Here is a 55,398-nt window from a genome sequence, read left to right on the forward strand (position 1 = left end):
GTACAGGGCCGCCTTGCAGGCCGGTGAGCTCGCCGAGGCGGTGCAGGCGAGGGCCACCTGTCCGGTGTCGACGTCGTTTCCGCCAACCGTCACCGTGACCACCGTGGCAGTCGCCAGGGCTGGCGCGAACTGGGTGGCGACGTCAATCACGTTCATGGTCGTGGCGCCGAAACAGCCCAGGTTCAGCGTGGCGTTGCGGACTGCCGGGTAGGACGCCGCGGTCTGCAGGCACGTGGCGGGAAGCCCGGCCGCGGAAGGGGTGTACGCCCCGCCCCCGGTACCGGCCGCGTAGGAGTCGCCAAGGGCGATATAGACGGGATCCGGGCGGGCCGCCGTGGCGGGCGCGGCCGCGAAACCCGCAACCAGTGCGACGGCGGCGACCGCCCCCGCCAGTCGTCCGGACCAGCGCCTGAGTGGCACAGTGTTCATGATGAGTCCCCTTGTGAGTCGGCACGGCGGGAGCGGCCTGCCGGCACACCGAACGGTGGCGGCCAGCGGGGCCTCCCGGAAACCCGGCTGGCGGACAGACTGTGGGAGCTTCGACCCTCAGCTCGGGGCAGTCATGGGGCCACGGTACGCCGGCACTGCACTGCCGGACACGGTAGGGCCTACGCGCTTCTACGCCAGCCAGGAACCGGGGCTACGTTGATTTCCGGCTGTCGACTACTCGGACCACGTGGTTAGCTGGCAGGGTGGATGATTTCTTGAAGCGTGTCGAATGGGACGGGGCGGTCAACGCCTGGCACACCGCCGGCAGCGTGTTCCGCATGGGACGCCGCGAATGGCTCACCGAGGCCGGCTGGCAACAGGCCTACGACGGCGGCATCCGGACAGTGATCGACCTCCGCAACCCGGACGAGATCCGCCGCCGCGATACTGATCCCCTGGTAAGCGCGGAGACCCTGGCGGCGTTCGACATCGTGCACGCCCCCACCGAGGATCCGGGCAACAGCGAGTTTCAGGAGCTGTGCGTTCCGTACCTGAACCATCCGGCGTCCTATGCAGACAATGCCCGGATCTTCCCGGAGAAGCTGGCCGCGGTCTTTCGGGCTGTCGCGGCGGGGCGCGGCGGCGTCGTGATCCATTGCTCGGCCGGCCGGGACCGCAGCGGGATGATCGCGGCCATGCTCCAGGACCTCGCCGGGGCGGGCGAGGATGCCATTGCCCGGGGTTACGAGCGGGCCATGCGCGGCATCAACGAACACCATCGCGTGTCCGGGGTGCCGCACCCGCATGAGCGGTATTTGCCCGAGGAAGTCCTCGCGCCCCTGCTCGAATCGCGACTCAAGAGCCTGCTTCGGTTTGTGCACAGCGTGAAAGCCGAGGAGTTCCTGCGCCACAATGGCGTAACGGAACCCGAACTGGCGGCCATCAGGGCCAAATTGGGGCGCTAGAGAAACCGGGTGAAGATTTGCCCGCGGGGCGATCCTGCCCGGCGGTCTCCTGCCGGGCGGCACCAAGCCGGCTGCCGAGCGGCGTCGGGCGGCCCGCTAACTGCCAGCGCTACTGGAAGTCGGCCAGCCAGAGGTCCGGGCCGAACACCTCGTATTGGATGTCTTTGGCCGGTACACCGCCGGCCACGAGTGCGCTGCGGACAGACTTCAGGAACGGCAGGGGACCGCAGAGATAGTACTCGGCGTCGTCTAGCAGTTCCACGGCGGTGACGTCCATAAAGCCGGAAAACCCCGACGGGGTTCCGCCTTCGGCGGGAGTTTCGGCGGGATTGAGGAACCACGTCATCAACGTCCCGTCCGCCAAGGAGGCCAGATCCTCCCTGACCTGTCCACGGAGCGGGAACGACGCCTCGCTGTCATCCGCGTGCAGCAGCATCACCTGGCGCTGGGAGCCAGCCTTGACGAGGTGGGAGAGCATGCCCGCCATCGGGGTGATCCCGATCCCCGCGCTGGCCAGGACCAGGGGCCGGTCCGTGTACTCGAGCACAACATCACCGAAGGGGGCCGAGAGGACCACCTCGTCACCCACCTGGACGTCGTTGTGCAGCAGGGTGGACATCTCGCCGTCGGGCGTCGCAAGGCCGTGGACCCGTTTCACCGCGAACTGGCGGTGCCGGCCGTCGTCGGCCTTTGTCAGGCTGTACTGCCTGGGCTGGTGCACGCCGTCGTGCATGGCCATCTTGATCGTGACGTACTGTCCGGGCAGGGACGGCTTGACCTCGCGCTCATCAGTCCGTTCGACGACGAACCTGACGACGTCGTCCGTCTCCTGGATCCGCTCGGCCACCCGCCAGGTCCGCCAGATCGTGTCGGGGGTGAGGTGCACCGCGTTGTACAGCCCGCGCTCCTTGTTGATAAGCATGTTCGCCATCAGCCAGTAGACCTCGTCCCAGGCTGCGGCGACGTCGGCCGTGACGGCGTCCCCGAGCACATCCACGATGGCCCACATCAGGTGGTCATGGACAACCTGGTATTGGTCCGGGCTCAGCCCCAGCGAGACGTGCTTGTGTGCCACCCGTGAGAGAAGGTGGTCGGGCACCTGGTCCACGTTGTCCACGAGCAGGCCGGCGAACGCCGCGATGGAACCGGCCAGGGCCTGCTGCTGCCGGCCGTCCGCCTGGTTTCCCCGGTTGAAAAGTCCATCCAGGAGGTCCGGCCGCGCGTCGAACATGTGTTTGTAGAAGCGCTTGGCGATCTCTTCGATGTGCTCGCCCACGACAGGCAGCGTTGCCTTGATGACGGGAAGTGAGGTGTCTGAGAGCATGATGGATCCCTTCCGGTGAGACCGGTTATACCCAGCGGTGCCGCGCGAATCAGCACTTCCACGCTAGCAGTCCGGGCACGAGGCGCTCCGGGTACATCGGCCCTACGTCAAGGGGTGGAATCCGTGTACGGCCTGACGGCAGCGCATTCCTTGCGGGATGCGCTGCCGTCAGGCCCGTCCCTCAGAACCGGTCGCCCGGCTCAGTCGTCGTGGTCGTGCCACTTGGCAGAGTCGACCACCTGGACTGCCACGCCGAGCGTGTCGTCGGCAAGGCTGCCCCAGGCGTACACGATCGTGTTCTTGCCCTTGGTGACCGGAACATCCGCGGGGCCGATCAGCGGCGCGGTGGTGCCGGCGGCAGCAACCGAGGCGGACACCGTTCCGGCCTTCAGCGTCAGCACCTTCTGATCGGGATTCTCGAGCTCCTCAATCACCGCGGTTCCGCCGGCCAGGACATCGACGGCGGGTGCTGCCGCCACGTGCCGGACGGTCAGCTTGCCCTCGCCCTTGGGGCTTGCCGAGGTGTCGTTCTTGAACAGGGTTGCGGTGGGCGCCCCGGAAGCATCCAGGTGCGCCACGGCTGTGTAGTTCCGGCCCTCTTCGAGGTGGACTTTAACCGGGCCGATCACCGGGTTGTCGGCGCTGGTGGCGTCCGCGGCAGTGATGGCGATCTTGTAGCTGCCGTCGTCGAGCTTGAGCGGGCCCGCGAGCGTTCCCGGCTCGAAGTCGTCGAGGGTGAGCTTGCCGTCCACCCACACGTCCACGGTGAGGCCGGGCACGCCGTGCAGGACAGACAGGCGCGCGTCGTCGTCGTGGTGATTGCCGTCGTGCTTCCCCCCGGCCTGGGCCGGGGCAGCGAAGGTGAGCGCGGCCAGCATCGACAGGGCCCCGGCTGCATAAACGGATTTGCGCATTTCAAACTCCTCATTGAGTTGCCCGGATCCGGGCGGTGATTTGCTTACACCGTTACTACCGGCCGCCACCCCCGTTTGGATGCACGCAGCCGGAACATTGCTTCCACCCGCGGTCCCGGCAGGTCTCTCAGCCCTTGCGGTCGAGCAGCAGGTTGGTGATCCGCAGCGTGCACAGCCGCTGGCCGGAGTCGTTGGTGATGACCACCTCATGGGTGGTGACGGTGCCGCCGAGATGAATGGGGGTCGCCGTGATCGTGATGAGCCCCTCGCGGGCCGACTTGTGGTGGGTGGCGGAGACGTCCACTCCGACGGCGGTCTTGCCCAGGGTGCTGGCGTGGATGACCGCGGCCCAGGAGCCCACGGCCTCGCCGACGGCCAGCGAGGCACCGCCGTGCAGCAGTCCGAAGGACTGACGGTTCCCCTCCACCGGCATGGTGGCGACGACCCGTTCGACGGATTCCTCGACGATCTTCACACCCATCTTCTCGTCGAGTTCGCCGAGGGTGATCTTCCACAGCTCGGTGTTCCGGGGCTCGGGCGTCATAACGTCTCCTCTGTGGCCGGAAATCCAAGGGCTCAGGCCGGTCAATGCCGCCGCAGCTAGTGTGCGGCAGGCCTCATTCATGTACTGTAGACATATTACCGAACGGACGGTCAGTAATGCTGGCCGTGTTGATCTTGCCCCTGTTGGAAGGACCCGTCAACGATGACCACCACTGCAACTGCTCCGGAACCCACAGTAGACACTGTCGAGATCGTTCCCAGCTTCATCCGGGATTCCTGGTGGACCCCCGACGCAGGCTCCGCGGCCGGCGCGGCCTCCGTCCTCGACGCCAGCACCGGCGAACTCCTCGCCAAGGTGAGCACCGAGGGCCTGGACCTCGCCGCCGTCGTCGACTACGGACGCACCACCGGCCAGGCGGAACTCGGCAAACTGACCTTCCACCAGCGCGCGCTCAAGCTCAAGGAGCTGGCCCAGTACCTGAACGGCCGCCGCGACGAGTTCTACGCGCTCTCGGCCCAGACCGGCGCCACCAAGATCGACTCGATGGTGGACATCGACGGCGGCATCGGCGTGCTCTTCACGTTCGGCTCCAAGGGCCGGCGCGAGCTCCCCAACGCGCAGGTGATCGTCGACGGCCCGATGGAGGTCCTGTCCAAGGACGGTTCCTTCGCCGGCGAGCACATCTACACCCGGATTCCCGGCGTCGCCGTGCAGATCAACGCCTTCAACTTCCCGGTGTGGGGCATGCTCGAGAAATTCGCGCCCGCCTTCATCGCCGGCGTGCCCACCATCGTCAAGCCCGCCACCCCCACGGGTTACGTCACCGCCGCGGTGGTCAAAGCCATGATCGAATCCGGCATCCTGCCCAAGGGGTCGCTGCAGCTGATTTCCGGCTCCGTTCGCACCATGCTGGACCACCTCGACTACCGCGACATCGTGGCCTTCACCGGCTCCGCCTCTACCGCCAACACGCTCAAGTCCCACGTCAACGTGGTCAAGGGCGGTGTCCGCTTCACCTCGGAGACCGACTCCCTGAACGCCTCGATCCTGGGCCCGGACGCTGTCAAGGGCACACCCGAATTCGACGCCTTCATCAAGTCCCTCGTCACCGAGATGACGGCGAAGGCTGGCCAGAAGTGCACGTCGATCCGCCGGGCCATCGTGCCGCAGGAACTCGTGCAGGACGTCATCGCCGCCGTCGGGGAACGGATCCAGGAACGCGTTGTCCTGGGCGACCCGCGCGCCGACGGCGTCAACATGGGCGCCCTGGCGTCCCTGGAGCAGCTCGCCGATGTGCGCGCGGCCGTCCAGTCCATGCTCGACGCCGGCGGCGAACTCGCCTACGGCACGCTCGACTCGCCCAAGGTCACCAGCGCGGACGGCAGCGTCGGCGTCGTCGACGACGGCGCGTTTATGTCCCCCGTGCTGCTCAGCTGGGCTGATCCGGAAGCCGAAGAGGTCCACTCGCTGGAGGCCTTCGGCCCGGTGTCGTCCGTGATCGGCTACACGGACCTGGCCGACGCCGTCCGCCTCGCCGCCCGCGGCGGCGGATCGCTCGTCGCCTCGGTCTGCACCAACGATCCCGCGGTTGCCCGCGAACTCGTCACCGGCATCGCTGCCCACCACGGCCGCGTGCACATGCTCAACCGCGAGGACGCCCGCAGCTCCACCGGCCACGGTTCCCCGGTCCCGCACCTTGTCCACGGCGGCCCCGGCCGCGCCGGGGGCGGCGAGGAGCTCGGCGGCATCCGCTCCGTCCTGCACCACATGCAGCGCACCGCCATCCAGGGCTCACCGAACATGCTGACTGCCGTCACGGGCGTCTGGCACACCGGCGCAGACCGCAACTTCACGCTCGAGACCGAAGGCCAGCACCCGTTCCGGAAGCACCTGAGCACGCTGCACATCGGGGATGCGATCCGCTCCGGGCTGCGCGAAGTGAGCCTGGACGAGATTACGAAGTTCGCTAACTCCACCGGCGACACCTTCTACGCCCACACCAACCAGGAAGCCGCCGAGGCCAACCCGTTCTTCCCCGGCATCGTGGCGCACGGCTACCTCCTGCTGGCGTGGGGCGCCGGCCTGTTCGTGGAGCCCGCGCCGGGTCCCGTCCTGGCGAACTACGGCCTGGAGAGCCTGCGCTTCATCACGCCGGTGGCCGCGGGCGACTCCATCCGGGTCACCCTGACCGCCAAGAAGATCACCCCGCGCGAGACCGACGAGTACGGCGAGGTGGCCTGGGACGCCGTCCTGACCAACCAGAACGACGAAATCGTGGCCACGTACGACGTCCTCACCCTCGTCGAGAAATAGCCACGCCTCCCCTCCAGTTGCTCTATCACTTGTGGCTGCCAAACGACCGAAATGACAGCCACAAGTGATAGAGCAACCATGGAAGTGCGGGTTCTTTCTGCCCTGCTCCGGCGTAAAATTTTCAACGTAGGAGGTGGCGAAATGACCCTAGTACTCAACAAAGCCACAACAGTCCTGCCCGTCGATGATGCAGAACGTGCCCGGCATTTCTATGCCGACACCCTGGGGCTCCCGCACCATGGAGTGGCAGACGACGGAAGTGAAATGTTCGGCAGCGAGGGCGGCCCCATGCTGCAGCTGATGCCCGTCAAGGACGGTAAGCACTCCGAGCACACAGCCCTGAGTTTTGAAGTCTCCGAGATCGAGCGGACCGTCCAGGACATGGAGTCCAAAGGCGTCCAGTTCCAGGACTACGACCTGCCGGACCTCAAGACCGAGAACCACATCTGTACAACGGATTCGGAGAAGTGCGCCTGGTTCATGGACACGGAGCACAACATCTTGTGCGTCCACGAGGACATCACGACGTTAGCTGACTACCAGCTCTGACCGGGCTCTGATCGGCGGACAAAATCACGGCGTCCCGGCTCAGCGGGGCGCCGCTCTGTGTTCGTGGGCAGGTCCCCAGCGGGGCGGGGGCACATTGACACGGACACGCCGGTATTAGTTGGCGAAACGTGTGCCGGGGCCCTCAAAGTTCCTCCGGACCGCCGTCGCCGCCTGCCCCCGGACCGCGTGGGCGGGATCAGCGCCGCGCCATTGCCGGGGGGCAGGGGCGTGAAGACCGGCAACTGTTATGGGTCGCGGTCGTCTTCGTCGGGGTTCTGGGCCGTTGCGTCCCCGTCCGCAGCCTGTCGATTCTCATGTACCCTCTTTTCGCCTCTGCGCCGGCCAAAAGACATCAGCGCCGACAGGACCACCAGGACGACGATGATTCCCGCGATGATCAGGATGAGCTGAACCGGTTCCATTGTTGGGCCTCTTCCGTTTGTAATCCGTGCGGCCAGGTCTCTGCCGGCCCTGCTGGCTTTGCGTGCAAGGTGGTACTCCGGAGGAGCGGGCGGCGCCGGTTTCCCCGGCGTATCCGCCTGCTGCGCGACCGGGCAGTGAGCGGCCGGTGATTGCATCCGGGTTACAGCATTGCTGTGCCGCGGTGGGGTTCTATGGCGAGGATGGTGATGTCGACCGTGCCCGGCGTGAGGCCGGTGTGGCTGATGCTCTCACTCACGCGCCGTTGTACTGCCTCGGCAACCTGGAGGGCGGTGTAGGCGATGTCGGTGGCGATATCGAGGTGGACGTGTGCGGAGCCGTCGCGGATTGTCGCGGTGACGCCGTCGTGCCGGTACGTGCCGTCCTGGCTGCCGGCAGTGCGGAGGTTTTGTAGGGCGGCGGGGGCGAGCCGGGCGAGGAAGCCTTGGATGGTGGGCTCAAGCCTTAGGACTCCGGGTGTTTCCAGCGTGGTGCGGGTGGCGATGGACGCGATGAGTTGGCTGGTAATGATAGAGCCTCGGAGGGGTTGGTCAGACATCGTAAAGGTCCTCCACGGTGATGTTGACGATCCCGGCACCAATTCCGACGCCGGCCGGAATCGCGTTGCTGATCTCGTGCCGCAGCGCTTCCGCAATGAGGGGGATTTCCATGCCCGCGGCGGCGGCCACCCGTAGATTGACGATGAGGCGAGGACCGGCGTCGGCGGCTGTGCCGGCGGTTCCGCGCGGGTGGTCTTCACTGGCGGGGGCTGCGGAACGTATTTCGATGCGGCAGCGTCGTGAGCGGACGCCGGGAACCGCTGCCGCCGCGGACCGGATGAGCGAGCTCAGGGCCTGTTCGCTGATCTCGGTGATGCCGTTGTCAGCGCTGCGCAGGAGGATTTTGCTGCCGCGGCGGACTTCCGCGTGGGCCACCTCCATGATGGCTTTCTTGATCCCGGGACCGGGTTTCAGCGCGGGATTGTGCAGGTCGCTTTCCCGCAGTGAGCTGGTTGCGTCGCTGAGTCTTTGCAGCCGGGTCCTGGCTGTCTGGCATTGTTCGCACTGTTCTTCGTGCGCGGTGGGGGGCCGGTCGATGGTCGCCCAGATGCGGTCGATGCTCTGGCCGCAGCCGAGCCGCGGGACGTCCTCTATCGCCACTGGCTCATCCCTTCTGCTATCTGGTGCCGTGCCCGGGCGAGTGTGCCACGGACTGCTGTCGGGCTGATCTTCAGTGTGACACCAATCTCGGCGTAACTGCGTCCGTGCATTTCCCGCAGCAGCCAGCAGGCCCGTTGTGCCGGAGGGAGCGTGTTCAGCAGTGCGGTCAGGCCATCCTGTTCGGCCGACCATTCAGCCTCGTGCGCCGGATCCCAGCGGGCCGACACCGAGCGGGCGCGGGCACCCGGCAGAGTGTCCATTTCTTCCGAGTCGATGATGTCCTCGGCATGGGCGGACCGCTTGCGCAGCTGATCCAGGCATTTGTTCGTCGCCAGCCGGTAGATCCAGCCTCCGAAAGCATCAACGTCAGCCAGCATGGGAAGACCACGCCAGCTGGTTGTCAGAGTCTCCTGAACGATGTCTTCGGCTTCGCCACGGTCGTTGACCATCCGGTAGGCCAGCCGGAAGAGCCGGGACTGATAGGTGAGCACCAGGTGTTCGAATGCTGCCAGATCGCCGTCTTGGGCGCGGGCGACAATGCTCCCCTCGTCGAGGTCCGGCTCAAAGCCGGGGCCATGATCAACCATGCACTTTCCATCCCGTCCTGAAACGCACCGGACCTTGGCCCCAATATGCCACAGCCGGTCGACGCCGGAAACCGATCCGCGGCGTTGTGCCCCCTGGGAAGAAATAATCTGCCGCACCACGTGACGATTCCTGCCGGGCTTCGTCCTTACCGGTGTACGCACCACCACCAGTCCCACGAGGAGATGTTTTCCATGACAGAGACACCCAGGACCCCCGGAACCACCAGCGGCGTCATGGCCACCCCGGGGCAGACGCAACGAAGCGCGCTGGAACAGTCGAAGGCCAGGGACGCGCTGCACACCGATCGTGGTGACACCACGATCGAGGAAACGGTGGTGCAGAAGCTGGCCGGCATGGCCACCCGCGAGGTTCCCGGCGTGTACGCGATGGGCAGTGCGGGCCGACGCGCGTTCAGTGCCCTGACCGAACGTATTCCCGGCTCCCAGACCAACGTCAGCGGCGGCGTCAGCGTCGAAAAGGGCGAACTTCAGACCGCAATCGATGTCTCCATCGTCGTCGAGTACGGGTTTTCCGTGGTGGAGGTCAGCCAGGGCATCCGCCGCAACATCATTCAGTCCGTTGAGCGCGCCACCGGACTGGAAGTGCTCGAAGTGAACGTCAATGTCACCGATGTCCACCTGCCCGACGACGAGCATGAGGACCAGCAGGTCCAGAAGACCCAACTGCAGTAACCACCCGTCACAGTATCCTCCGCCAAGGGGAACGGGACGAAGAGGAAAAGGATGGCTATGTCTACTACACGTTGGTGCCTGACGATAGGTCTAGTTCTTGGAATCGTTCTGGGTTTCGGCGGCTGGCCGGCGCTGCTGGCCGCGGTGATCCTCGGACTCATCGGCCTGGTGGTCGGCCGGGTCGCGGAAGGAAAACTCGATTTGCAGGCCCTGTTCGGTAGAGCATCGAGCCGATGAACCCGCCAGGATCCCACGCCCTGCCCACGCCCGGTGACGGGGACGCCGTCGGGGACGACGGTGAGGACTTCGGCGAGACGGGCACGCGCGGGCAGACCGTCCTGGCCGCCAAGGTGATCGAGAAAATCGCCGCGCAGGTGGCCAGCGACGAATCATCCGCTGGCGGCGCCTCCGGCGGTTTTCTGGGCATCGGAACACGCGCTGATCTCTCCGCCCGACCCAAGGCGACGGTTGAACTCGCCGGGAACATCGCGACCTTAAGCGTCGAGGTGGGAATGCTGTATCCGGTGCCGTTACGCCAGGCCACCGAGGAACTGCGCCGCCGGATCAGGGCCAGGGTGACGGAGTTAACCGGCGTCGACGTTCGGCAGGTCGACATCCGGATCTCGTGGCTGACCACCAGCACCGACACCCCGGGACGAAGGAAACTGCTATGAGCCGGAACGACCAACGATCCATGCGCCTGCGGCACCGGCCCAGCCGCGCCGTGCCGGCACTCATCGTCGGGACCCTACTCCTGGCCGCTGGCGTCGCCTTGGCCTGGCTGGCTATCACCCGGTTGATCGACGGCACATGGCCCGCCCTGCTGGAGGGCCCTCGCGACTGGTTGGCCGCACTGACGTGGAACGACCCCGCTGTCTGGCTGATCGGAACAGCCGCCGTCGTGGCAGGAGTGACCCTGTTGCTGTGTGCCCTCATTCCCGGCGGGTTCAATGCAATCGCCATCGATGATTCCGGCGCAGGGGCCGAGGCCCCGCCGGTGCAGGATCGGGAAACAGTGATGACCCGCCGGGCCATCGCGCACTTGGCCAAAGCCCGTTGCCTGCAGATCGACGGCGTCGGCTCGGTTTCAGCGACAGCCACCACCGGGCGGGTAAACCTGAGGGTCACGACTTTCCTGCACGAGCCAGGGGATCTGCGCACCAGGATCACCGACGCTGTCCGGGCCCGGCTGGAAGAGACTGGGCTCTCGCCGGTTCCGCAGGTTACCGCCTCCGTCCGGTCCAGAGAGTAAGACCATTCGCGCACCCGCCCACCGCGATTATCAGAAGGACGGCTTCCGATGAGACAGACCGCAGGAACCCTGAACCGGACCTGGCTGACTATTCTCGGCGTCGTTCTCCTGACTGCCGGCATCGCCCTGCTCCTGCAGGCCAGCGGGACAGCGCAGTCTCTGCTGAACACCGCACCCGCAAGGAACTACGCCGTCTCCGGCGATCTGCAGGCCTTGTTCGCGCCGCAGTGGGTGGCGGCGACCGTACTGATTGTTGGAGTCGTCCTCGGGGTGCTGGGGCTGCTGTGGATCATCGCCCAGATCCCGAGGAAGAACCCGGCCGGCACCTATCGCCTCCATGACGACGGAGGCCAGGGGTTCACCCTGTGCGACCCGTCCGTCCTCGCGGCCGCCGTCGAAAACCGGATCAACTCGCTGCCCGGTGTCGTCACTTCCGCGGCCCTGCTGAGAGGAACAGCCAGAGCCCCCGACCTGAGCCTGAAGGTGACGCTCAATGACAGGGCCGATGTCCAGGACCTCATCCACCGCATCCAAACATCCACGCTGCCGGAGCTCTCCGACGCCCTGGAAGCGCCGCTGCAGCGCAGCCAGCTGCAAATAGACATCAGCGGACGAGGCCAAAGCACCGGAACCGTGGTGCATTCCACCGGCACTGTCGTCCACTAGCCGCTGGTCCCTTCATTCGACGGAGGCCGAGGGCGCGATGCCGATCCGCCGGCCGCGCGGGGGCAAATTGACACGGGCACGCCGGTGAGAGTCGGCGAAACGCGTGCTGCGGCGTTCAAAGTGCCCCCGGACCGCCGTCCATGCCGGCCCCCGGACCGGCACCGCCGGGGCTGTCCGGGCGGGACCACGGCGTCACCGGACGGGTATGGAGAACGCCGTCGACCCTCAGGTCCACCCGCTCATTGAAGAAGCTGATGAGGCCGTGGATCTGGGCGGAGTCGCGGTACCGCCGGTCGTAGCTCCATGCCACGCCGTTCGTGCTGGCCAGCGTCACGCCGTGGGGGGCACCTCCACGTCCACGGACGACCCTCGGATGTCCACACGGTGGAACGGATCGCGGGGGTGGACGATGATCTCCCCGTCGTCTTCGAGCCAGTCGAAGGCCGGGAAATCCAAGGTGACATACCCCGCCAGGTCGAGCCCGGCCAGCAGTTCCTGCTCAGGCACGGCATAGACGGGTGTGATCCGACGCGGTTCCCAAATCAGATAGGCCCGGAGCGTATCGACGACGGCGGTCCCGTCGAGGCTCGCGCGGATCCGCTTGGCGGTGGGTTCGTACCGCAGATGGGGAAAGGTGCCCATGAGCACCGTGGATAGTCTGGTGGCCATCCTCCAGCGTGCCCCCGGCGCCGTGGCCCGTCAATGGGACCGGCGGCCGGGGCGGACTACTGCGGGACGTGGAGGCCGTGGAAGGCCATGGTGATGACGTCGTCGGCCAGTTTCTCGGGGGAGAGGGAGCCGCCGGGTTTGTACCACTCGACGATGGAGTTGATGGTGCCGAAGAGCAGCCGGGTGACGGTGCGGGGATCGATGTCTTGCCGGAGTGACCCCTCGTCGCGCGCTGAGGAAATCAGGGCCGCCACCTTGTGGTCGAAGGTGCGGCGGCGTTCCATCGCGTCGCGCTCGATCTCCGTGTTGCCCCGCAGCCGCAGCAGCAGGGTCACAAACGGAAGCCGCTCCACCAGCACCGAGATGGTCTGACGGAGGACGAACTCCAGCCGGGCTTCGGCGGTGCCGGTCTGGGCCTGCGGCTGTTCCAGGATGGCTTCGAGGCCGCCCAGGGCGTGGTCCAGGGCGAGCTTCAGCAGGTCACCCTTGGACGGCACGTGGTGGTAAATGGCTGACTTGGAGATACCCAGGTTCTCGGCCAGGATGCCCATGGACGTGGCGTCATAGCCATGGCGGTTAAAAACGTCAACAGCGATCACCAGCACCGACTGCTGGTCATAACCGGGCCGGCCGCGTTTCGTGGTTGTTGCTGTTGTGGGCATAGTCGCTAGTTTCTCACGATCAGGAGATCGGTCAGCCCGCCGGGCTGCTCTCGCGGGCGGCCGGCGGGCTGGACAGGATGGGGTCAGGCCTTGGGGCGCATGTCGTAGATCCGGCGGAGCTTGCCGTTGGACCGCTCGAGGGAGCCTGGCTCGACGACGTCGACGGCACAGGAGGACCCGACATGGATCTTGATCTGCTGCTGCAGGACCCTGGCAGCCGAGGCGACACCCTCGACCGTGACAGACTCGCGGCGTTCGATCTTGACGGTCAGCTGGTCCATGCGCTGGCCTTCGGGGCGGGTGAGCTCGAGCTGGAAGTGCGGGCTCAGCTCGGGGATGCGCAGCGCGATCTCCTCGATCTGGGAGGGGAACAGATTCACGCCGCGCAGGATGATCATGTCATCGCTGCGGCCGGTGATACGGCCCATGCGGCGGTGCGCGGGGCGGGCCGTGCCGGGCAGCAGCCGGGTGAGGTCCTTGGTGCGGTACCGGATGATCGGCAGCGCCTCTTTGGTGAGAGAGGTGAAGACCAGTTCGCCGTGTTCGCCGTCGCCCAGGACCACGGACGGGTCAAAGGCGTCGATGATCTCGGGGCGGAAGTGGTCCTCCCAGATGTGGCTGCCGTCCTGGGTTTCCACGGCCTCGCCGGCGACGCCCGGCCCCATGACCTCGGAGAGCCCGTAAATGTCACAGGCCTTGATGTTCATGGTCGTCTCAAGCTCGTGGCGCATTTCCTCGGTCCACGGCTCGGCACCCAGCACGGCGAACTTGAGCGATGTGGAGGCCGGGTCGATGCCCTGCTTCATCATCGCGTCGGCGATGGTCAGCAGGTAGGTCGGGGTGGCCAGGATGGCGTCGGGCTTGAAGTCCTGGATGAGCGTGATCTGGCGTTCGGTCTGGCCGCCCGAGATCGGGATGACCGTGCAGCCGAGGGCCTCGGCGCCGGCGTGGGCGCCCATTCCGCCGGTGAACAGGCCGTAGCCATAGGCGTTGTGGACCTTCATGCCCGGGCGGACGCCGGAGGCGCGCAGCGAGCGGGCAACGAGCTTGGCCCAGTCGGCGAGGTCCTTCTTCGTGTAGCCCACCACGGTGGCGCGGCCGGTGGTGCCGGAGCTCGCGTGGATGCGGGCCACCTCGTGCTGCGGCACGGCGAACATTCCGAAGGGGTACTCCAGGCGGAGGTCTTCCTTGGTGGTGAAGGGGAACTTGCCGAGGTCGGAGAGCTCACGGAGGTCGGTGGGGTGGACGCCGGCTTCGTCGAACTTGCGCTTGTACAGGGGAACACGGTCGTAGGCGTAGGCCACGGTGTGCTGCAGGCGGCTGAGCTGCAATGCCTCGAGCTCGTCGCGGGAGATGGTTTCTTCGCGGTCCAGGACAGCTTCACTGGTGGCGGCGACGGTTTCTTGGGTCATCTGGGGTTCCCTGTTTCTATTTCTTGGAGATGGTGCGGCTGCGGCCGCGGAACTCGGCGACGAGTTCGCCCGCAGGGGCGTCGGTGGGGAGTTCGCCCGGGGCCGTAGCGGCGTGCGCGGCGCCGGCGGGTGCCGACTGCCGTGCCTCAGGCGTGCCCGGATCTGCGGCGTAGATCTGGATGTCATAGAGTCCGCTGCGTCCGGTGCTGGCGCGGCGGTTGGCGACGGCGGTCAGGACCTGGCCGCGGAAGGCCGGTTTAAGGAAGTTGATGTCGACGCCGGCGGCGACGGTGATGTTTCCCTCCTCGCCGGGACCCGGGTTCGCGGGGTTGCAGGCCAGCGCGAAGGCGGTGTCCCCGAAGGCGAAGATCATTCCGCCGTGGGCCATGCCGAACCCGTTGAGCATTTCCTGCCGGAGCGCCATACGGATCGTGGCATGTCCCTCGTCCAGCGCCACAACTTCGATGCCCATCCATTCCGACGCGTAGTCGTCTTTAAGAATGGGGTGGGTGCCACCGGAAACCGTCAGTTCAGCCATGCGTCATTGCCTCCAGCTTTATTTACCGAATGTTCATTAGGTAATCCCATTTGGGTGCCTTCTGTCAAGAGCTGACAGGCGTATGAAGCTGTCGGCGGACGACGCAACGGCCGTCGAAAAGCACCGGAAACGGGACCCGGAAACCGGCTCCCCGGCAAGAGAAAGTAGGCTGGGAGGGAAGCAGCACCACTTCACAGCAAAGGGCGAACAATGGCCAAAGGAATCTACGTCAGCGCGACCACCCCGGGCTCGGGCAAGTCCCTCATAGCGCTGGGGCTTGCGGACACGCTGCACCGGCACGCGGACCGCATCGGCTTCTTCAAACCAGTGGTCCACGGCTCCGATGCCGCCTCGGACCCCATGGTGGCCCTTATGAAGTCCCGGTTCGACCTGGATGACGAGCGCTGCCGCGGCGGGCTGACTTTCGCCGAGGTCCGGGCGCTCCTGGCCGAGGGGAACCGCGCGGAAATCGACGCCCGGTGTGTGGAGATATTTGCCGAAATGTCACGCCACTGCGACGTGGTGATCGTGGAGGGCACCGACCTCACCGGCCAGGACGCCGCCGTCGAATTCGACCTCAACGCACGCCTCGCGAACAACCTGGCCGCCCCAATCGTGGCCGTGGTGGGCGCGAAGGGGCGCACCGTCGCGGAGGCCGCTGACGCCGTCGAGGTTGCCCGGAAGGAATTGGCGGCGGAACGCTGCAGCCTGCTGGCCATCATGGTGAACCGCGCCGACCCGGAGGACGTGGACGGGATCGTCGCAGCCGTGAAGCCCGGCGCGTCCGGCCGGCCCGTGTATGTCTTCCCGGAGCTCGAGGACATTGCCCGGCCCACCACCGGCGAGGTGGCCGCGGCCCTGGGCATCCGCCAGGTGGCCGGCCGCCAGGACATGGAACGCGACGTCCGCTCCATCAAGGTGGCGGCCATGAACGTGGCCAACTTCCTCCACGTGCTCGACGACGGCGCCCTGGTGATCGTCCCGGGCGACCGTGCCGACGTGATGGTCGCGTGCCTGGCGTCCTCTTTCTCGCCGGAATTCCCGGTGCCGTCGGCGCTGATCCTCACGGGCGGCCTGGCCCCGGACCCCAACATTTACTCGTTGCTGGCGCAGGCCCCGTTTCCCGTGTTCACGGCCCCGGACGACACGTACACCACCGCCAAACGGGTCTCCGAGGTCCGCAGCGAAATCTGGTCCGGGCACCGCCGCAAAGTCGCCTCGGCCTTGGGGCTGTGGGCCAAGCGCGTGGACGAGGCGGAGCTCGTGGAACGCCTGCACCTCCCGCGGCTGGAGCGGATGACGCCGCTGCGGTTCCTGCACGACCTGGTTGAGCGGGCGCGGCTGCAGCGCCGGCACATCGTGCTGCCCGAGGGGAACGACGTGCGGATCCTGCGCGCTGCGGAGATCCTGCACCGCCGGGACGTTTGCGACCTCACCATTCTGGGCAAAGAATCGGAAGTCCGGGAGCTGGCATCCACCCAGGGCATCGACATCTCCGGCATCGACATCGTGGACCCTGCCACATCCGAGCTGCGCCAGCAGTTCGCCGAGAAGTACGCGGAACTGCGCGCACACAAGGGCGTTGACCTGGCCCGGGCCCTGGAAGTCATGCTGGACGGCAGCTACTTCGGCACCATGATGGTGCAGCTGGGAGTGGTGGACGGCATGGTGTCCGGTGCCGCGCACACCACGGCCCACACCATCCGGCCGGCGCTGGAGTTCGTGAAGACGCGCGACGGCGTGAAGATCGTCTCCTCGGTGTTCCTCATGCTGATGCCGGACCGGGTGCTGGTGTACGGCGACTGTGCGGTCAACCCTGACCCGAACGCGGAACAACTGGCGGACATCGCGCTGGCCTCGGCCGAGACCGCCACGCAGTTCGGCGTGGAGCCGCGGGTTGCCATGCTGTCCTACTCCACCGGAGGGTCCGGAAGCGGCGAAGCGGTGGACAAAGTCCGGCAGGCCACCGAACTCGTGCGGGAACGCCGCCCGGACCTAGCCGTGGAAGGGCCCATCCAGTACGACGCCGCCGTCGACGCCGCCATCGCCGAGTCGAAGATGCCGGGCTCATCAGTGGCCGGACAGGCGACCGTCTTCATCTTCCCGGACCTGAACACCGGCAACAACACCTACAAGGCGGTCCAGCAGTCCTCCGGGGCGGTCGCCGTCGGGCCCGTGCTGCAGGGCCTGCGGAAGCCGGTCAACGACCTCTCCCGCGGCTGCACCGTGGAGGACATCGTGAACACTGTGGCCATCACCGCCATCCAGGCCCAGTCCACGGCGCCTGCCGTCGAACCGGCTGCATCGGCTGCGCACGCGTAGCCGGGGGACCGGCGTCGGCTGGTTTCCGTCAGCTGTTCTCCGGCTCCGCCGGGCTGTCGGGGTCTTCCTGCTTGGCCGGCTCGTCCGCCAGGCCCTCGGGGGTGAGGTCCAGGTCCTCCACGTTCTCGGGCGGCTCGGGAGACTCGCCCACCTCGGCGGCCTTGAGGTTCCCGGTGTCGTCCAAAGCCGGGTTCGAGCCTTCCACGCCGGTGGGGTCCGGCTTCTTGGATCCGGTGTCCGGTGCGCTGCTGTCCTGCTCGTTAGTGCTGTCAGTCATGAAAAGCCCTCCGTGCGGTGACCAATAGGTCCGCCGACTCTAGGCGCCCGCCGCGTCCGATGCAATGGCGATACGATCGAACTTCCACCGACCACCCCTGCAGCCAAGGCTTAGGAGGCCCAGTGCTCGTCCTCGTCATCAACTCAGGCTCGTCCTCACTGAAGTACCAGGTCCGCGACGTCGAAACCGGCAGCGTGCTCGCCGAAGGACTCGTCGAGAAGATCGGAATGGGCAACGGCGGCGAAGGCGACGGCCAGCTGGAGGGCCCCCGCGACCACGCGGAGGCCCTGGAACTCGTGGACGCGGAGATCCACGCCGCGCTGGGCGACCGGGCGCTCGACGCCGTCGGGCACCGGGTGGTGCACGGCGGGGAGCGCTTCGCCGAGCCCGTCCTGGTCGACAACGAGATCACCCGCGCCATCGAGCGGCTCAACCCGCTGGCACCCCTCCACAACCCGGCGAACGTGCTGGGCATCCGCGCGATCTCGAAGAAGTGGCCGGAGATGCCGCAGGTCGCCGTCTTCGACACCGCCTTCCACCGGACCCTGCCGGAGCACGCCTGGCGCTACGCCGTGCCGGAGGAGCTCTACACCAACCACGGGATCCGCCGCTACGGCTTCCACGGCACCTCGCACGAATACGTCGCGCACCGGGCCGCGGCGCTGCTCGATGTACCGGTGGACGAGTTCGACGCCGTCATCGCCCACCTCGGCAACGGGGCCTCGGTGACTGCGATCCGCGGCGGCCATTCCGTGGACACCTCCATGGGGTTCACCCCGCTGGAGGGCCTCGTGATGGGCACCCGTTCCGGCGATTTGGACCCGTCCATCCTGGTATTCCTCGGCCGGGCCGGCTGGTCCCCGGAGGACCTGGATTCCATGCTCAACCGCCAGTCCGGGCTCAAGGGGCTAGCCGGCAACAACGACATGCGCTCCGTGGTGGAGGCCGCGGAAGCCGGCGACGCCAAGGCGGCCATGGCGCTCGCCGTCGCCTCCTACCGGCTCGCGAAGTACATCGGCGGCTACCATGTGGCTGTCGGCGGGGCGAAGGCCCTGGTGTTTACGGCCGGGATCGGGGAGAACTCCCACCAGTTCCGCGCCCTCGTGGCGGAACGGCTGGGCGCCCTGGGCGTGCAGCTCGACGACGGCCTGAACCGCGAACGGTCCAAGGACCCCCGCGTGATTTCCTCGCCCTCCTCGGCTATTCCGGTGCTCGTGGTGCCCACCGACGAGGAGCGGGCGATTGCCGAGGCGACCGCCGCCGTCGTCGGCGCGTCGGTTGCTCCGTAACTGCCCCTTTCACGGCTCAAAACGGCACCTGCGGAGCAATCGATGGGTAGCGTGGGTGCCATGACCGAACTGAACTTGCCCCTCCGCACTGACCGGCTGGTGCTGCGCCGCTTCGAGGCCGGGGACCTGGATGCCTTCTACGCCTACCATTCGCTGCCCGAGACCGCACGGTTCCTGCCCGGGGAGGCGAAAAGCTACACCAAGTCCATGGAGTCCGTGGGCAAATACGCCAACTTCGTCTTCGAAAAGGAGGGCGACTGGATCTGCCTGGCCATCGAGGCCGCGGACTCGCCCGGCCTGCTCGGGGAAGTGGTGCTGAAATGGCTGCCGGGCTGCGGGCAGGCCGAGATCGGCTGGAGCCTCGCCCCGGAGGCGCGCGGCAAGGGTATCGCGTCCGAGGCCGCAGGTGCGCTGCTGAAACTGGGGTTCGAGGAGCTCGGCTTCCACCGGATCGATGCCAAGCTGGATGCCCTCAACACGGCCTCCGCAACGCTCTGCGAACGGCTGGGCATGCGGCTCGAATCCACCCAGGTGGACAAATGGCACTACAAGGGACAGTGGGCAACGGAAGTCGTTTACGCCATTCTTGCGGATGAATGGAAGTCCCGGCAGCAAGCCTAGGATTCACCGCGTTGACGAATCACCGACGCCGGTGCGACGCTCCCGCCCAGTTACTTCCGGCCGCACTGCCACGTGCCGGCGGAACCCGCGGTTCTGTGTGGCGGGCGCGGGGAGTGGTGCCGAGCAACTGGGCAGGAGCGTCGCCGCTCGTGAATCAGCGACGAAACCCGCCCGCGAACACCCCGCCCAGTCGTTTCCGCAGTCAATTCCGCTGCGGTGAAAGTCCCATGACGCGCCAACGGACCAGCGCTACGGGAATCCCCATAGCACTGGTCCGTTGGCGCGTCGTCAGCCAGGAACCGGAGCGGTGCCTACGGTGCCGGCGGGGCTATGGCTGTTGGAGCGGCCGACGGCGTGACAGGCGCCGGCCCGGTGGCCGTTCCCGCGGACTGCGTGGGCTGCGGTCCAGCCGGGCCCGTCCCTGATGGCGCCGTGGCAGTGGAGGTAGCCGCTGGCGCGGTCCCCGCCACACCAGGAGTGGCGTCGGAGGTGGCACCCGGCGTGGCCCCGGTCGTTGCACCCGGCATGGCCGGGGGTGTCGTCGAAGGACCCGGCGAACTGCCCGTCGTGGCGGGGGCCGTGCCGGTGGAACCGCCCGGGGTGGCGCTGGGATCGCTCTTGATGACCTCCATGATTTGCAGCTTGAAGGCGTCCAGGCGCCCCTGGATCTCCGAGAGTGGCACATTCTGCAGATTCCGCCCGTACTCCGCGATCTGCTGCCACAGCGCGTTGAGCCGGGTCATGCCGTCGGCGCTCAGCGGACCGTCCAGTGTGAGGACCAGTTGGCTCGCCAGGGCGTACGTCAGGCACCGCACGCAGTTGTAGTTCGCGGCCGCGGAGAGGTTCTCCGGGACGATCACGTCGGTCTGCCCCACGATCAGCACCACCTGGAAACCGACCGCGACGGCGGCGCAGTCCGCGCAGCTGGCAAAGGCGTAGGCCTCGTTGCGGGTGGTGACGTCCCCGCCGTCGTCGGCCCAGACAAGCGCGAAGGCGACGTCGTAGACAACGGAACCGTCCGTGGTGTTGACGGCGAGCGACTGGTTGCCGTCCTCCTCGGGTGCGGCCGGCCGGTCGAAGGGGAATACCCACGACGGCGGCGCCTCAGCCCCAGCCCCGGCCGTCCCGGCGTCACGCGGCACCAGGACCATGCTGAGCTGCGGCTGCTCACGGGTGGGCTTCTCGGCACCGGCGGGCCAGAGCGCGACGGTCCGCCCTGACTGGCCTTCCCTCATTCCGGTGGACGCGCCGGCCGGGAAGACGGCGGTGGTGGCGTCGGCCAGGGTGCCCCGTTCGTAGGGCTGGACGGGCCGGTAGGTTTCGGTGCCGGGCCACCAGGCCCAGGCGAGTCCTGCCACCACAGACGCGATCACTGCGAGGGCCGTTCCGCGCTGGAGCGCCTTGCCGCGGGTCTTCTGCCAGAGTCCGGTGATGATTTGCCGTCCCAGGCGGAACAGGATGTAGAAGATGCCAACCACGGGAAGCGCGACGGCGGCAATCGCCAGGATCCGCACTGCGGCGTCGACGATGTCCCCGCCGCCGAAGCTGTGGTTGAACATGGCGTACTGCTTCTGCGCGCTGTCCCACGCCGTGCCGAGAAGCCGCGGCAGGGACAGCACCATGAGGACAAGGCTGAAGAGGAGCAGCGGAACGGTGATGAGCACCCAGGCCGTGACCACGGCGCGGGCCCACGGCTTGAGGACCTGCGCCTCCGGGTCAGTCCGGCGCCACGGCAGGAGCCCCAGCAGGGTGGGTTTGATCCGCTGGAACAGGTCGGGAACCCCGGTGGCGTCGGCGAGGATGTGGTAGCCGTCGAAGCGGACCAGCGGCAGCAACTGCCGGACCATCTGCAGCACCTGGGTCACGACGACCAGCAGCAGCGCATCGAAACCCGTGGCCCACCAGATGCCCATGATGGCGACGGCGACGATCGCGTTGAAGTACAGACCGCCGAGGTCGGTCCGGATACGCCCGGCGCGGCCCAGCCGGTAGGAATCGGTGACATCGGTGAAGAACGCGGGCCAGATCAGGTACAGCCCGGTACCCATGGCGCCCGGGGTTGCTCCGCCGCGCCGGGCCGCCGCAGCGTGCCCGAATTCGTGGAACCCGGCGGACAGCACGGTCACCACCAGGATCAGCAGCACGAGGCCCGGATTTGCAAACGCTTCATGCGTGGCCGAGGCCAGGCCCTTGACCATCAGCACCCACCAGCAGCTGGCGAGGAACGCCGCGGTGACCAGGACCACGATCAGCGGGCTGAAGAGCACGGCGAACGGGGCGGTGATGCGGCGCGTGCGTTCCGGGTCCGTGACGGTGTAGCGGAACTTCATCCCAAGCAGCGGGTCGGCCTTGCGTACCTCGGGCTGTGAGCCGTCGGCCAGCCGCAGCAGGCCCAGCGGCAGCAATTGTGAGTCGATCAAGGTCCGGACGTTGTCGGCGCTGACCAGCCGGCCGGATCCGGTGCTGGCGTGGTTGGCGATCTCCTCGACGCCGCGGGTGCCGTCAATCGCTTCGAGGACCAGGTACAGCAACGGGGTCAGTTGGAGGGTCTGGCCGTCGGCGCGGCGGACCAGTGAGGGCGCCTCACGGTAGCCGGAACCCTTGGTCTCGCCGATGAGCTGGATGCCGTCGGCCCGGACCGGGACCGGCAGGGTGCCGGCAGCCGGCGCAGGGGAGACCGGCGGGCCGTCCGAGATGGACGGCCCGCCATGCGAAATGCTCATCCGGGGGAACTACTGCCGGAGGTCGGACTGCTGGTCGGCCGTAGCAGTGGCTTCGCCCGTGATGTTCTGGTTGATGATGGCATCCTGCTGCGAGACGGCGAAGGCGTTGCTGTCGATGGAGCCGATGTTGGCGGCGACGGCGGCATCGATCGGGGCGGCGACATTGGCGTTGGCGGCCACGGCACCGTTGATCGGGGCGGCAATGTCGGCAGCGGCGTCCAAGTCCACGTTGACGTTGAGCAGGTTGGAATTGAGGGCTCCGGCGACGTCGGTGGGCAGGGCGCTTTCCTCCGCCGTGACATCCGTGGCGCCCGTGTCGGTGCCGCCGGTGCTGCCGGTGTCCTGCTCGATCGTGCTGTCCTGCGCGGACTCTGCAGTGGCATCGGCGTCAATGCCCTGGTTGATGATGACGCCCTGATCGGACAGCGCCTGAGCGTCCGAGCCGAAGGACAGGATGTTCGCCGAAGCTGCGGCGTCGATCGGGGCGGCGACGTTGGCGTTAGCCGCGATGGCGAGGTCGATCGGCGCCGCGGCGTTGATCCCGAGGTCCAGGTCCGCGTTGAGGTCCAGGATGGAGGCCACTTCCTTGTCCGGAAGGGCGGTGCCTGCCTCCGCCATCAGTTCAGCGTCGCTCAGCGGGGTCATTCCCTGTTCAGTGCTCACGAATAGCTCCAGTTCCGGCACAGTTTCTGCTGCCCCCAGTGAGCAGTTTCCAGACCGATGTGCCTCATGCTGGTCAATAGTAAGCATGGTTAGCATCTATCCGGTAGGCGACTCCCGTAAATCCGCGACCATACCGCCAACGATTGCTCCGTAACTGCCCTAATGCGGGCTCAAAAGGGCGGGTACGGAGCAACCGATGACGGGAGCGGTCTACTTAACTCCGGCCCCCGGCAGGAGGTCCGTGGCGCCCAGGGAGTCGGCGACGAAGGCGTAGTCCCAGGCCCGTTCCTTCCACTGCACGTAGCGGCCCGAGGCGCCGCCGTGGCCGCCTTCCATCTCGATCTTCATCACGATCGGCTCGCTGCCGGTGTTGAGTTCGCGCAGCCGCTGAACCCATTTGGCGGGCTCCACGTAGAGCACCCGCGTGTCATTGAACGAGGTGACCGCAGCGATCTTGGGGTACGCCACTGCCCGGACGTTTTCGTACGGCGTGTAGGACTTCATGTACTCGTACACGGAGCTGTCGGTGATCGGGTTGCCCCATTCCTCCCACTCCAGCGCGGAAAGCGGCAGTTCGGGATCCAGGATGGTGGTCAGGGCATCCACGAACGGCACGGCCGCCACGATCGCCGCGTACTTCTCCGGGGCCAGGTTGGCGACGGCGCCCATCAGCAGCCCGCCTGCCGATCCTCCCATGGCCGCGATGCGTGCCGGGTCCACCCAGCCGGACTGCGCCAGCCAGTCGGTGGCCGCGATGAAGTCCGTGAAGGTGTTCTTCTTCTGCAGCTTCTTGCCCGTGTCGTACCAGTGCCGGCCCAGTTCGCCGCCGCCGCGGATGTGGGCGATCACGAACACGATGCCCCGGTCCAGCAGGGAGAGCCGGGGAATGCCGAAGCCCGGATCCATGCTCATCTCATAGGAGCCGTAGCCGTACACAAGGCCCGCCGCCGTCGAATCGCGGGCAACGGTGACGTGGCGCAATACGGAGAGCGGGATCCGCGTGCCGTCCGCGGCCACGGCCCACTCGCGGGTGGCGACGTAGTCCGCGGCGGAATAGCCGCCCAGGACCGGGCTCTCCTTGCGCAGGAGCAGCTCGCCGGCGGGCTGTTCCGGGGTGGGGAGCACAAAGTCGTAGACCCGGGACGGGGTGAAGTAGGAGGTGTAGCCCATCCGGATCACGGGCGCTTCGTAGTCGGACCCGGCAACGCCTGCGGTGTAGAGCTCCTCCTCGAAGGCCGGCTCCACCGGTGCGCCCTGCTCCGGCGTGCCCAGCCCGGCCAGCGGCAGGACCTGCACGCGCTCGATGGTGTCTTTGCGGACGGAGACCACCAGGTGTGTCGAGGTGACGCCGGCGCCATTGACGCGCACCTGGTCGGAATGTTCGACGACGGCGGTCCAGTGCTGCTCGGCGAGCGGCTTGGCGAGTTCGGCCGGGTCCACGAGGGAGACCATGGAGTTGATGGCGTCCTTGTTGTGGGTCAGGACGATGGCCTCGGCCCGCTGCCCCGCGGCGTCCGTCAGCAGGAACGGCTCGGCCTCGTAAAGGATGCGCTCGTCGCGGGAGATCACGGTGCGGAGTCCGGCGTCGAGCGCGTCGAAGCGCAGCAGGCGGGTCTCGCTGAATTCCGAGCAGCCGATGCTCAGCACCAGGTGGCGCCGGTCGGCGGAGAGCTCGAAGCCCAGCCACATGGCGACGTCGTCCTCCTGGTAGATGACCTCATCATCGGCGACGGGCGTGCCCAGCACATGGGACTTCACCTGGTAGGGCCGCCAGGAGTCATCCACCACGGTGTAGAAGATCCGTGTGCCGTCGGGGGAGAACGAGATCCCGTAGAAAACGTTCTCGATCACGTCGGGAAGCAGCTCCCCGCTCCGCAGGTCCTTTATGCGCAGCGTGAACCGTTCGTCACCGGCGTTGTCCACGGCGTAGGCGTAGAGGTTCCCGTCAATGGTGACGGCGGCACCGCCGACGGCGAAGAACGGCTTGCCCGCTGCCTCGACGTTTCCGTCCAGCAGGATTTCCTCGCCCGGAATCTCGACGCCCACCTCGACGGCCGGGGGAGTCCAGTCGGCCACGCGGTCCCCGGTGTCCTCGGCCCGGACGCGGCACTGGATGCCGTACTCCTGGCCCTCCACGGAGCGGGTGTAGTACCACCAGCCGTCCTTGCGGTTGGGAACGGAGAGGTCCGTCTCCTGGGTGCGGCCCTTGATCTCCTGGAAGATGGCTTCGCGCAGCGGCTCCTGGTGGGCCGTCACTGCCTCCTGGTAGGCGTTCTCAGCCTTGAGCAGCTCCACGACCTCGGCGGATTCCTTGTTCCTCAGCCACTCGTAGTTGTCCTCGAAGGCATCGCCGTGGTGCGTGCGGAGGGCGGGGATTTTCTTGGCAACAGGGGGCTGCGGGGACGGCTGCACGGGAGTCTGGGTCATTTCTCCAATCTACCTTCGTGCGGCCCTCAGTTCCCGTTCTGCAGCCCGTTCGCGGCGATGTACTCGCCCAGGGTGCCGGATGCCAGGGCGGCGGAAACGGCGGCGGTGGCGGCCGGGTTCTGCCAGATGACCGACTGGCCGGTCCCGGTGGTACCGACGCCGGCCGTGGGAAGCGTGAAAAACACGCCGTTGCCGGCCGGTACGGTGCGCAGGCTGAATGCGAGCCGTTCCAGGGTTTCCAGGGTCAGCCCCGGTGTCACCGCGACGTGGGGCAGTACGCCCGTCACGAACGCGTGCACCGTCGCACGGTCGGCCAGGACCCCGTTGCCCACGGCCTTGGCCAGTACGGCCTTGAGGAAGGTCTGCTGGTTCCGGACCCGCTGGTAGTCGCCGTCGGAGAACGCCTTGCGCTCGCGGACAAAATCGAGAGCCTGGGCGCCGTTGAGATGGTTCACGCCCGGCGCAAAGTACTGCCCGGACCCCAGCGTGGAAGTAAACGGCAGCTTCACGTCGACGTCGATGCCGTTAACGGCGTCGGTCAGGCCGGCGAAGCCCGGGAAGTCCACCATCACCGTGTAGTCGATGTTCTGGCCCAGCAGGGACCCCACGGTCTGGGTCATGAGGGGCACGCCGCCCAGCTCGAGTCCGGCGTTGACTTTGTCCGCGCCGTAGCCGGGGATGTCCACCCACAGGTCACGCATGATGGAGATGCCGTAGACGCTCTGGCGGTCTGCCGGGAGATGGATGAAGACGAGGGTGTCCCCGCGCTGGTCGGAGGTTCCGCCGGAGGCGGCGACTGCGCGGTCGTCCACGCGGCTGTCGCTGCCGATCAGCAGGATGTTCAGCGCCGTGGGCGGCGGATCCGGAGTCGGCGTCGGCGTGGGTGTCGGAGTGGGTGCGGGGGTGGTCTCCGGCGCCGGGGCGGAAGTTTCCACGGTGGCCGCGGGTTGGGTCCGCGGCTGGTTCAGCAACAATGCCGCAATGGCTACTGCGACCACTGCCAGGCCGGCGATGACGGCGATGATGATCTTCCGACGGCGGTTCATTCCGCCCGGTGCCGCGGCGGGGCCTGCGGCAGCTTCCTTTGGTTCCGGCGACGTTTCCATGGCCGGACGTTACCACCGCGCTGCGCCAAATAGCGGCAGGCGCCACAATATGCGCGTTGATGACAGCCGCGCCGGACGGCCGCCGTCGTGCCTGCCTCGGAGCGCCGGTGTGCTTGACGCATCTCCTGCCTTCCGCATATCCTGAACGAACGGTCGGTAATTATTTATCGGAAATGCATAGGAGCAACCATGGCATCGCAGACCCTGCAGTCAGTGCCCGGAGAACCAACAGCGGCGCGGCACGAACAGAGCGCCGAAGATGCGGCCCGGCGTGACGCTGAAGGCCAGGCATACTTCGACAAAGTCATGGCGGACGATTCGCGGATCGAACCCCGCGACTGGATGCCCCCGGCCTACCGCAAGACCCTGCTGCGCCAGATCTCGCAGCACGCGCACTCGGAGATTATCGGCATGCAGCCGGAAGCCAACTGGATCTCCCGCGCCCCCAGCCTCAAGCGCAAGGCCATCCTCATGGCCAAGGTCCAGGACGAGGCCGGCCACGGCCTGTACCTGTACTCCGCCGCCGAAACCCTCGGCCAGCCGCGCGATCAGATGATGCAGGACCTGATGGACGGCAAGGCCAAGTACTCCTCCATCTTCAACTACCCCGCCCGCACCTGGGCCGACATGGGCGCCATCGGCTGGATGGTCGACGGCGCCGCTATCGCCAACCAGGTGCCGCTCTGCCGCGCCTCCTTCGGCCCCTACGGCCGTGCCATGGTCCGCGTCTGCAAGGAAGAATCCTTCCACCAGCGCCAGGGCTTTGAGATCCTGCTGGAACTCTCCCACGGCACGCCGGAGCAGAAGCAGATGGCCCAGGACGCCGTGAACCGCTGGTACGCCCCGGCCCTGATGATGTTCGGCCCGCCGGATGACGACTCGCCCAACTCCAAGCAGTCCATGGCCTGGAACATCAAGCGCTTCAGCAACGACGAACTGCGCAACCGCTTCGTCGGAATGATGATGGAGCAGGTCAAGGTCCTGGAGCTCACCCTCCCGGACAAGGACATCCGATTCAACGAAGAAACCAAGAAGTGGGAGCACGGCCCCCTGGACTGGGATGAATTCCACGAGGTCCTCGCCGGCCGCGGCCCCTGCAACGCCCAGCGCCTGGAACGGCGCCGCGAAGCACACAACAACGGCGCCTGGGTGCGCGAAGCCGCCGCAGCGTACGCGGAAAAGCAGGCCAAGAAGCAAGCAGAGAAGGAATCCGCAGCATGACAACCCCCGAACCGCACTCAGGAAACGTCTGGCCCATCTGGGAAGTCTTCGTCCGCTCCAGCCGCGGCCTCTCCCACGTCCACGCCGGCTCCCTGCACGCGCCGGACGCCGCCATGGCCCTGCGCAACGCCCGCGACCTCTACACCCGCCGCAACGAAGGCGTCTCTATCTGGGTTGTCCCCGCCGACGCCATCGCCTCGAGCGACCCTGATGCCAAGGGCTCGTTCTTCGAGTCGCCCCAGGGCAAGGACTACCGGCACGCGACGTACTACACCAAGAGCGAGGGCGTGAAGCACCTGTGAGCACTTCACCCGAAACGGCAGCAGAAACAGGCGGCCACGGCGACATCAACGTCGGCGTCAAGGGAGCCAGCGGCACCGGCGAGGCCACGGCCAGCGCCACCCGCATTACCCCCGGCAACGCCCTCCGCCCCGAGGACATCGCGCTGGCCGTCAGCCGCGGCACCGCGAAGCCGGACGAGGATGTCGCCGAGTTCGCCCTGCGTCTGGGCGACGACGCCCTGATCCTCGCGCAGCGCCTGGGCCACTGGATCTCCCGCGCCCCGGAGCTCGAAGAGGACATTGCCCTCGGCAACATCGCCCTGGACCAGCTGGGCCACGCCCGTTCGTTCCTCAGCTACGCCGGCGGACTGGACGGCCGGAGCGAGGACGACCTCGCCTACTTCCGCCGCGAGCCCGAGTTCCGGTCTGTCGAGATCTTCGAACTCCCGAACGGCGACTTTGCCGTCACCATCGCCCGCCAGTTCGTGGTCAGCTACTACCAGTTCGAGCTCTACCGCCGGCTGACGCAGTCCACCGACGCCACCCTCGCCGGCATTGCCGCGAAGGCCGTCAAGGAAGTGGATTACCACCGCGACCACAGCGCCCAGTGGGTGCTGCGCCTTGCCCAGGGCACCGAAGAGTCCCGCGAGAAGATGATCCACGCCTTCAAGGCCATCTGGCCCTACGTGGACGAGCTGTTCCGCGACGACGAACTCACCGCCCGCCTCAGCGCGAGCGGCGCCGCCGTCGAGCCGTCCGGCCTGCGCGCCGACTTCGACCGCCTGACCGGCGAGGTCCTGGCCGCGGCCGAGCTGGACGTTCCCAAGGTCCAGCCCGCTCCCGGCGGCGGCCGGCGTGGACTGCACTCCGAGCACCTCGGCTACCTCCTCGCCGAAATGCAGGTGCTCGCCCGCGAGTACCCCGGAGCCAGCTGGTAACCACCATGGAAATGTACGTCAGCCACCCCACGGCCGCGGACGGCCGCCCGGCGGAGCATAAGACACCCGAGCAGAAGGCCTGGGAACTCGCCGCCACCGTCTGCGACCCGGAAATCCCGGTCCTCACCATCGAGGACCTGGGGATCCTGCGCAACGTCCAGGTGACGAAGGAACCAAACGCAGCCGACGGCGTGATGGTCCCCACAGTTCATATCACCATCACGCCGACCTACTCGGGCTGCCCCGCGATGGACGCCATCCGGGACGATCTCAAGGCTGCCTTCAAGAGCGGAGGCTACCCGAGCGTCAACGTCGAGATGGTCCTCTCCCCGGCCTGGACCACCGACTGGATGAGCGAGGCCGGAAAGGCCAAGCTGCAGGAGTACGGCATCGCCCCGCCCTCCGGCCACTCGGCCGCCCTGCGGCACGCCGGGCCGATCCGCCTGTCCCTCGCCGTCAAGTGCCCGCAGTGTTCATCGCTGAACACCAAGGAACTCACCCGCTTCGGTTCCACCTCCTGCAAGGCGCTGTACGTCTGCCAGGACTGCAAGGAACCGTTCGACTACTTCAAAGTTTTGTAAGGAACAGGTGCTCCCATGACTGTTGTCCGCCAGACCGCCGCTGAAACGGCTGCAGCCACCGGCCGCCGTCGTGCGTCCTTCCACCCGCTGACGGTGGACGAGGTCCGCCGGCTCACCGATGATGCGATCGAGGTGACCTTCGGTGTGCCGGCTGAACTCGCCGGCCAGTTCGATTACCTCCCGGGCCAGTACGTCGCGCTGCGCACCACCTTGCCGGATGAGTCCGGCGAGCCGAAGGAAATCCGGCGCAGCTACTCGATCTGCGCCGAGCCGCGGAGCTTCGCGGACGGCAGCAGCGAGATCCGGGTCGCGATCAAGAAGGACCTGGGCGGGCTGTTCTCCACCTGGGCGAACGCCGAGCTCAAGGCCGGCGACGTCCTGGACGTGATGAGCCCGATGGGCGCGTTTGTATCCAAGCACGGCCGGGACGGCAAAGAGCAGAACCTGATGAACTCGATGAACCATCCGGAGGAGATGGCCAGCGAGCTGGCGGGGGAGCCGGGTTCCTTCGTCGCGATCGCCGCGGGTTCCGGCATCACCCCGGTGATCGCGATTGCCCGCACCCTGCTCGCCGCGCACCCGGAAACCCGCTTCGACCTGGTCTACGCGAACAAGGCCGCCATGGACGTCATGTTCCTCGAAGAGCTGGCCGACCTGAAGGATAAGTACCCGTCCCGGCTCGCCCTGCACCATGTGCTCTCCCGCGAACAGCGGATCGCCCCGCTGCTCAGCGGCCGGATCGACGCGGAGAAGCTGCAGGCCCTGCTGGGGACCGCCATCCATGCCGACGACGTCGACGAGTGGTTCCTGTGCGGCCCGTTCGAGCTCGTCCAGCTGTGCCGGGACACCCTGGCCGAGCGCGGCGTCAACGCCGACCACGTCCGGTTCGAGCTGTTCACCACCGGCAAGCCGGACCGCCCCGAGGGCAACGCCGGCCGTCCGGTGGTTGTGGACGAGTCGCAGGCCACGTACAAGATCACCTTCAAGCTGGACGGCCTCCAGGGAGAGGTGGCCAGCCCCACCCACGCCCGCGAGTCGATCCTGAACGCGGCCCTGCGGGTCCGCCCCGACGTCCCGTTCGCATGCGCCGGCGGCGTCTGCGGAACCTGCCGCGCCAAGGTGGTCACCGGTGCCGTCACGATGGACGAGAACTACGCCCTGGAGCAGGACGAACTGGACAAGGGCTACGTGCTGACCTGCCAGTCCCACCCCACGACGCCGGAAGTCACCGTCGACTTCGACGTCTAACCCACCACCCGGTACCCACTCCAACGAGGAGCCCCATGATTTCCCTCTCCATCGCCGACGGCGTCGCCGAGATCGTCCTCAACGCCCCCTACAAGCTGAACTCGCTGGACGAGCAGGCCCTCCGGGACCTGTCGAAGGCGTACGACGACGCCGCTGCCGCCGCCTCGCGCGGTGAAGTGCGGGCGCTGCTGCTCAGGGGTGAGGGGCGCGCTTTTTGCGCGGGACGGGACATCGCCGGCGTCACGCCGGAGACCGACGACGTCCAGGGGTACCTGGGCGGGCTCCTGCAGCCGCTGCTGAAGAAGATGACAGCCTTCCCCGCCCCCACCTTCGCGGCGGCCCAGGGGGCCTGCCTGGGTGTGGGGCTGGGGCTGCTCCTCGCCACGGATGTGGTGTACGTGGCGGAGAACGCCAAGTTCGGGTCGCCCTTCGCGAACCTTGGTGCCACGCTCGATTCCGGCGGGCACTGGTACTTCACCGAACGGCTCGGCATGCACCGCACGCTGGACCTGATCTACACCGCCGAACTCATGAGCGGCGCGGACGCCGTGGCCCGGGGGATGTTCAGCCGGGCCATGCCCGCGGCTGACCTGTTGGAGAACACCCGGGCGATCGTGGCCAAGGCCGCCACCGGCGCCACGAGCGCGTTCACTGCAAGCAAGGATCTCGTGGCGCACATCCGGGATCAGCGGCTGGGGCTCTGGGAGTCCATGGAGGAAGAGAACGCCGAGCAGGCGCGCCTCTGCAAGACCGAGGATTACTCCGAGGGATTCCGGGCCTTCCAGGAGAAGCGGACCCCGGTTTTCAAGGGCTAGCTGCGCCGGAAAACGGGCGGTACCGAGACCGGGTTGTCTCGGTACTTGTCTTTGGTTGAAGCCATTCTCATTTAGAAAATGCGCTTGTAAGGTTCGGTTATGACTTCGGGGAAAGCAGTAACAAAGGCTGTCATTCCGGCCGCGGGACTCGGGACACGCTTCCTGCCTGCCACCAAGGCGATGCCCAAGGAAATGCTGCCCGTGGTCGACCAGCCGGCCATCCAGTACGTTGTCGAGGAAGCTGTCCGCGCGGGCCTGACTGACCTGTTGATGATTACCGGCCGGCAAAAGCGCGCCCTCGAGGACCACTTTGACCGTGAGCCCAGCCTCGAACGCGCGCTGGAGCTCAAGGGCGACCTCGAAAAGCTCGAAGCCGTCCAGCACGCCTCCGCGCTGGGGCCCCTCTACTACGTCCGGCAGGGGGACGCGAAGGGATTGGGCCATGCTGTCCTGTGCGCCCGCCAGCACATCGGCGACGAGCCGTTCGCCGTCCTGCTCGGCGATGACCTGATCGACGAGCGCGACGAACTCCTGAGCATCATGATCGACGTGCAGGCGCGGACCGGCGGCTCGGTGGTTGCCCTGATCGAGGTGGATCCCGCCGAGATCAGCGCCTACGGCTGCGCCGATGTTTCGGCCGTCGACGGCGAAGGCCATGTGCGCGTCAACCGGCTCGTGGAAAAACCGTCCATGGCCAATGCCCCCTCAAACCTGGCCGTGATCGGCCGCTACGTGCTCCACCCGGCTGTCTTCGACGTGCTGGAGGAAACAGAGCCCGGCCGCGGCGGGGAAATCCAGCTCACGGATGCCCTGCAGACGCTGGCCGTCTCCGGCTGCGAAGGCGGCGGCGTGTACGGCGTGGTCTTCAACGGCCGCCGCTACGACACCGGCGACAAGCTGAGCTACCTGAAGGCGGTCATCTCGATCGCCTCCGAGCGGGTGGAATTCGGTGAGGAGCTCAAGGCCTGGATGAAGGCCTTCGTCAGTTAGCGCGCCGTCGGTGCCGCTACCGCGTGTCCAGGTCCTCAAACACCAGGAACGTCTGAGTGTCCAGCACGCCGGGCATGGACTGCAACTGGTCGAAGATCACCCGGCGCAGATCGATGTTGTCCACTGCACGCACCAACAGGATCACATCGAAGTCGCCGCCCACCAGCGCAATGTGGTGCACCTCCGGGATGGCCCGCAGCAGCTCCCGGAGCTCCCGCCAGGAATGCTGCCGGACCTTCAGGGTCACGTAGGCCGAGGACTTCAGGCCGGCCTTGATGGGATCCACCAGCGCCGTGAACTTAGTCAGCACCCCCTCGCCGGTCAGCCGGGCTATCCGCGTGTACGCATGGGCGCGCGAGATATGGACGTTCTCCGCGACCTGGGTGACGGACATCCGGCCGTCCCTGGTCAGTTCCGCAATGATGTTCCGGTCCACATCATCCAGCGGCACCGCCGCCGGTTCCGCCTCCGTCTCTGCCATTTGTCCACAACCTCCGCCGGTAATCCAGCTCACACTTACGATTTGTCTTCCAGAATAGGCCAATATTCTGGACTTCTCCACGATTCCCGCTGGAGCTGGATACGAAACATCGCCCCGCGCCATACTGGGAATGAATAGTGGCTACAGAAGGACGGACCAATGACGATCTCCGCAGACCACACTGCGCAGCAAGCGGGAGCCGACGACCAAGCGTCCAGCGCTGGCGCGCCCGGCTCAGCAGTTCCAGCAGGAGCCCCGGGAGACGCCGCAAACGAGGCGGTACGCAAGTTCGGGATCACTGTTGAGGACTACATGCTGCCGGCCCGGCACCAGATCCAAATGGTGGGCCCGGACGGCACCTTGAACCCCCACACCGAGCAGGGCACCCAGCCCGGCCACGAGTACGCCCTCCCCGGCGACGAGGAGCTGATGGCCGCGTACGAGCAGCTCGTGGTCGGACGTCGCGTCAACGACCAGAACTCCGCCCTGGTCCGGCAGGGCCGCATGGCCGTCTACCCGTCCAGCCACGGCCAGGAGGCCTGCCAGGTGGCCGCCGCCCTCTGCCTGTCCGACGGTGACTGGATATTCCCCACTTACCGCGACTCCGTGGCCGTGATGGCCCGCGGCGTTGATCCCGTCCAGACCATGACGCTCTTCCGCGGCGACTGGCACGGCGGCTATGACCCGGCCAAGCACAAGGTCGGCATCCAGTGCACCCCGCTGACCACCCAGCTGCTGCACGGCGTCGGCGTGGCCCACGCAGCGAAGCTCCGCGGCGAGGACACCGTCGTCCTGGCCATGTGCGGCGACGGCGCCACGAGCGAAGGGGACTTCCACGAGGCGCTCAACTTCGCCGCGGTGTTCCACCTGCCGGTCGTGTTCTTCGTCCAGAACAACCAGTACGCGATCTCCGTGCCGCTGGCGCACCAGTCCGTCGCGCCGTCCCTCGCGCACAAGGCCGTGGGCTACGGCATGGCCGGCGAACGCGTGGACGGCAACGACATCGTCGCCCTCCTGGCCGTGCTCGGCCGGGCCGTCAAGCTCGCCCGGGAAGGCTCCGGCCCCCTGCTGGTGGAGGCCCACACCTACCGGATGCAGGCGCACACCAACGCCGACGACGCCACCCGGTACCGCCAGGACAGCGAAGTCGCCGAATGGGTGGCCAAGGACCCGCTGAGCCGGATGAAGACCTACCTGACGGACCGCGGACTGCTCGACGACGAGCGCGCCGCCGGGATCGCCGAAAAGGCGGAGGCGGTTGCCACGCAGCTTCGCGAAGGCCTCAGCGAAGAGGTCCCGGTGGATCCGCAGGACCTCTTCAAATACGTCTTCTCCACCCCCACCCCACAGCTGAAGGAACAGTCCGCCTTGCTTGCCGACGAACTCGCCCGCGACGCCGCATCCACCTCAACCGCATCCAATGCAAAGGGGTCCGGCAAATGAGCCCCACCGTCACCACCTCGTCCGAAGTCAACGGCAACGTCAGTGCCGCGACCGCCCGGGCGGCCGCCAAAGCTGCTGTTGAAGCCGAAAAGACCGGTCCGCAGACCATCACCCTCGCCAAGGCCCTGAACACTGCCATGGCCGACGCCATGCACGCCGACGAGTCGGTCCTGGTCTTCGGCGAGGACGTCGGCATGCTCGGCGGTGTCTTCCGCATCACCGACGGCCTCACCAAGACCTTCGGGAAGAGCCGCTGCTTCGACACCCCGCTCGCCGAATCCGGCATCGTCGGCATGGCCGTCGGCATGGCCATGAACGGCATGCGCCCGGTCATCGAGATGCAGTTCGACGCCTTCGCCTACCCGGCCTTCGAACAGATCGTCAGCCACGTCGCCAAGATGCACAACCGCACCAAGGGCGCCGTGAAGCTGCCCATGGTCATCCGGGTCCCGTACGCCGGCGGCATCGGGGGAGTGGAGCACCACTGCGACTCCTCCGAGGCCTACTACGCCCACACCGCGGGCCTCAAGGTCTTCACCCCGGCCACCGTCGCCGACGGCTACCGGATGCTCCGCGAGGCCATCGACTCCGATGATCCCGTGATGTTCATGGAGCCCAAGAAGCTCTACTGGTCCAAGGACCAAGTGGACCTGGACGCCCTCCGCGCCGAACACGCGCAGAACACCGAGCGCGGCACGTCTTCCGAGGGCCGGGCCGCCGTCGCCCGCCCCGGCACCGACGCGACGCTGATCGCCTACGGGCCGTCCGTCCCGACGGCGCTCGCCGCCGCCGCAGCCGCCGCCGAGGAAGGCCGCTCGCTGGAAGTAATCGACGTCCGCTCCATCGTGCCGTTCGACGACGAGACGGTCTGCGCCTCGGTCCGCAAGACCGGCCGCGCCGTGGTCATCGCAGAGGCCCACGGCTTCGCGTCCGTGTCCTCCGAGATCGTGGCCCGGGTCCAGGAACGCTGTTTCCACCACCTGGCCGCGCCGATCCGCCGCGTCACCGGCTTCGACGTGCCGTACCCGGCGCCCAAGCTTGAGCACTACTACCTGCCCGGCGTGGACCGCATCCTCGACGCCGTTGACGACCTCCAGTGGGAAGACTGACCATGAGCGAACCGAAAGTATTCCTCCTCCCGGACCTGGGCGAAGGCCTCACCGAAGCAGAGCTCGTGAACTGGCTCGTGGCAGTGGGTGACGAGATCCGCGTAGACCAGCCGATTGCCGAGGTTGAGACCGCGAAGTCCATGGTCGAGGTGCCCTCCCCGTACGCCGGGACCGTGGCCGTGCTGCACGGCGAGCCCGGGCAGACGCTCGACGTCGGGAAGCCTTTGATTTCGGTGACTCCGGTTGGTGCCTTAGTCGGTGGCGGTGGGGCCGCCGCGGATGATGCCGCCCCCGCCCCTTCGCCGGACAGCATTCGTCCTGCGGACGATGCTGCCGGCTCCGACAGGCCCGATGCCACTCCCGGGGCGGCATCATCCGCGCCGGCCGGGTTCGCGGGCACGTCACCTTCCGCGGTAGCTGACTCGCCTGCCGCTTCTTCCTCGCCTGCTGCTGTTGCCGCTGAGGTTTACCGGGAGGAGGAGAAGGCCGGGTCCGGGAATGTCTTGATTGGGTATGGAACTCCTGGCGGGCATGGGGTTGCTCGGCGGACTCGGGCTCGTAAGGGGGCTGCCGGGACTGCGGTGGTTGAGCCGGTTGCTGGGGTGTCTGCTGCTGAGAAGGCTGCGGATGATCTGGTGCTGATGCGGACGCGGGTTCCCGGGAAGTTGGGGGCTGTTATTTCTCCGCTCGTTCGGCGGATGGCGCGGGACCATGGGGTTGATTTGGGGGAACTCCAGGGTTCGGGGGCCAGCGGGCTCATCATGCGGCGCGACGTTGAGGCTCATATCAAGCCCCCGGTCGTTGAGCGGCCGGCGCCGGCGCCGGAAGAAACCCTTGCTGCAGCGCCGGTTGCGGGCAGCGGCGACACCGACGCCCGCACCGGTCTGGGCGTTACCGGGCGGACCGCGGTCCGCGGCGTCCGGAAAGCCGTTGCGGCCAACATGACGCGCAGCCGCTCCGAGATCCCGGAAGCCACGGTGTGGGTGGATGTTGACGCCACCGCGCTCGTGGAGATGCGTGCCGCGCTGAAGAAAGCGGATCCGCACCACACGCCGGGTCTGCTGGCGTTCATTGCGCGGTTCGTCACCGCCGGGCTGAAGAAGTTCCCGGAGCTGAACACCCGGATCGTGACCACCGAGGACACCGCCGGCGGGGCGTCGCAGGAGATTGTGGCGTTCGACGGCGTCAACCTCGGCTTCGCGGCCCAGACCGAGCGTGGCCTGATGGTGCCGTCGGTGCGCAACGCGGACAAACTCAGCGCCCGCGAACTGGACGCCGAGATCCGGCGGCTCACCGCCGTCGTGCGCGAGGGCAAAGCGACCCCCGCAGAGCTCGGCAGCGGCACGTTCACGCTGAACAACTACGGGGTCTTCGGAGTAGACGGTTCCGCCGCCATCATCAACCACCCCGAGGTCGGGATCCTCGGCGTCGGGCGCATTATCGACAAGCCCTGGGTGGTCAACGGCGAACTGGCCGTACGCAAGGTCACGGAGCTGACCCTCACCTTCGACCACCGGGTGTGCGACGGCGGGACCGCCGGCGGCTTCCTGCGCTACGTCGCCGACGCGATCGAGAACCCCGGTTCGGTGCTCGCGGACCTGTGAACGCGGCCCGCCGCGCGGGCGGAAAGACCGCCCGCGCGGGGCCGGCTTCCAGCTTCCGGCCAGCTCCGGTGGGTACAATCGAGGGCAGAACATCGCACCAACGACGCCGGAACACCGCCGGAATACGGAGATTTAATGTCACGATGGCTCGAGGTTGGCCCGGACAACTACGTCCTGACCACCCAAAGTTCCCTGCTCAACACCGGCCTGGTTGTCGGCACCGAACGCGCCCTGGTGATCGACACCGGCAGCGGACCCCGGCAGGGTCGCGAGATCCTGGATGCGGTGCGGGAAAAGACGCAGTTGCCGCTCGTCGTCGTCAACACCCACGCCCACTACGACCACTTCTTCGGCAATGCGGTGTTCGCCGATGCCGGTGTGACCGAGTTCTGGGCGCATGAGAACTGTGCCGCGGAGATCGGCGAAAACGGCGACAGCCAGCGCCGCGCCGTCGGGGCCGATGAGCCAGAAATGGCGGCCGGCGAAGGCATCAACACCGACATTGTCGTCCCGAACGCGATCGTGAAGGACCAGCCGGTCCTCCTGGACCTCGGCGGCCAGGCCGTCACGTTTTTCTACCTCGGCCTCGGACACACCGACGGCGACCTCCTCGTGGGAACAGGCACCACACTCTACGCCGGCGATCTGGTGGAGCAGGGCTCCCACCCGTCCTTCGAGGATTCCTTTCCCGAGGAATGGGCCGACGCCCTCCGCCATCTCTCGGCCCTGCGGCACCGCTACGAATTCCTGGTTCCCGGCCACGGGGAACCGTGCAGCGACCAGTTCGTCAAGACCATGGCCAACACCATGACCACTGCGGTGCGGCAGGCCACCCAGGCGACCCGGGAAACCCCGGACGACGCCACCAAGGCCATCCCGATCCTGCCCTACGGGCCGGAGCAGTCCCGCTGGTTCATCAAGCGGCTGCAGGAGACCCGCGCGCACCACTGAGTCCGCGGGTTTGGGCTGTCGATGGTAAGGGGACTTGCGAATGCCCCTAGAATTGCAGTTTGGACCAATTCAAACGAGCACCGCAGCCGCCTGCGCTGTGAGTCCCAGGGGGGACCAATATGCCCGATCCGGTGGACAACAACACAGCTAACGCTGCCGCTGAGGCAGAACAACCCGAACTCCGGCGCCGGCGTGACCGCCGCCGCGGCGAGGACTCCGACGCCCGGACAGGAACCATGCCGATCACAACCTCCGACGCCGTCGACAACCCGGCGGCGCGTCCCCTGCGCCGCAACTCCTGGGCGGAAGCTGCCGAAGCGGCCGACGAACGAAACGCCGCCACGGGTGCCGTTCCCGTAATCCGGCAGGTCCCCGCCACGCCGGTGCCGCCTGCGGCTCCGCCCGCCTCCGCAGCCCAAGGCTTCGGCCCGGCAACTGACTTCGACGAGCAGGCCTTCGACGAAGAGGCGTTCGAGGACTTTGAGGCCGAGTCGCCCGCCTTCGAAGCGGCCGCGCCCCTGTCCCGCCGTTCCTCCGTGCCGGCGGCGCCTGAAAGCGCCCCCGCCGTGCCCGCGCCTCCGGCCCGGGCCACACGCTCCGCCAGCCGGGCCGCGGCGCTGACCTCCCCGGCTCCCGATTTCATCAGCTCTCCTGGCCTCTTTGTCCGCGAGCAGAAGCCCCGGCCGGTCGGGGGCCTCCGCGGCGCCCTCTATTCCCTGACCGGCGGCGGACTGAACCTGGGCCCGAGCGCCCGTCAGCGCGAAGAGGACGAACTGGCACGGCGCATCTCCCGCCAGCTCCAGGGCAGCTACAACACCGCCGTCCTGAGCCTCAAAGGCGGGATCGGCAAGACCTCCACGACGGTCGGCGTCGGGCTGACCCTCGCCGAGTTCCGCGGTGACCCGCCGTGCGCCATCGACGCGAACCCGGACTCCGGCGACCTCGTCGAGCGTGCCCTCGGCGAGGGCATCTACCAGCAGCAGACACCCCGCACCATCACCGACCTGCTGAAGAACATCGAGTCGATCGATTCCCTCACCGCCCTGGCCCGGTACATGCACCACGCCGGGCGGCTGCACCTGATCGCCGGGGAACAGGATCCCGAGGTCTCCGACTCCCTGACCGCAGAGGAGTACCTGCGGATCCGAAAGCTCATCTCCGCCTACTATTCGGTGGCGCTGACCGACTGCGGCACCGGCGTCACGCACAACGCCATGAAAGGCATCCTGCAGTCCGCGGACAACCTGATCATCGCGGCGGGCTACGCGGTCAGCGGCGCCAAGCGCGCCCGCAGCACCTTGCACTGGCTGGCTGGCCATGGCTACGAGGAACTCGCCCGGAACGCCATCGTGGTCATCACGGACAAGGACGAGGTGTCCTCACGCGTGGACAAGGACGCGATCGAGGACCACCTGTCCGGCATCTGCCGCCAGCTGATCGCCGTGCCGCACGACCGCGGCGTGGCCGACGGCGACCTGGTCACCCTCGACGTGCTCCGCCCGGAAACCCGGCGCGCCTACCGCGAGATCGCCGCCGCGATCGTCGACGGCTACGTCTAGGCGCGTGGGCCCGTGGCGCCGCAGGCGGAAGTTGTGCCCGGCCGGGGTCCGACCTACATTTTAGGAATGACCAACAACGCCGGGGACGACGCTGCACTGCAACTGCAGGACCTCCTGATGGGAACGGAGAACGTCGAGGACTTCCTCGGCCAACTCGCCGAGTTCTCCGCGGCCACACTCAGCCACGCCGCCGGCGCCGAGATCGAATGCGGCGTCACCCTGCAGCGCCGGAAAAAGACCATGACCGTGGCGGGGAGCAGCCCCCGGGCCATCATCCTGGACCGCATCGAGCAGAGCCTCGGTGACGGCCCGTGCATCGAAGCCTTGCGGACACGGTCCGTCGTCCTGCTCGCCGACGTCGATACCGATCCGCGCTGGCCGGACTACCAGGTGCAGCTCGCCGCGCATGGCGTCCGCAGCACCCTCGGCGTGCCGCTGGAAATCGGCGAGGACGCCGTCGCCGCCCTGAACTTCTTCGGCTCCGACACCGGGCTGTTCACCGAGGACATCATTGCCAACGCTTCCGGCTTTGCCGACCTCGCAGGCCGTTCCCTGCGCCTGGCCGTCCGGATCGGCACCGCGCAGTCCCGCGCCGAGGATCTCCAGGCCGCCATGGAACACCGCACCGCGATCGATCTGGCCTGCGGCGTCGTGATGGCCCAGAACCGCTGCTCCCAGGAGGAAGCCATGGGTATTCTCACCCGGGTTTCCAGCAACCGGAACCAGAAGCTCCGCGACGTCGCGGCCGAGGTGCTCCGCAACCTCACCGTGGGGGAAGTCCGCACGCACTTCGACGCCTGACGGCTCCGGCACTGCGCCGGCCCTAGGATGAAGGGGATGACCACCACCAGCCACGCCCCCTTCAGTCTCCGCAGCATCGCCGTCCCCGCCTTCGGCCCGGCACTGCTGTTCAGCATCGGCGAGGGCGCCATCCTGCCCGTGGTGGCACTGTCAGCACGTGACCTCGGCGCCTCGGTGGCCGTCGCCGCACTGATCGTCACCCTGATCGGGCTCGGCTCGTGGTTCTTCAACCTGCCCGCCTCACTCATCACGCTGAAGTTCGGCGAACGCTGGGCCATGGTCGGTGCAGCCGCCGCGAGCACCCTCGCCCTGGCCGCCGCCGCACTGTCCCCGCTGCTGCCCGAGGGGATCTGGCTGCTGGCCGCGGCCATGGTGGTTGTCGGCATGGCAGCGAGCGTCTTCAGCCTGGCCCGGCAGAAGTACCTGACCGAGGCCGTGCCGGTGATCATCAGGGCCCGGGCCCTGTCCACGCTCGGCGGCGTCAACCGGATCGGCATCTTCATCGGCCCCTTCATCGGCGCCGCGGTGATGCAGTTCTCCGGCATCACGGGCGCCTACTGGGTGGGCGTCGTCGCCATGGCCGCGGCTGCTGTCCTGTCGGTCACCATCCCGGACCTCGTGGCCAAGCCCGCGGCGGACGACGGCGTTGCCGTCCAGCAGGCGACGCTGCGCAGCGTCGCCGTCTCCCACGCCGGGGTCTTCCTGACCGTGGGCATGGGCGTGCTGCTGCTCAGTGCGCTGCGGGCGTCCCGGCAGGTGGTGATCCCGCTCTGGGCCGAGCACCTCGGGATGGACGCGACCCAGGCATCGCTGATCTACGGATTGTCCGGCGCCATCGACATGCTGGTCTTCTATCCGGCCGGCAAGTTGATGGACCGCAAGGGCCGGCAATGGGTGGCAATCCCGTCCACCCTCATCATGGGTACGGCCATGCTGCTGATCCCGCTCAGCGCCGGCTTCACGGGTCTGCTGCTCGCGGCGCTTCTGATCGGCTTTGGCAACGGGATCAGCTCGGGGCTGAACATGACGCTGGGCGCCGACTTCTCGCCCGACAACGGCCGCGGCCAGTTTCTGGGCATCTGGCGGTTCATGGCCGACGCCGGAGCCACCGGCGGACCGGTGCTGCTCTCAGGCGTGACCGCCGTCGTCTCGCTCGGCGCCGGAGTGGCCGCCACCGGAGTGCTGGGCTTCGCGGCTGCCGCGGTCTTCGCCGTCACGATCCCCAAGCTGAAGCACCGGCGCAATTACTGAAGGGCCGTGCCTCGCAAGTGCTGGATTGCAGCCGCAAACACCGGCAGAGCCCGCTGGATCATGTCCTCGGAGGCCGTGAGCGAGATCCGGAAATAGCCCGGCGTCTCGAAAAGGGTTCCCGGCAGCACAAAAACGTCCTGGTCCGCGAGAGCGGCGGTGAACTGCTCGTCGTCGTCGGCGGGAGTGCGGACGAAGAGGTAAAACGCACCCTCCGGCCGCGATACCTGATACCCCGCAGCGGTCAGCGCCGCCACCATCAGATCGCGTTTGCGCTGCAGCTGCCCGACGTCGATCGAGAACTCTTCCAGCCGCGGGAGCGCATACTGCAGCAGGGCGTTGGGGTAGATCCAGCCCATCGCCATCTGCAGGGCAGTCAACGCCTCACGCAGCGGGCCGCGGTCCGGCATGGTGGGCGGCAGCGCCAGGTAGCCGATGCGCTGCCCGGGCGCCAGATGCGTCTTGCCATAGGAGTAGGCCAGCAGCGTGTACGGATAGTATTCGGCGGGACTGTGGAACCGGGCGCCGTCGTAGACAATCCGGTTGTAGGGCTCATCGGAGAGCAGGTAGACCCGCCGCCCGTTGCTGCGCGAGGCCCCTTCCAGCATGTCCGCCAAGTCCTGCAGGAGCGAGGGCGGGTAGATCCGGCCGGTCGGGTTGTTGGGCGTGTTCACGATCACCACGCGGGTGCGCGGCGTGATGGCGGCCCCCAGCGCCGCCAGGTCGACGTCGAACGTCTCGGGGTCGCAGCGGATCTTGACCGGCACCAGCCCGGCCTCGATTGTGAGGGGTTCGTAGAAGAACCAGGGCGGCAGGGTGAAGATGACCTCGTCACCGGGGTCGGCGACGGCCTTGAGCGCCAGCGGAATCGCGGTGAAGCCGCCCGTGGTGAGGTGGATGTCCGCCGGTTCGAAGGGCATCCCGAGCAGGCGCTGCAGGGACGCCGCCGCCGCGGCCTGCGCCTCCGGCTCGTTGGTCTTGTAGGCAAACCACCGCTCGTTCCGTGGCGTCAGCGAGTCCGCCAAGGCCTCGACATAGGCGGCTTGCGGCATCTCGTGCGGGTTGCCGAGGGCGAAGTCACAGATCCCCGGTTCGTGCTGGCGCCGGGCGTAGACGGAGTCCCGGAGGAAGGTGTTGATCCGCTGTTGCGACGGGACGGAGGCGAGGGTGGCGGCGCGCCGTGAAACGCCCGGTGAAACGTTCTGTGGAACCGGAGAATCAGTGCTCATGAAAGTCCCTCGCGACGTGGAAGCTTGGCAGTGGACGAGTGGGCCAGTGCGCTGCTGAGCCAGTGGCTATGCGGGACTCATTCTGGCCCCCGGAGGGCCCGATGTAAACGGCCGGTCAGCGGCGGGGCGCGGGCCGCTGTCGTGCCGCATGCCCGAACAGCCACACGCCGGTGACCGTGGCGAGGTAGCCCGCGATAACGATCAGCGCGGTTCCGGCCCAGAAGTAGTGCGTGGTGTTGTTCTCCAGACCGGTTCCTGCGGCGACGCTCAGCAGGGAAAAGGCGGCAACCGCGGCCGCGACGAGACCCGCCATGGCAGGAAGCGCCAGCCACAGCCGCGACGATGCCCAATGATGTCCGTAGCCGTCCCAGACGTTCCAGCCCGGCCCCTTGCGAATGATCACCCAGCCCGCCGGGAGCATGAAAACCGCCACCACCAGGAAGGCCGCGACGACGTCGGCGGGTCGGTGCCACTGGTTGATCAGCGTGGACACCCCGGTGGCGACGGCGAAGCTGCCGCCCAGGAAACCAACGAGGGGCCGCCATCGCGGGGAGACCATCAGGAACACCGCGGCCGCTGCGGACGCGGCCAGGGTGGTGTGCCCGGAAGGCAGTGAGTTCAGTTCCAGGGTTTCGACCCCGCGGTAGGGCCGGACGGGAACGATGTCCTTCAGGATTTGGGTGGCCACGTTGGCGCCCACGCAGGCCGCCACTGCAATCCCGGCGGCCGCCCAACGCCGCCGCATCACGGTCACGAAGAGAACCACCACCGTGGCGATCAGCAGGGACAGCGCGGGCAGCCAGTCGAGGAGCTCGTTCGCGGCCTTGCCGGCGGTGCCGTGGATTTCCACCGCCTCCACGAGGGCTGATTCGTCGATGAACTGGCCGGTGGTGGTGCGGACGAAGAAATAGTAGGTCGCGGCGAGCGCGGCCATGCTGCCGAGGGTGGCCAGAAAGAACAGGAATCCGGCTCCCCGTCCGGGATTGCCGGCCGCGTGGTTCGCGGCGGGGCCGTTCGGGGCAGGCTTGGACGGCGGCGGCGGGTAGTCCGAAGCCGTGTGCCTGCTGGTGTGATCCTGCCGAAAACTCATCCGTATCAGGTTCCCACAGAACTCTGCGAATTTTCTGAGGGTGCCCGCCGTGCGGCGCGGGTAGTGTTTTGGCCATGGACACCGCGGCGCAGCATCCGGACCCGGCCTTTCCCCAGTTCCATCCGAGGCCCGCGCGGGGCTGGATCAACGATCCCAATGGCCTGGGCTACGCGGACGGCCGCTTTCACGTGTTCTTCCAGTACAACCCGGATTCGGCGCGGCACCAGGGCATTTGCTGGGGACACCTGAGTTCCCCGGACCTGGTCCACTGGGACGAGGAACCGGTAGCGCTCCGTCCCCAGCCCGGTGGACCGGACGCGCTCGGCTGCTGGTCGGGCGTCGTGACCGACGACGGCGGCGTCCCCACGGCGGCGTATTCCGGGGTCGACGCAGTGGGGGGCCATTCCCGCGTGGTCCTGGCCCGGGCGGACAAGGGCCTGCGTACCTGGACCCAGGATGGGCACATTGCCGCGGAGATACCCCCGGACCCGCAGGTCACCGCCGTCCGCGACCCCTTTCTCTTCAGCTTCCAGGGCCGCCGCTTCGCGCTCCAGGGTGCCGGGCTGGCCTCCGGCCACGCGGCCGTGTTGCTGTACACCGTCGACGACCTCCGCGACTGGAGGTACGAGGGGATCTGGGTCAGCACCGAGGACCCGCTCGCTGCCAGGCACCTGCCCGCGGAGATCTGGGAGTGCCCGCAGCTGGTCCGGGTCCCGGATTCGTCCGGGGCGGACACCTGGCTCCTGATGGCCTCGCTGTGGCTCGGGACCGACCACCACGACCACCCCAACGGCGTCGGCTACCTCCTCGGCTCGCTCGCCCCGGACGCCGCCGGGCTGCCGGTGTTCCGTCCGGCGTCGGGCGGGAGGGCCGACCTGGGCCGGGAGTTCTACGCCCCGCAGATTCTCGCCCTGCCGGACCGGGCGCTGCTGTGGGGGTGGTCCGGAGAGGCGGAAGGCCGTGAGGGCCGTCCCGGGCGCAGCCAGGAAGAAATCGACGACGCCGGCTGGGCCGGGGTCCTGACTTTCCCCCGCCAGCTCTCCGTCCACGGCGGCGTCCTCGCCGTCGAACCCGCGGCCGAGCTCCGTGCATACCGTGGCGCACGCCTCCACCGCGGTGCCGCGGGCACCCTGAGGCTGCCGGCCGGGACGGAGGTCCGGGTGGTCGGGGGAGAGGGTGCAATCCGGCTGGTCCTCGCGTCGGCAGGGCAGCGGCGGACCATTCTCGCGGACACGGTCGCCGGCGGCGACGAACTCAGGATCTTCGTTGATGCCTCGCTGGTGGAGGTCTACCGCCACGGCTCGGTGCCCACCACCCTGCGTGCCTACCCCGGCCCGGGTGAGGAATGGCAGCTGGAACTGCCGCACGGCGCCGCGGCGGACGTCTGGGAACTCCGGCACCCGTCGCGTCCCTAGCGCCCGGTGGCGCCCCGGCCTCCCCGCGCCGGGCCACCGGTACAGTGAAGCCATGCCCGCCCACTCGGTCCCGCCGTCGCCGGACGTTCCGCACAACCCTGCCCCGGCACTGGCAGGGCAGCTCCCCGGACTGGAGGAGCTCCTCGACGTTGCCCGGGTGGTGAGCCTGCCGATGCGGGTGAAGTTCCGGGGCATCACCGAACGCGAAGCACTGCTCCTCCCCGGACCGCAGGGCTGGGGCGAGTTCTGCCCCTTCCCCGAGTACGGCGATGTCGAAGCCGCCCGCTGGCTCGCCGCAGCCGTCGAAGCCGGGTGGCAGGGCTTCCCGGCCCCACTGCGTACGGTGATTCCCGTCAATGCCACGGTCCCCGCAGTCGCTGCGGGCCGGGTGCCGGAAATCCTGGCCCGCTTCGGGCGGGTCGACGCCGTCAAGATCAAAGTCGCCGAGCCGGGTCAGTCGCTTGAGGACGACGCGGCGCGGGTTGCCGCGGTCCGCGAAGCGCTCCCCGACGCCGCGATCCGCGTCGACGCGAACGGGGGCTGGGACGTGCCGGCCGCCGTCGCGGCACTGACGCGGCTGGCCGGCGTCGGGCTGGAATACGCCGAGCAGCCGGTCCCGGACATCGCCGGCCTCGCCGAGGTCCGCCGCCGGCTGCGCGCCGCCGGGATCCCGGTGCTGATCGCCGCGGACGAGAGCGTGCGCAAGGAGGACGACCCGCTCAAGGTGGCCCGCGCCGGTGCGGCGGACCTGATCGTCGTGAAGGTGGCCCCTCTGGGGGGAGTGCGGCGCGCCCTCGACATCGTGGCGCAGGCCGGGCTCCCCGCCGTCGTCAGCTCGGCTCTGGACACGTCCGTGGGGATCGGCGCCGGGCTGGCGCTCGCCGCGGCCCTGCCCGAACTTCCGTACGCCTGCGGGCTGGGGACCGTGTCCCTGCTCGGCGCGGACGTGACCCGGGATTCCCTGGTCCCCGACGACGGCGCCATCCGCCTGCGCCACGTCGCCGTCGATCCCGGGCTGCTGTCCCGCTACGCCGCGTCCCCGGAACGCCGGGACTGGTGGCTGGACCGACTGCGCCGCGTCCATGCGGTGCTGGCCGCCCGCCCGTAGCATTCCCGCATATTTCGCCTCGGCAGAATCGGGTGTGTGGGGCGCGGTTTGCGGCGTCAGCGGCCGGCTGCGAAGTGGGCCTGCACCTGGGCCGGGGTGAGGGCAACCGGGTAGACAGCGGCGTTATCAACACTGCCGGTGAAGAGCGGGCTCGCGGGCGCCTGGGGCCAGTCCCTGTTTTTGTCGAAGTCCATGCTGTCAAAGCCGATGCGCCAGTAACCGTCGTAGGCCCGTTCCGCAACGAGGCCCTTGTCGGCAGCAACCGGCACGCCGTCCACGTACAGGACCGTCCCGGCCCCGGTCATGGTAGCTGTGGCGAGGTGCCACTTGCCGTCGTTGTAAGGGGACGGGCTCGTGATGCCGGCGGCCTTGAACTGTTCGCTGTTGCCGTTGCGGGTAGCGGCGCCGAAACCGATTCCGCCCTTGTCCGTCACATAGAGGTGCCGGTCCGAGCGCGTGGAGGCCCCGGCCTGTGCATTCCCGAATCCCAGCAGCCGTCCGCCAGGGGTGGTGCCCGGCATTGTCCTGAACCAGATGGCCACGCTGAACGTGTCGGGAGCGCTGACGAGGTGCGGGGTGCTGACGGAGCTGTCCGCGCCGCCGAGGTTTAGAGCTGGACTGTCGCCGGGGGCGCAGGATCCGGGGACGCGTGCGGCGTCTCCGAGCAGCGTTCCGTTCCGCCCGAACGCCGAGGCATCTGCTGCGACGGGCCCGGCGCCCTCGTTGAACGAGTAGAAAAAGGACGGGTTGTCCTGCACGGTTGGGGACAGGCACGGATAGCTGCTCAGCGCCGCAAAGCTGCTGTTCTGAGTGGGTGCGGCGGCTGAGAAGGCTGCGTGCGCCGGGGCGGCCATCAGCAGCTCAGGGGCAATGAGGACCGGCAACGCGGCCAAGCTCACCACGGCGCGGATGGCCCGGGTCCTGCGTGCGGCACGACGGAGCTGCCGGCGGGTGGCGGGGCGGGCGGTGGCGTGTGCAGTACGGGCGGTCTGGCGGGCGGTTCGGGTCTGGGGCAGGTGCTGCCGGCCGCGTGGCCCTCCGGCTCTGGCGGGCTCCTGGCCGCTGCGGGGAGTTGCGCTGGAACCGGAGGCCGCTGCCAGGGTCAGGGCTGAGACCGCGACGAACACCGCAGCGAGATTGCCCCAGTTCTTTTCGGCCATCCAAACAACGGGGAGGCCCACGAAGGGCACCCGCAGCACAGCAACACCGTGAACGGCCTCGGGCGTGACGGGGGATGAATCGTTGGACTGGTTCGCATCGCCGCGCAGGATAAGACCGCCGTCGGGGGCGTCCTCTACATAGCGGTGCAGGCGCAGCTTGCCGGCCTGGTCCGGGTCATCAACCAGCAGGACGTGGCCCAGGGCGGCCGTTCCGGTGGGGACCGGCCGGCTGATCACTACGTCGCCGGCAGAGATGCGTGGTTCCATGGATCCGGTCATTACCGTTGTGGGCGACCATCCCAAGGCGAAGGGGAGCATGGCCCACGCCAGCATTCCGAGAACGGCGAACAGGACGGCCCGGGCCGCCAGGGACACTCCGAGCCGCACGAGGCCAATGCTGGCGATCTGCGCGCCGCCGTCGTGAAGCTCCCCGGAGGTGCTGTTGCTGTTGCTGGTGCTGCCCGGGGTCCCGCCGAAGTTGCCACGGGACGCGCGGGCAGCATGGTGCCCGGACGTCGCGGGCTGTCGGCTCGGTCCGGGCATCGGCTTAGCTGTTCTGTGCTTCCCAGGTGAAGCCCATGGACGCGGTGCCATCCTGAGTGCTGTTCGGTGCCGCGTTGTTCAGCGTGTAGACAATTTTGTAGGTGCGAGTCTCCGGGCCAGTGCCACTCGGGGTCCAGGCTCCGACGCCGGCGGCGAAGGACTTCTTCGAGCCCAGCTTGGCGAGGGTGTCAGTGAAGATCACTCCTGCGGGCGTGAACCCCGTGCAGGAGCTGTCGCCGCCCGTGCCCTCGGTGATGACCAGATCGATGCTGGAACTGAGCTGTTTGGTGGTCTTCGCATCGGTTGCGTAGAGCTTCACAGTGGATGCCAGCGAACCGCTGGAGGTGACGGTGATGCACTTGGCACCGGTGGATCCGGGCTTCAGGTTCGCCGCGGTGAACATTGCAGTCCCGGCGCTTGCGCCGCTGGCGGCTTTGTTTGCGCCGCTGTCGAGCTTGACTGTACCTGCGGCCCAGTTGTTGGCGGAGCTCTGGGTGGTGGCGCTGAACGCGGAGTAGGAGGCCTGGGAAACGGCGACACCGCTCACCAGGAGTGCTGCGGGAACGACTGCCCATTTGGCCCAAGTGGCCGTGCGCGCTGAAAATTGTGCCATGAGGTGCTCCTGGTGATGAAGTGGGGCCCCCGCCCCGAATGAGACCTAGCACAGCCTCCCTGAGCGGAGTCTGCAGGATTGAAACTATACTCAATTGACTTGATAATCAAGCTAAAGGATTTTCATTCTAGTTTGTCTGCGTCTGAACCCCTGTTTTTAGGGATTTTCAAGTATTTAGCTTGAGAATGAAGTAGATCCGAAATGGATTGAAATCTGATTCATAGCGCGGCTGGCGGCGTGGCGCCTATGATGGATTGCCCGCAGTGGGCTGGGCAAGGAACAAGGAGCTGGACATGGCTGACCAGGCGGGGGCGTCAACGGGGGAAAAGGGCGCACTGCTGCGCATCACCCAGGGCCTGCGACGCGTCGACGTGGGGACGTACGCCCTCAGGATCCGGCTGGCCGAGAAACTGGGCATCGGCACGATCGACATCAATGCGATGGCTTTTGTGGGGGAAGTGGACGGTATGACGCCGAAGGCCCTCGGCAATCTGCTTAACATCACCACCGGATCCGTCACCGCCATGGTGGACCGCCTCGAGTCCAAGGGCTTTATGATCCGCAAGCCCAACCCCACCGACCGGCGCAGCGTGCTCTTGCACCTGAGTCCGGCAGGGACCCATGCGATGCAGTGGGCCACGGAGCACTTCGCCGAAGCTGCCGCGGCCGTCCTCCAGGGGGCGCCCGAAGGCAGCATTTCCGACGTCGCCGGCTTCCTTGAAGGAATCGGCCAGCGGCTGCTTGCCGCCGCCAGCGCGCCGGAACAAACGCGGAGCTGACGGGGAGTTCACCGCGACTTCACTCGGGGGACCCCTCCGCGTATTCCGGGGCTGGAACGGTGGGGAGGCCCGCAACCACCCCGTGGAAGGTCTCTCCATGTCTGTCTCCTCCGGACGCAAATTTTCCCTGCTGCCCATGCTCGGCCACACCAAAGGCAAACGCAGCCCCGTCACCTGCGCGCTGAAGTGCGACAACGCCTGCTCGGGCGAGGTCTGCAACACCAGCTCGAACAGCTACTTCCGCGACATCGCCTCGGCCACGATGTCCCGCCGGACGGCCCTGGGCTTCGGTGCCGCCGGCGCGCTCGCCGTTGCGTTCAGGGGAGTCCTCACCTCGCCCGGGACGGCGGTGGCCGACGGCGGAACGGGCCTTTCCGCGGCAGCCAAGAACGGCTATGGCCCGTCCAAGCTCCGGTTCGACGCCATTGCGCCCGTGGACGCCGCCGTCGACGCTTTCACGGTTCCGGAAGGCTTCGCCTGGCAGCCATTGATCCGCTGGGGTGATCCGATCTTTGACGATGCCCCGGACTTCGACCTCAACAACCAGAGCGCGGCAGCCCAGGCGCGGCAGTTCGGCTACAACAACGACTACACGGACATCCTCGAACTCCCCGGCAGCAAGGGCCGCCGTGCCGTGCTGTTCGCCAACCACGAATACACGAACGAGACCATCATGTTCCCGGCATCGCTGGCCGCCGCTGACGTCCGGGCGATCGGCGCCGCGGCCCACGGGCTCTCCGTCGTTGAGCTGGAGCGCAAAAACAAGAACAAGCCCTGGAGCTACGTCAAGGGCGCAAAGCTCAACCGGCGCTATCTGAACACCACGGCCTACGAGCTCACCGGCCCGGTGGCGGGCTCGCCGCTGGTCCGCACCGCGGCCGATCCGACCGGCCGCACCATTCTCGGGACCCTGGGAAACTGCGCCGGCGGCACCACCCCCTGGGGCACCATCCTCTCCGGCGAGGAGAACTTCAACGGGTACTTCGTCTCGCCCGGCACGTCCGCCGAAGACAAGCGCTACGGGCTCACCAACAAGCCCACGGCCCGCCAGTGGGAACTCGACGACCCGCGCTTCGACACCCGCAACCCCGGCTTCGCCAACGAAGCCAACCGCTTCGGCTGGATCGTGGAGGTCGACCCGTTCGATCCGACGTCGACGCCGAAGAAGCACTCCTCCCTGGGCCGTTTCAAGCACGAGGGCGCCAACGTGATCGTGGCCGAATCCGGCCACGTGGTGGCCTATTCCGGCGACGACGAGCGGTTCGACTACCTCTACAAGTTCGTCTCCGCCGGCAAGTACCGCGAGGGCGACCGCAAGCACAACATGACGCTGCTCTCCGCCGGCGACCTTTACGTTGCCAGGTTCACGGGCAACTCCCCGGTTGCCGAGATCACCGGGACGGGTGCAGTGCCGGCCGACGGCGGCTTCGACGGCACGGGCGAGTGGCTGCCGCTCGTGGTCGGCGGGGAATCCAAGGTGACCGGGATGTCCGTCGAAGAAGTGCTCGTGTACACCCGCGTGGCTGCCGACAAGGCGGGCAAGGTCGATGCGCTGGGCAACAAGCTGGGCCCCACGAAGATGGACCGCTGCGAGGACGTCGAGCCCAGCCTGCACACCGGGAAGGTCTACGTCGCCTGCACCAACAACTCGGACCGCGGCAAGGCCGGCAAGGAAGGCGCCACCGAAATCAACCCCCGCAACGAAAACCGCGACGGCCACGTCGTGGAAATCACCGAGACCGGCGACCAGACCTCCACGAAGTTCACCTGGAACCTGCTGATGGTCTGCGGCGATCCCGCTTCCGGAGACGTGACCTACTTCTCCGGCTTCCCGGCGGACCAGGTCTCGCCCATCTCCTGCCCGGACAACCTCGCGTTCGACTCGGTGGGAAACCTCTGGATCTCCACTGACGGCGCCCCCTCCGGCATCGGCAAGGCCGACGGGCTGTTCAAGGTCACCCTCGACGGCGCCGAGCGGGGACGCGTGGAGCAGTTCCTCGCCGTCCCCCGCGACGGCGAGACCTGCGGGCCGATCATCCACGACCAGGAACGCACGGTGTTCGTCTCCGTGCAGCACCCGGGCGAGGACGGCACCTTCGAGGCCCCGCTGTCCTACTTCCCGGACTACGTTCCGGCCGGGACGACGCCGGCGCGGGGCCAGGCACGCGCCCCGCGCCCCGCCGTCGTCCAGGTCTTCCGCAAGGACGCCTAGCTTCCCGACACTCCCGCACGCCTGGCGGGATCGGGGCCGGCGCTCCCTCACTTTCGGCGGGTTGTTGGTTGACGCTCCCTCACTTCCTCCTGCTCGACGGACGGGAAGTGGGGGAGCGTTCCTTTTGTGGCGGCCAGATCTGCGGGGGCGTTCCGGTTTTTGTCCGCCGGAAGTGAGGGAGCGTCGGGGCGGGGCGGAACTGATAATTTGAACAGTGTGAATAATCCGGCCGAGATGGTTGTCCCCAGAGTCCAGGCAGCAATTGCCAGCGCGTTCGGCGAAGAGTACCGCGGGACGGATCCCGTGGTCCGGCCGTCGCAGTTCGCGGACATCCAGATCAACGCCGCCATGGCGCTGGCCAAGAAGGTGGGCCTGCCGCCGCGGGACGCCGCCGCCAAGATTGTCGATGCCCTCGACCTGGACGGGATCTGCACCGCCGTCGAAATCTCCGGACCCGGCTTCATCAACCTGACCTTCGACGGGACCTGGATCGAAGAGCTGCTCAACGCCGAGTCTCCCGGCGCCCCGGCCGCGGCGGACGCCCAGCGCGTCGTCGTCGACTATTCCTCCCCGAACGTCGCGAAGGAAATGCACGTCGGCCACCTGCGCACCACGGTAGTGGGTGACAGCCTTGTGAAGGTTTTCGAGGCGTTGGGGGACACCGTCATCCGGCAGAACCACATCGGCGACTGGGGCACCCCGTTCGGCATGCTGATCGAGCACTGGCTGGAGATCGGCGAGGACTCCCCGGAAGCGGCACTGCTGGTCGATGACCCCAGTGCGTTCTACCAGGCGGCCCGTGCTAAGTTCGACGCCTCCGCCACCGATGAGGACGGGTTCGCCACACGCGCGCGGCTCCGGGTGGTGGCGCTGCAGGGCGGCGACGCGGAAACCTTCGCCGTCTGGCAGCGGCTCGTGGCCCAGTCCAAACGCTACTTCAACGCCATCTATTCGATGCTGGGCATCAGCCTCACCGACGACCACATCGCCGGCGAAAGCTCCTACGATGCCCATCTGGCACAGCTGTGCCAGGAACTCGAGGACCGCGGCATCGCCCGGATCAGCGACGGCGCCCTGTGCACTTTCCCGGCCGGCTTCACCGGCCGCGACGGCCAGCCGATGCCACTCATCATCCGCAAGTCCGACGGCGGCTACGGTTACGGAACCACGGACCTCGCCACCATCCGGTACCGGGTCCGCGAGCTCGAGGCCAACCGCGTCCTGTATGTGGTGGGCGCCCCGCAGAATGTGCACCTGCGCATGGTCATGGCCACAGCCCGCGACGCCGGCTGGCTGCCGGACACGGTGGAGGCCGTGCACGTGCAGATCGGCAACGTGCTGGGTGAGGACGGGAAGATCCTGAAGTCACGCTCCGGAGCCCCGGTCAAACTGATGGCCCTGCTGGAGGAAGCCGTGGACCGCGCCCGCGCCGTCATCGACGCCAACCGGCCCGAACTCACCGAGGAAGAACGCGCTGCGACCGCCCGGCAGGTGGGCATCGGTGCCGTGAAATACGCCGACCTCTCCGTGGGGCACGACACCGAATACGTCTTCGACTTCGACCGGATGCTGGCCCTGAGCGGCAACACCGGACCCTACGTGCAGTACGCCGCCGCGAGGATCCGTTCGATCCTCCGCAAGGCCGGCGTGCTGGAGGAGCATACCGCCGGGACCGAAGGCGCGGGGACCGAAACTGCCGGGACCGACAGCGACGGCGGCACGCCGGCGACGGTGATCGCCGTCGTCGAACCGGCCGAACGCGCACTGGCCCTGCACCTCCTCGAGTACGGCGCCACACTGCACAAGGTCCGCGAGGCGCTGGAGCCGCACCGGCTGAGCACGTACCTGTTCGAACTCGCCCAGCTCTTCACGTCCTTCTACGACCAGTGCCCCGTGCTGAAATCCGAGGATTCGGTCCGGGAGTCGCGGCTGGCCCTCTGCGCCCTGGTCCTGCGCCGTCTGTCCGAGGGCCTGGACCTGCTCGGCATCGAGACCCCGGAGAACATGTGAGCCCGGGGCGCGGCGAAGGCGGGGATGCCCCGGGCACGGGGGAGCTGAGCGCGCTGGATGCCGCGCGGATCGCGGTCGCCGCCCTGCTGCTCGAGGGGGTGCGCTACGTGGTGGTGGCGCCCGGTTCGCGTTCGGCGCCGATGGCCTACGCCCTGGCCGAGGCCGACGCGGCAGGCCGGGTCGAGCTGCTGGTGCGGATCGACGAGCGGGACGCCGGCTTCACGGCCCTGGGCCTGGCGCTGGCCACGGGGGCGCCCGCGGCCGTGCTCACCACCTCCGGGACCGCCGTCGGCAATCTCCTGCCGGCCGTGATGGAGGCCAACCACGCCGCTGTCCCGCTCGTCGTGATCTCGGCCGACCGTCCCGTCGAACTCCGCGGGACGGGCGCCAACCAGACCACGGTGCAGCTGGATCTCTTCGGTGAGCATGTCCGCTTCGCGGCCGATGTGCCCGCCGGCAGCGACCCGCGGCGCGCGGTCGAGACCGCACTGAGCGCCGCCACCGGCGCCTTCGAGGACACCCCGCCCGGGCCGGTGCAGCTCAACCTGGCCTTCCGCGACCCGCTCGTTCCCGCGCCCGCCGACCGGCTGCCGCCCGAGTCCGGCCGCCGGGTGTACCGCGCGCCCCGGGGTCCGCTGGCCCTCGATTTCCCGCCCGCCTCGTCCGGCCTGCCGGAACGGCGCACCGTGGTCCTGGCAGGGCACGACGCCGGTCCGGTCGCCGAAGCCTTCGCCCGGGCTCACGGCCTGCCCCTGCTTGCCGAGCCGTCCTCCAACGCGCGGTTCGGGCCGAATGCGGTGGGACCGTACCGGATTGTCCTGGATGCGTTCGGCCCCGACTCCGCGCAGCCGATCGAGCGCGTGGTGCTCTTCGGCCGGCCCACCCTCTCACGGCCCGTGAGCGCCCTGCTGGCCCGCGCCGACGTCCCCTCAGCCCTCTACCAGCCAGTGCCCGTGGCCTGGTACGAGCCGGGCCGCCGCACCGAGCTCCCGCTCGACAACCTGGCGGACCTGGCCGACTTCGCCGGCCGCGGCTCCACGGTGTGGCTCGATGCCTGGCTCCTGGCGGGCGCCGCCGCGCAGCACGCCGTCGACGTGGCGTTGGCCGGATCCGAGGCGGCCACGGGGCCCGCCGTCGGCGCCCTGGTCTGGGAACAAACGCGCGGACAGCTCGTGCTCGGCTCCTCCAACGGCATCCGCGACGTGGACCTCGCCGGCGCGCCCGCCGCGGAGCCGGGCGCCGTCGTGTTCGCCAACCGGGGCCTCTCCGGCATCGACGGGACGCTGGCCACGGCCACAGGCATTGCCTTGGGCGGCCGGCAGGAAACCACCGTGCTGCTGGGCGATGTCACCTTCCTGCACGACGCCGGCGGGCTGCTGCTCGGCGCAGGGGAAGAGGAGCCCAACCTGCGGATGGTGGTCCTCAACGACGCCGGCGGGGCCATCTTCGGGCTGCTGGAGCACGGTGCTGTCGAGGCCGCGGG

General features: G+C 67.8%; 54 protein-coding genes (2 of these 54 only partly in view). 31 read left to right on the forward strand and 23 right to left on the reverse strand.

The features are described 5' to 3' along the window. On the reverse strand, positions 1–429 hold the 5' portion of the coding sequence (locus AC1DF4_RS00555) for an SGNH/GDSL hydrolase family protein (protein WP_476911073.1). Its footprint begins 420 nt before the window's first position; only the first 429 of its 849 coding nucleotides appear in the window; it begins with the start codon at positions 427–429; its stop codon lies off the left edge, out of view. A gap of 275 nt (positions 430–704) precedes the next feature. Here AC1DF4_RS00555 and AC1DF4_RS00560 point away from each other — a divergent pair, with 275 nt between their 5' ends. Next, entirely contained in the window at positions 705–1,394 is a 690-nt protein-coding gene (locus tag AC1DF4_RS00560) for a tyrosine-protein phosphatase (RefSeq protein ID WP_476911074.1), read from the forward strand. Between the two features lie 109 nt (positions 1,395–1,503). Here AC1DF4_RS00560 and AC1DF4_RS00565 read toward each other — a convergent pair whose 3' ends face one another. The 3 genes from AC1DF4_RS00565 to AC1DF4_RS00575 form a co-directional block, all read right to left on the reverse strand. Further along, entirely contained in the window at positions 1,504–2,718 is a 1,215-nt protein-coding gene (locus AC1DF4_RS00565) for a globin domain-containing protein (protein ID WP_476911075.1), read from the reverse strand. Positions 2,719–2,918: 200 nt separating this feature from the next. Further along, complete coding sequence (locus AC1DF4_RS00570; protein ID WP_476911076.1) at positions 2,919–3,632, reverse strand: DUF4397 domain-containing protein; 714 nt, start codon at positions 3,630–3,632, stop codon at positions 2,919–2,921. Between the two features lie 127 nt (positions 3,633–3,759). After that, a complete protein-coding gene (locus AC1DF4_RS00575; RefSeq protein ID WP_476911077.1) occupies positions 3,760–4,176 on the reverse strand; it encodes a PaaI family thioesterase in 417 nt (138 codons plus the stop codon). A gap of 162 nt (positions 4,177–4,338) precedes the next feature. On the opposite strand from AC1DF4_RS00575, the gene paaZ reads away from it, so the two are divergent. Further along, positions 4,339–6,450 (forward strand): phenylacetic acid degradation bifunctional protein PaaZ, encoded by a 2,112-nt coding sequence (gene paaZ / locus AC1DF4_RS00580; protein ID WP_476911078.1) that lies wholly within the window; start codon positions 4,339–4,341, stop codon positions 6,448–6,450. Positions 6,451–6,591: 141 nt separating this feature from the next. Beyond that, the gene (locus AC1DF4_RS00585; protein ID WP_476911079.1) at positions 6,592–6,999 is read left to right on the forward strand and encodes a VOC family protein; all 408 of its coding nucleotides are present in this window, start codon (positions 6,592–6,594) and stop codon (positions 6,997–6,999) included. A 245-nt stretch (positions 7,000–7,244) separates the two neighbouring features. Here the strand turns inward: AC1DF4_RS00585 and AC1DF4_RS00590 are convergent, their stop codons facing one another. The 4 genes from AC1DF4_RS00590 to AC1DF4_RS00605 all read right to left on the reverse strand — a co-directional run bounded on the left by AC1DF4_RS00590 (position 7,245) and on the right by AC1DF4_RS00605 (position 9,286). Beyond that, complete coding sequence (locus AC1DF4_RS00590) at positions 7,245–7,421, reverse strand: hypothetical protein (protein WP_476911080.1); 177 nt, start codon at positions 7,419–7,421, stop codon at positions 7,245–7,247. 161 nt (positions 7,422–7,582) lie between these two features. Next, the gene (locus AC1DF4_RS00595; RefSeq protein ID WP_476911081.1) at positions 7,583–7,978 is read right to left on the reverse strand and encodes an Asp23/Gls24 family envelope stress response protein; all 396 of its coding nucleotides are present in this window, start codon (positions 7,976–7,978) and stop codon (positions 7,583–7,585) included. After that, complete coding sequence (locus AC1DF4_RS00600; RefSeq protein WP_476911082.1) at positions 7,971–8,579, reverse strand: Asp23/Gls24 family envelope stress response protein; 609 nt, start codon at positions 8,577–8,579, stop codon at positions 7,971–7,973. Before AC1DF4_RS00600 ends, AC1DF4_RS00595 begins: the two co-directional genes overlap by 8 nt. Then, entirely contained in the window at positions 8,570–9,286 is a 717-nt protein-coding gene (locus AC1DF4_RS00605; RefSeq protein ID WP_476911083.1) for an RNA polymerase sigma factor, read from the reverse strand. Before AC1DF4_RS00605 ends, AC1DF4_RS00600 begins: the two co-directional genes overlap by 10 nt. Positions 9,287–9,358: 72 nt before the next feature. Here AC1DF4_RS00605 and AC1DF4_RS00610 point away from each other — a divergent pair, with 72 nt between their 5' ends. Genes AC1DF4_RS00610 through amaP form a run of 5 tightly spaced genes read left to right on the forward strand, consistent with a single transcriptional unit; the run spans position 9,359 to position 11,777 of the window. Beyond that, positions 9,359–9,859, forward strand: a complete 501-nt coding sequence (locus AC1DF4_RS00610) for an Asp23/Gls24 family envelope stress response protein (protein WP_476911084.1) — start codon at positions 9,359–9,361, stop codon at positions 9,857–9,859. A 57-nt stretch (positions 9,860–9,916) separates the two neighbouring features. Beyond that, the gene (locus AC1DF4_RS00615) at positions 9,917–10,096 is read left to right on the forward strand and encodes a hypothetical protein (protein WP_476911085.1); all 180 of its coding nucleotides are present in this window, start codon (positions 9,917–9,919) and stop codon (positions 10,094–10,096) included. Further along, positions 10,093–10,533, forward strand: coding sequence for an Asp23/Gls24 family envelope stress response protein (locus AC1DF4_RS00620; RefSeq protein WP_476911086.1), 441 nt, complete (start codon positions 10,093–10,095; stop codon positions 10,531–10,533). The genes AC1DF4_RS00615 and AC1DF4_RS00620 overlap by 4 nt, the downstream gene beginning before the upstream one ends. Then, positions 10,530–11,111, forward strand: a complete 582-nt coding sequence (locus AC1DF4_RS00625; protein WP_476911087.1) for a DUF6286 domain-containing protein — start codon at positions 10,530–10,532, stop codon at positions 11,109–11,111. The genes AC1DF4_RS00620 and AC1DF4_RS00625 overlap by 4 nt, the downstream gene beginning before the upstream one ends. 48 nt (positions 11,112–11,159) lie before the next feature. Beyond that, positions 11,160–11,777, forward strand: a complete 618-nt coding sequence (gene amaP / locus AC1DF4_RS00630) for an alkaline shock response membrane anchor protein AmaP (RefSeq protein ID WP_476911088.1) — start codon at positions 11,160–11,162, stop codon at positions 11,775–11,777. 115 nt (positions 11,778–11,892) lie between these two features. Here the strand turns inward: amaP and AC1DF4_RS00635 are convergent, their stop codons facing one another. The 5 genes from AC1DF4_RS00635 to AC1DF4_RS00655 form a co-directional block, all read right to left on the reverse strand. Continuing rightward, positions 11,893–12,111: a hypothetical protein gene (locus AC1DF4_RS00635; RefSeq protein WP_476911089.1), complete on the reverse strand. Its 219-nt coding sequence runs from the start codon at positions 12,109–12,111 to the stop codon at positions 11,893–11,895. After that, positions 12,108–12,446 carry a hypothetical protein gene (locus tag AC1DF4_RS00640; protein WP_476911090.1) on the reverse strand — a complete coding sequence of 113 codons (339 nt, stop codon included), beginning with the start codon at positions 12,444–12,446 and terminating at the stop codon, positions 12,108–12,110. Before AC1DF4_RS00640 ends, AC1DF4_RS00635 begins: the two co-directional genes overlap by 4 nt. Before the next feature lie 56 nt (positions 12,447–12,502). After that, positions 12,503–13,108 carry a TetR/AcrR family transcriptional regulator gene (locus AC1DF4_RS00645; protein ID WP_476911091.1) on the reverse strand — a complete coding sequence of 202 codons (606 nt, stop codon included), beginning with the start codon at positions 13,106–13,108 and terminating at the stop codon, positions 12,503–12,505. Between the two features lie 83 nt (positions 13,109–13,191). After that, positions 13,192–14,520, reverse strand: coding sequence for a phenylacetate--CoA ligase PaaK (paaK, locus tag AC1DF4_RS00650; protein ID WP_476911092.1), 1,329 nt, complete (start codon positions 14,518–14,520; stop codon positions 13,192–13,194). Positions 14,521–14,536: 16 nt separating this feature from the next. Further along, entirely contained in the window at positions 14,537–15,058 is a 522-nt protein-coding gene (locus AC1DF4_RS00655) for a hotdog fold thioesterase (protein ID WP_476911093.1), read from the reverse strand. Positions 15,059–15,268: 210 nt separating this feature from the next. Between AC1DF4_RS00655 and pta the strand changes: the two genes are divergently transcribed. Beyond that, complete coding sequence (pta, locus tag AC1DF4_RS00660) at positions 15,269–17,380, forward strand: phosphate acetyltransferase (protein WP_476911094.1); 2,112 nt, start codon at positions 15,269–15,271, stop codon at positions 17,378–17,380. Positions 17,381–17,408: 28 nt separating this feature from the next. Here pta and AC1DF4_RS00665 read toward each other — a convergent pair whose 3' ends face one another. Then, entirely contained in the window at positions 17,409–17,657 is a 249-nt protein-coding gene (locus tag AC1DF4_RS00665) for a hypothetical protein (RefSeq protein ID WP_476911095.1), read from the reverse strand. A gap of 122 nt (positions 17,658–17,779) precedes the next feature. On the opposite strand from AC1DF4_RS00665, the gene AC1DF4_RS00670 reads away from it, so the two are divergent. After that, entirely contained in the window at positions 17,780–18,946 is a 1,167-nt protein-coding gene (locus AC1DF4_RS00670) for an acetate kinase (protein ID WP_476911096.1), read from the forward strand. Between the two features lie 60 nt (positions 18,947–19,006). After that, on the forward strand, positions 19,007–19,567 hold the full coding sequence (locus AC1DF4_RS00675) for a GNAT family N-acetyltransferase (protein WP_476911097.1): 561 nt from the start codon (positions 19,007–19,009) through the stop codon (positions 19,565–19,567). A 311-nt stretch (positions 19,568–19,878) separates the two neighbouring features. Here AC1DF4_RS00675 and AC1DF4_RS00680 read toward each other — a convergent pair whose 3' ends face one another. The 4 genes from AC1DF4_RS00680 to AC1DF4_RS00695 form a co-directional block, all read right to left on the reverse strand. Then, positions 19,879–22,290 carry a hypothetical protein gene (locus tag AC1DF4_RS00680; protein WP_476911098.1) on the reverse strand — a complete coding sequence of 804 codons (2,412 nt, stop codon included), beginning with the start codon at positions 22,288–22,290 and terminating at the stop codon, positions 19,879–19,881. 9 nt (positions 22,291–22,299) lie between these two features. Continuing rightward, positions 22,300–22,935, reverse strand: a complete 636-nt coding sequence (locus AC1DF4_RS00685; protein WP_476911609.1) for a peptidoglycan-binding protein — start codon at positions 22,933–22,935, stop codon at positions 22,300–22,302. Positions 22,936–23,163: 228 nt separating this feature from the next. Further along, entirely contained in the window at positions 23,164–25,380 is a 2,217-nt protein-coding gene (locus AC1DF4_RS00690) for a S9 family peptidase (RefSeq protein WP_476911099.1), read from the reverse strand. 26 nt (positions 25,381–25,406) lie between these two features. Further along, positions 25,407–26,486: an LCP family protein gene (locus tag AC1DF4_RS00695; RefSeq protein WP_476911100.1), complete on the reverse strand. Its 1,080-nt coding sequence runs from the start codon at positions 26,484–26,486 to the stop codon at positions 25,407–25,409. 189 nt (positions 26,487–26,675) lie between these two features. On the opposite strand from AC1DF4_RS00695, the gene paaA reads away from it, so the two are divergent. From paaA to galU, 7 genes are all read left to right on the forward strand, one after another. After that, positions 26,676–27,707, forward strand: coding sequence for a 1,2-phenylacetyl-CoA epoxidase subunit PaaA (paaA, locus tag AC1DF4_RS00700; RefSeq protein ID WP_476863870.1), 1,032 nt, complete (start codon positions 26,676–26,678; stop codon positions 27,705–27,707). Continuing rightward, a complete protein-coding gene (gene paaB, locus AC1DF4_RS00705; protein WP_476911101.1) occupies positions 27,704–28,009 on the forward strand; it encodes a 1,2-phenylacetyl-CoA epoxidase subunit PaaB in 306 nt (101 codons plus the stop codon). The genes paaA and paaB overlap by 4 nt, the downstream gene beginning before the upstream one ends. After that, a complete protein-coding gene (paaC, locus tag AC1DF4_RS00710) occupies positions 28,006–28,926 on the forward strand; it encodes a 1,2-phenylacetyl-CoA epoxidase subunit PaaC (RefSeq protein ID WP_476911102.1) in 921 nt (306 codons plus the stop codon). Before paaB ends, paaC begins: the two co-directional genes overlap by 4 nt. Before the next feature lie 11 nt (positions 28,927–28,937). After that, positions 28,938–29,507, forward strand: a complete 570-nt coding sequence (gene paaD, locus AC1DF4_RS00715; RefSeq protein WP_476911610.1) for a 1,2-phenylacetyl-CoA epoxidase subunit PaaD — start codon at positions 28,938–28,940, stop codon at positions 29,505–29,507. Between the two features lie 15 nt (positions 29,508–29,522). Then, positions 29,523–30,755, forward strand: a complete 1,233-nt coding sequence (gene paaE, locus AC1DF4_RS00720) for a 1,2-phenylacetyl-CoA epoxidase subunit PaaE (protein WP_476911103.1) — start codon at positions 29,523–29,525, stop codon at positions 30,753–30,755. Positions 30,756–30,790: 35 nt separating this feature from the next. After that, positions 30,791–31,570, forward strand: coding sequence for an enoyl-CoA hydratase/isomerase family protein (locus AC1DF4_RS00725; RefSeq protein WP_476911104.1), 780 nt, complete (start codon positions 30,791–30,793; stop codon positions 31,568–31,570). 99 nt (positions 31,571–31,669) lie between these two features. Then, positions 31,670–32,560, forward strand: coding sequence for a UTP--glucose-1-phosphate uridylyltransferase GalU (gene galU / locus AC1DF4_RS00730; protein ID WP_476911105.1), 891 nt, complete (start codon positions 31,670–31,672; stop codon positions 32,558–32,560). A gap of 16 nt (positions 32,561–32,576) precedes the next feature. Here the strand turns inward: galU and AC1DF4_RS00735 are convergent, their stop codons facing one another. Further along, complete coding sequence (locus AC1DF4_RS00735) at positions 32,577–33,041, reverse strand: Lrp/AsnC family transcriptional regulator (RefSeq protein ID WP_476911106.1); 465 nt, start codon at positions 33,039–33,041, stop codon at positions 32,577–32,579. 159 nt (positions 33,042–33,200) lie between these two features. Here AC1DF4_RS00735 and pdhA point away from each other — a divergent pair, with 159 nt between their 5' ends. From pdhA to AC1DF4_RS00770, 7 genes are all read left to right on the forward strand, one after another. After that, complete coding sequence (gene pdhA, locus AC1DF4_RS00740; RefSeq protein ID WP_476911107.1) at positions 33,201–34,484, forward strand: pyruvate dehydrogenase (acetyl-transferring) E1 component subunit alpha; 1,284 nt, start codon at positions 33,201–33,203, stop codon at positions 34,482–34,484. Beyond that, positions 34,481–35,593: an alpha-ketoacid dehydrogenase subunit beta gene (locus AC1DF4_RS00745; protein WP_476911108.1), complete on the forward strand. Its 1,113-nt coding sequence runs from the start codon at positions 34,481–34,483 to the stop codon at positions 35,591–35,593. The genes pdhA and AC1DF4_RS00745 overlap by 4 nt, the downstream gene beginning before the upstream one ends. A 2-nt stretch (positions 35,594–35,595) precedes the next feature. Then, positions 35,596–37,197 (forward strand): dihydrolipoamide acetyltransferase family protein, encoded by a 1,602-nt coding sequence (locus AC1DF4_RS00750; protein ID WP_476911109.1) that lies wholly within the window; start codon positions 35,596–35,598, stop codon positions 37,195–37,197. A 135-nt stretch (positions 37,198–37,332) separates the two neighbouring features. Then, complete coding sequence (locus AC1DF4_RS00755) at positions 37,333–38,148, forward strand: MBL fold metallo-hydrolase (RefSeq protein WP_476911110.1); 816 nt, start codon at positions 37,333–37,335, stop codon at positions 38,146–38,148. Between the two features lie 119 nt (positions 38,149–38,267). Continuing rightward, complete coding sequence (locus tag AC1DF4_RS00760; RefSeq protein ID WP_476911111.1) at positions 38,268–39,707, forward strand: MinD/ParA family ATP-binding protein; 1,440 nt, start codon at positions 38,268–38,270, stop codon at positions 39,705–39,707. A gap of 66 nt (positions 39,708–39,773) precedes the next feature. Further along, entirely contained in the window at positions 39,774–40,508 is a 735-nt protein-coding gene (locus AC1DF4_RS00765) for a GAF and ANTAR domain-containing protein (protein ID WP_476911112.1), read from the forward strand. A gap of 36 nt (positions 40,509–40,544) precedes the next feature. Next, positions 40,545–41,759, forward strand: a complete 1,215-nt coding sequence (locus tag AC1DF4_RS00770) for an MFS transporter (protein ID WP_476911113.1) — start codon at positions 40,545–40,547, stop codon at positions 41,757–41,759. Here the strand turns inward: AC1DF4_RS00770 and AC1DF4_RS00775 are convergent. Together AC1DF4_RS00775 and AC1DF4_RS00780 are read right to left on the reverse strand one after the other, a co-directional pair. Next, complete coding sequence (locus AC1DF4_RS00775; RefSeq protein WP_476911114.1) at positions 41,753–42,985, reverse strand: aminotransferase class I/II-fold pyridoxal phosphate-dependent enzyme; 1,233 nt, start codon at positions 42,983–42,985, stop codon at positions 41,753–41,755. The genes AC1DF4_RS00770 and AC1DF4_RS00775 overlap by 7 nt on opposite strands. Before the next feature lie 115 nt (positions 42,986–43,100). Next, positions 43,101–44,075, reverse strand: a complete 975-nt coding sequence (locus tag AC1DF4_RS00780; protein ID WP_476911115.1) for a phosphatase PAP2 family protein — start codon at positions 44,073–44,075, stop codon at positions 43,101–43,103. Between the two features lie 74 nt (positions 44,076–44,149). Between AC1DF4_RS00780 and AC1DF4_RS00785 the strand changes: the two genes are divergently transcribed. Further along, the gene (locus AC1DF4_RS00785; protein ID WP_476911116.1) at positions 44,150–45,490 is read left to right on the forward strand and encodes a glycoside hydrolase family 32 protein; all 1,341 of its coding nucleotides are present in this window, start codon (positions 44,150–44,152) and stop codon (positions 45,488–45,490) included. A 172-nt stretch (positions 45,491–45,662) separates the two neighbouring features. Then, on the forward strand, positions 45,663–46,598 hold the full coding sequence (locus AC1DF4_RS00790; RefSeq protein WP_476911611.1) for an o-succinylbenzoate synthase: 936 nt from the start codon (positions 45,663–45,665) through the stop codon (positions 46,596–46,598). 56 nt (positions 46,599–46,654) lie between these two features. Here the strand turns inward: AC1DF4_RS00790 and AC1DF4_RS00795 are convergent, their stop codons facing one another. Both AC1DF4_RS00795 and AC1DF4_RS00800 read right to left on the reverse strand, forming a co-directional pair. Next, positions 46,655–47,452: a LamG domain-containing protein gene (locus AC1DF4_RS00795; protein WP_476911612.1), complete on the reverse strand. Its 798-nt coding sequence runs from the start codon at positions 47,450–47,452 to the stop codon at positions 46,655–46,657. Positions 47,453–48,305: 853 nt separating this feature from the next. Beyond that, positions 48,306–48,914: a hypothetical protein gene (locus AC1DF4_RS00800; protein WP_476911117.1), complete on the reverse strand. Its 609-nt coding sequence runs from the start codon at positions 48,912–48,914 to the stop codon at positions 48,306–48,308. 293 nt (positions 48,915–49,207) lie between these two features. On the opposite strand from AC1DF4_RS00800, the gene AC1DF4_RS00805 reads away from it, so the two are divergent. From AC1DF4_RS00805 to menD, 4 genes are all read left to right on the forward strand, one after another. Beyond that, positions 49,208–49,693, forward strand: coding sequence for a MarR family winged helix-turn-helix transcriptional regulator (locus AC1DF4_RS00805; RefSeq protein ID WP_476911118.1), 486 nt, complete (start codon positions 49,208–49,210; stop codon positions 49,691–49,693). 97 nt (positions 49,694–49,790) lie between these two features. Next, positions 49,791–51,905 carry a PhoX family protein gene (locus tag AC1DF4_RS00810; RefSeq protein ID WP_476911119.1) on the forward strand — a complete coding sequence of 705 codons (2,115 nt, stop codon included), beginning with the start codon at positions 49,791–49,793 and terminating at the stop codon, positions 51,903–51,905. Positions 51,906–52,139: 234 nt separating this feature from the next. After that, positions 52,140–53,915 carry an arginine--tRNA ligase gene (gene argS, locus AC1DF4_RS00815; protein ID WP_476911120.1) on the forward strand — a complete coding sequence of 592 codons (1,776 nt, stop codon included), beginning with the start codon at positions 52,140–52,142 and terminating at the stop codon, positions 53,913–53,915. After that, positions 53,912–55,398, forward strand: partial view of a 2-succinyl-5-enolpyruvyl-6-hydroxy-3-cyclohexene-1-carboxylic-acid synthase gene (gene menD / locus AC1DF4_RS00820; protein WP_476911121.1) — the 5' portion only. Its footprint extends 253 nt past the window's final position; 1,487 of the gene's 1,740 nt are visible here — the first part of the coding sequence; it begins with the start codon at positions 53,912–53,914; its stop codon lies beyond the right edge, outside the window. The genes argS and menD overlap by 4 nt, the downstream gene beginning before the upstream one ends.

It is taken from the genome of Arthrobacter sp. 05N429 (assembly GCF_056397045.1).

Excerpts from the sequence above, each read along its gene's own strand:
- amaP (WP_476911088.1), top strand. The coding sequence starts at position 11,160 with ATGAGACAGACCGCAGGAACCCTGAACCGGACCTGGCTGACTATTCTC.
- paaZ (WP_476911078.1), top strand. The coding sequence starts at position 4,339 with ATGACCACCACTGCAACTGCTCCGGAACCCACAGTAGACACTGTCGAG.
- galU (WP_476911105.1), top strand. The coding sequence starts at position 31,670 with ATGACTTCGGGGAAAGCAGTAACAAAGGCTGTCATTCCGGCCGCGGGA.
- AC1DF4_RS00615 (WP_476911085.1), top strand. The coding sequence starts at position 9,917 with ATGTCTACTACACGTTGGTGCCTGACGATAGGTCTAGTTCTTGGAATC.
- AC1DF4_RS00680 (WP_476911098.1), bottom strand. The coding sequence starts at position 22,290 with ATGAGCATTTCGCATGGCGGGCCGTCCATCTCGGACGGCCCGCCGGTC.
- AC1DF4_RS00725 (WP_476911104.1), top strand. The coding sequence starts at position 30,791 with ATGATTTCCCTCTCCATCGCCGACGGCGTCGCCGAGATCGTCCTCAAC.
- AC1DF4_RS00675 (WP_476911097.1), top strand. The coding sequence starts at position 19,007 with ATGACCGAACTGAACTTGCCCCTCCGCACTGACCGGCTGGTGCTGCGC.
- AC1DF4_RS00770 (WP_476911113.1), top strand. The coding sequence starts at position 40,545 with ATGACCACCACCAGCCACGCCCCCTTCAGTCTCCGCAGCATCGCCGTC.
- pdhA (WP_476911107.1), top strand. The coding sequence starts at position 33,201 with ATGACGATCTCCGCAGACCACACTGCGCAGCAAGCGGGAGCCGACGAC.
- AC1DF4_RS00655 (WP_476911093.1), bottom strand. The coding sequence starts at position 15,058 with ATGGCTGAACTGACGGTTTCCGGTGGCACCCACCCCATTCTTAAAGAC.
- AC1DF4_RS00595 (WP_476911081.1), bottom strand. The coding sequence starts at position 7,978 with ATGTCTGACCAACCCCTCCGAGGCTCTATCATTACCAGCCAACTCATC.
- AC1DF4_RS00565 (WP_476911075.1), bottom strand. The coding sequence starts at position 2,718 with ATGCTCTCAGACACCTCACTTCCCGTCATCAAGGCAACGCTGCCTGTC.
- paaB (WP_476911101.1), top strand. The coding sequence starts at position 27,704 with ATGACAACCCCCGAACCGCACTCAGGAAACGTCTGGCCCATCTGGGAA.
- AC1DF4_RS00745 (WP_476911108.1), top strand. The coding sequence starts at position 34,481 with ATGAGCCCCACCGTCACCACCTCGTCCGAAGTCAACGGCAACGTCAGT.
- AC1DF4_RS00760 (WP_476911111.1), top strand. The coding sequence starts at position 38,268 with ATGCCCGATCCGGTGGACAACAACACAGCTAACGCTGCCGCTGAGGCA.
- AC1DF4_RS00810 (WP_476911119.1), top strand. The coding sequence starts at position 49,791 with ATGTCTGTCTCCTCCGGACGCAAATTTTCCCTGCTGCCCATGCTCGGC.
- AC1DF4_RS00805 (WP_476911118.1), top strand. The coding sequence starts at position 49,208 with ATGGCTGACCAGGCGGGGGCGTCAACGGGGGAAAAGGGCGCACTGCTG.
- paaK (WP_476911092.1), bottom strand. The coding sequence starts at position 14,520 with ATGACCCAAGAAACCGTCGCCGCCACCAGTGAAGCTGTCCTGGACCGC.
- AC1DF4_RS00665 (WP_476911095.1), bottom strand. The coding sequence starts at position 17,657 with ATGACTGACAGCACTAACGAGCAGGACAGCAGCGCACCGGACACCGGA.
- AC1DF4_RS00785 (WP_476911116.1), top strand. The coding sequence starts at position 44,150 with ATGGACACCGCGGCGCAGCATCCGGACCCGGCCTTTCCCCAGTTCCAT.
- AC1DF4_RS00750 (WP_476911109.1), top strand. The coding sequence starts at position 35,596 with ATGAGCGAACCGAAAGTATTCCTCCTCCCGGACCTGGGCGAAGGCCTC.
- AC1DF4_RS00780 (WP_476911115.1), bottom strand. The coding sequence starts at position 44,075 with ATGAGTTTTCGGCAGGATCACACCAGCAGGCACACGGCTTCGGACTAC.
- AC1DF4_RS00640 (WP_476911090.1), bottom strand. The coding sequence starts at position 12,446 with ATGGCCACCAGACTATCCACGGTGCTCATGGGCACCTTTCCCCATCTG.
- AC1DF4_RS00610 (WP_476911084.1), top strand. The coding sequence starts at position 9,359 with ATGACAGAGACACCCAGGACCCCCGGAACCACCAGCGGCGTCATGGCC.
- AC1DF4_RS00800 (WP_476911117.1), bottom strand. The coding sequence starts at position 48,914 with ATGGCACAATTTTCAGCGCGCACGGCCACTTGGGCCAAATGGGCAGTC.
- AC1DF4_RS00755 (WP_476911110.1), top strand. The coding sequence starts at position 37,333 with ATGTCACGATGGCTCGAGGTTGGCCCGGACAACTACGTCCTGACCACC.
- AC1DF4_RS00575 (WP_476911077.1), bottom strand. The coding sequence starts at position 4,176 with ATGACGCCCGAGCCCCGGAACACCGAGCTGTGGAAGATCACCCTCGGC.
- AC1DF4_RS00625 (WP_476911087.1), top strand. The coding sequence starts at position 10,530 with ATGAGCCGGAACGACCAACGATCCATGCGCCTGCGGCACCGGCCCAGC.
- argS (WP_476911120.1), top strand. The coding sequence starts at position 52,140 with ATGGTTGTCCCCAGAGTCCAGGCAGCAATTGCCAGCGCGTTCGGCGAA.
- paaD (WP_476911610.1), top strand. The coding sequence starts at position 28,938 with ATGTACGTCAGCCACCCCACGGCCGCGGACGGCCGCCCGGCGGAGCAT.
- AC1DF4_RS00695 (WP_476911100.1), bottom strand. The coding sequence starts at position 26,486 with ATGGAAACGTCGCCGGAACCAAAGGAAGCTGCCGCAGGCCCCGCCGCG.
- AC1DF4_RS00775 (WP_476911114.1), bottom strand. The coding sequence starts at position 42,985 with ATGAGCACTGATTCTCCGGTTCCACAGAACGTTTCACCGGGCGTTTCA.
- AC1DF4_RS00590 (WP_476911080.1), bottom strand. The coding sequence starts at position 7,421 with ATGGAACCGGTTCAGCTCATCCTGATCATCGCGGGAATCATCGTCGTC.
- pta (WP_476911094.1), top strand. The coding sequence starts at position 15,269 with ATGGCCAAAGGAATCTACGTCAGCGCGACCACCCCGGGCTCGGGCAAG.
- AC1DF4_RS00685 (WP_476911609.1), bottom strand. The coding sequence starts at position 22,935 with ATGACCCCGCTGAGCGACGCTGAACTGATGGCGGAGGCAGGCACCGCC.
- AC1DF4_RS00735 (WP_476911106.1), bottom strand. The coding sequence starts at position 33,041 with ATGGCAGAGACGGAGGCGGAACCGGCGGCGGTGCCGCTGGATGATGTG.
- AC1DF4_RS00795 (WP_476911612.1), bottom strand. The coding sequence starts at position 47,452 with ATGGCCGCCCCGGCGCACGCAGCCTTCTCAGCCGCCGCACCCACTCAG.
- paaE (WP_476911103.1), top strand. The coding sequence starts at position 29,523 with ATGACTGTTGTCCGCCAGACCGCCGCTGAAACGGCTGCAGCCACCGGC.
- AC1DF4_RS00620 (WP_476911086.1), top strand. The coding sequence starts at position 10,093 with ATGAACCCGCCAGGATCCCACGCCCTGCCCACGCCCGGTGACGGGGAC.
- AC1DF4_RS00585 (WP_476911079.1), top strand. The coding sequence starts at position 6,592 with ATGACCCTAGTACTCAACAAAGCCACAACAGTCCTGCCCGTCGATGAT.
- AC1DF4_RS00690 (WP_476911099.1), bottom strand. The coding sequence starts at position 25,380 with ATGACCCAGACTCCCGTGCAGCCGTCCCCGCAGCCCCCTGTTGCCAAG.
- AC1DF4_RS00790 (WP_476911611.1), top strand. The coding sequence starts at position 45,663 with ATGCGGGTGAAGTTCCGGGGCATCACCGAACGCGAAGCACTGCTCCTC.
- paaA (WP_476863870.1), top strand. The coding sequence starts at position 26,676 with ATGGCATCGCAGACCCTGCAGTCAGTGCCCGGAGAACCAACAGCGGCG.
- AC1DF4_RS00570 (WP_476911076.1), bottom strand. The coding sequence starts at position 3,632 with ATGCGCAAATCCGTTTATGCAGCCGGGGCCCTGTCGATGCTGGCCGCG.
- AC1DF4_RS00765 (WP_476911112.1), top strand. The coding sequence starts at position 39,774 with ATGACCAACAACGCCGGGGACGACGCTGCACTGCAACTGCAGGACCTC.
- AC1DF4_RS00645 (WP_476911091.1), bottom strand. The coding sequence starts at position 13,108 with ATGCCCACAACAGCAACAACCACGAAACGCGGCCGGCCCGGTTATGAC.